We start from the raw sequence: 55,571 nt of genomic DNA on the forward strand, positions 1-55,571 counted from the left end.
CAGGCGGCGAATTGCTGGAGCTGGCAGAAAAAGCAATCGCCACAGGCAATCACAAACGGAATCACCACACGGTCGCCAGCTTGCACGGCGGTGACGGCCGGGCCGGTTTCTTCGACGATGCCCATGAACTCATGGCCGAAGATATCGCCATGCTCCACGGTCGGGATCTTGCCGCGATACAGGTGCAGGTCCGAACCGCAGATCGCGGTGGCGGTGACCCGCAGAATGATGTCGTCGGGTTGTTCAATGATCGGATCGGGCACGGTATCCACCTGCACCTTGTGTGCGCCCTGGTAAGTCATCGCTCGCATGCTCTGCACTCCTGCCGTTGAGGGGTTACTAATTAAGGACAGAGCAGCCCCTCAGTGTTCCTTCGACGTAGAGCGACACCCGATCAATGGTCGCCGCGAGTCTGGGCCAACAGCAGGTCGACTACCTGGCGCACGCTGGCAAGCGCATCGGCGCCGCTGGCCTGGGCCTGGGCGTGCCAGCGCAACTGTTCGGTCGCGCTGTTGCCGCGTTGCAGCAAGGCATCCAAGGTATCGAACAACAGCGGCTCGCCCATGGCCTCTGCGGTAGCGGCAAAGGTTTGTCGGGCGTATTGCAGCCATTGCCCAGCGCTGCCCAAGGTGCCGGTGTCGTCCAATGCAAAGGTACCAGCGGCCCCATACCGCTTGGCCTGCCAGCGATTCTCCTTGAGCAGCCAGCGCGCCTCGGCACTGAAACCGGCGCCAGGGCGCTGCATCGCGCAGGCATGGGTGACCATCACTCGAAACAACGTGGCGAGAGCCAAGGCGTCCGTCAGCCGTGGGCAGGCGTCGGTCATGCGCAGTTCCAGGGTGGGGTAACGCGCCGCCGGGCGGATGCCCCACCAGCCATTGCCATCGGCCTTGATCGCGCCGATGCGCTGCAACAGGGCCAGGTAGCGCTGGTACTCGGCCCAGTCGCTGAAGTGTTCCGGCACGCCCATGCGGGGCCACTCGTCGCACGCGGCCTGGCGGTAGCTCATAAAGCCGCTGGGCGCGCCGTCCCAGAAGGGGGACGAGCAACTGAGCAGCAGCAACAACGGCAACCACGGCGACACCTGGTTCATCACCGCGATACGGTCCAGCGTTTGCGGCACCTGCACGTGCACGTGCAGCCCGCACAACACACTGCGCCGCGCTACGTATTGAATATCGTCAAACAGTTGCCGGAAATGCGCCTGATCGGTCGGCCGTTGCCCACGCCAATCGGCCAGAGGGTGGCTGCCGGCGCACACCACACCGAGGCCGAATTCGGCCAGGGATTGCGCCAGGTTGCCGCGCACAGTCGAGAAATAATCCGCCGCTTCGGCGCTGGAGGTAAACACCGGCGAGGCCGCCTCGATCTGCCCCTGGAACATCTCATAGGAGAAGCCCGCGCCAATCGCTTCGCGGCAGGCCGCCAGCACTGCCGCCGAGGGCTCGCACACCATCTGGCGGCTGTGCAGGTCGGTGATGAAGTATTCCTCTTCAATACCAAAGGTGAGCATCGACATTCAGCGCAGTCGGGTGACGGTCAGCGCGACCACGGCAATGCGCTCCACCTGCTCATAGCCTGGCTTTTCCAGTTCTTCACCGAAAACGTCCGGGTCCAGTTCGCGGTAGGTCCAGCCGTAGGCGTCGCTGCCCAGCAGTGGCTTGACCGCCTCCAGAAAGGGGTCGCTGCCGGCCACCATCGCCACCCCGGTATACAGCAGCAGGCTACCGCCCAGGGCCAGGCGCCCGATAGACTCACTGACGATGCGCAGCGACAACTGCTCCCCGAGGGCGCCACCGCCATGGCGATAGGCGCGCTGGCGGTCATCTTTCATGTACGGCGGGTTGGCGACGATCAGGTCGAATTCGCCCTCCACACTGGCCAGCACATCACTGTGATACACGCTGAGGTTATTCAACCCGGCCAGCTCGGCATTTACCGCCGTCATGCGCAGGGCACGGGGGTTGATATCCACCGCCAGCACCTGGGCGTCATGCCGGGCTTTAGCAATCACCAGCGCGCCGACGCCAGCGCCACAGCCGATGTCCACGGCGCGCTTGAGGGGCTCGAAACGCTGTTGCAAGTAGCCTTCGATTACCTGGGCAAAGCGGTAGCTGTCGGGGCCGAAAAACACCGCGTCCGCTTGGTCGGTGGGATAAGGCGAATGAGCGAACAACAGATCATCGAGGCTCGACCAACGCACCGCACTGCGCCATAACGCGCCGTGTTTTTCGATCACATCCGCTTGCTGCAACTCCTCACGCAAGGCCTCGGGCAACAGGCCTTGATCGAACGGCATCGACCACCCGAACACATCGCGCAGCGTCATTGCCAGGGGCGTCGCCAGCCGCCGATAGACACGCTCATGGGTCAAGGGCGTCGGTGTGATAAAGCGATAACCGCCCTCCTTCAACCCCCGGCCCAGGTTCAACAAGGCACGATCAGCCAGTTGTTGCGCAGACATAGGCACATTCCTTAGCGCAGGCGCGCACGCAGTTGGATAAAGCGGCGAGTGGCATACAGCCCGGCGGGCGTGCAGTGACGGCGTGCCGACAGCCAGGGGATCAACGCATTGAGCTGTTGCACATCGGGCAAGTTGCACAACGACTCCGCCAGGGCCTGGGTATCCGGGTCTGCGGGTCGATGCTGCTCGCGGGAAAACCGGCTGCCGCGTCCCGGCCGTACAGGCGGCACGCGTTCGCTGGCAACCCATTCACCGGCGATCCAGTCATGGATCAGTTGTTTTTCATAACCGCTGAACACCCCAAACATCGCGGCGCCAGCGCCCTCGATCAATTGCCAGAAGCGGCTGTTGGCGGGGTCCTGGTTGTGCTGGATCCAGCCTTTGTCTTCCAGGGCCTTGAGGAACGCGCCGATCTGCCCAGGCTGGGCCAGCCATTGGTTGACGGTCTGGCCTTCGAAGCGGCAATAGTCCGAATGCATGTGCTGGCCGAAGGCGCGCTTGCGTTCGAGCATCGCCACCACTTGGTCCTGCAGGTTGAACTGTTTGATGACAGACGTGGTACCCAGGCCCAGATCATTCAGACGGTAGCCTGCGGCCACCCGGCGATAGAAGTCTGACCTGCCCTCACCCAGCGGCAACAGGTTCAGCACCGATTGTGCGGCCTTGCAGGCGTGGCCACTGCTGGCGTTGTCGATGGTGACGTGCAGCGTGAAGTAATAAGGGTCGATACCCAACTCACTGAGTTCATAGGCGGTGATCAACAGGTGCAGCGGCAGTTGCTCATAACCCAGGTTGAAGCCAATGACCTCCGGCAGGAACTCGTCGGCACACACACCCAGCGCCAGTTGCAGCGCGCCTTGCAGGTAATGGTCATCCTCAAGGCCGGCTTCGCTGTCGGCATCGTGCTCGCTGAGCAACTTGCGGTAGATCACTACATGGTTCTGGGCGGCTTCACCGTCGCCCAATTCTTCCAGGTAAGTGGTGAGCAGGCCGTCGAAGCGCTGGTCTTGCCAATAGCGCAGCAAGCCGTAGAGCCAGGCACCGTCGACCTGTTTGGTGGGTGCCACGCACTGCAGGAAATACAACGCATGGGCCTTGTTCTGGAAATACCGCCGTGGCCCACCGTTTCGGCGCTGTTCCAGATAGTCGGCATAGGCCTGGGCCACCTCGGCGCAGCGCTGCTCGACCCAGGCCAGCAGCTGTTCGGGCGCCTCTGGCAAGTCGCAATCGGTTGCCTCTACCAGGGCCAATTGATCGTGCAGGTATTCACGCGCCAATTCAGCGGCATCTTGGGTTTCGCCGTGCAGTTGTTGGTACACCCGTTGATGGCGGCCCTGAGCCGAATCGGTGAGAGAGGCCGGCTGGCCTGACAGCGCTGTAAGGAGTGTCATGATGGCAGTTTCCGCAAAGTCCGTTACAACGGGCCTCCCACAAGGTGGCCCCGCAAGAGCGCTCACAATCGCGCGCTTCTAAAATGCAGAACCTCGGGGGGTGCAGAAAATTCAAACGGGGTTGGGTTGGGAGGGATAAGCGGTCGTTTGTAGGTGCTCACAAAACCAAAATATCTGTAGAAGCGAGCTTGCTCGCGAAGAACTCACAGACGCCGCGTTTATTCAGGAAGCACGCGTTATCGTTGACGTTTTTCGCGAGCAAGCTCGCTCCTACAGGGTTTGAGATGGCGCTGTTACTTACGCGCCGCCTCCCACTGCTTGAGCAGGTCGTTGTAGTTTACGGTTTCGCCCTTCGGCTTCTCGTTGGCCAGTTTCGGCTTCGGCGCGCCCGGCTGGTCGAACCAGTATTGCGCGTCACGCTCGGGGTTCATTTTCGGGCCGCACACCGGTTGCACCTTGGAGCGTTCCAGGCGCGTCATGATCGCGTCCTGCTCCTTGGCTAGGTTGTCCAGCGCCTGTTGCGGGGTTTTCTCGCCGCTGGCCGCTGCGGCGATGTTGCTCCACCACAGTTGCGCCAGGCGCGGGTAGTCCGGCACGTTGGTGCCCGTCGGGGACCACTCGGTGCGGGCCGGGCTGCGGTAGAACTCCACCAGCCCGCCGAGTTTGGGCGCCATGTCGGTCATGGCCTGAGAGTTGATATCAGACTCACGAATCGGCGTCAGGCCAACGATGGTTTTCTTCAGCGACACGGTTTTGGAGGTCACGAACTGCGCGTAGAGCCAGGCCGCGAGCTTCTGCTTTTCGGGGGTGGACTTAAGGAAGGTCCAGGAGCCTACGTCCTGATAGCCCTTCTTCATGCCTTTTTCCCAGTACGGCCCGACCGGCGAAGGCGCCATGCGCCATTTCGGCGTACCGTCGGCATTCACCACCGGCAAGCCCGGCTTGACCATGTCGGCGGTAAACGCGGTGTACCAGAAGATCTGCTGGGCGATGTTGCCCTGGGACGGCACCGGGCCGGATTCGGAGAAGGTCATGCCCGCCGCTTCCGGTGGCGCGTAGGCTTTCATCCAGTCCACGTATTTCTGCGTGGCGAATACGGCTGCCGGGCCGTTGGTGTCGCCGCCACGGGTGACGCTGGAGCCCACCGGGTGGCAGTCCTCCACACGAATGCCCCACTCGTCCACCGGCAAGCCGTTGGGCAAGCCCTTGTCGCCGCCGCCGGCCATGGAGAACCAGGCATCGGTGAAACGCCAGCCCAGGGACGGGTCTTTCTTGCCGTAGTCCATGTGCCCATAAATGCGCTTGCCGTCGATTTCCTTGACGTCTTCGCTGAAGAACTTGGCGATGTCTTCATACGCCGACCAGTTCACCGGCACGCCCAGGTCGTAGCCGTATTTCTCCTTGAACTTGGCCTTCAGCTCCGGCCGCTCGAACCAGTCGGCGCGGAACCAGTAGAGGTTGGCGAACTGCTGGTCGGGCAACTGGTAGATCTTGCCGTCCGGCGCGGTGGTGAACGACAGGCCGATAAAGTCCTTGAGGTCCAGAGTGGGCGAGGTGAAGTCCTTGCCCTCGTTGGCCATCAGGTCGGTGATGGATTCGGTCTTGCCATAGCGAAAGTGCGTACCGATCAAGTCGGAATCGTTGACCCAGCCGTCATAGATGTTCTTGTCGGATTGCATCTGAGTTTGCAGCTTCTCCACCACGTCGCCTTCCTGCAGCAGGTCGTGGGTCAGCTTGATGCCGGTGATTTCACTGAAGGCCTTGGCCAGCACCTTGGATTCGTACTCGTGGGTGGTGAGGGTTTCCGACACCACGTTGATCTTCATCCCACGGAACGGCTCCGACGCCTTGATAAACCACTTCAACTCCTCCAGCTGTTGGGCTTCGGTAAGGGTCGAGGGTTTGAACTCGCTGCCGATCCATTTTTTAGCGGCATCTTCATACGCATCGGCCCAGGCCGAAGCGCTCAAACCACTGAGGGCCAGTACGGCGGCCAATGAAATGCTATGTCGCAGCTTATTGTTTTTATTCAACATAGAGACCTCCAGGTTAATTTCAAACGGGGCTATCGGCAATCACCTCCCTTGTAGGAGCGAGCTTGCTCGCGAAGAACGCAAAGACACCGCGGGCTACCAGGAGCACTGCGTTATCGTTGACGATTTTCGCGAGCAAGCTCGCTCCTACAGGGTTGCGCACAGCTAGCCCCAACGCATCACACTCAACAGCCATACCAGGGAGAGCGCGGACGCCACCCAGATGCTCCAGTCGGTAACGCCAATGACCAGCAAATGCAGGTAGGCGCTGCCGAGCAGACCGATAAACAAGCGATCGCCACGGGTGGTGCTGATCGGCAGCAAACCGCGCCGCGGGATACTCGGCGAACGCAATTCCCAAGTGGTCATGCCCGCCAGAATCAGGGCAATACCGCCAAAGAACAGCGCTGTGGGGGTGGTCCAGGCCATCCATTCCATCATCGACTCCTCTAGACCCGGCCCAGGGCAAAGCCCTTGGCCACGTGGTTGCGAACAAACCAGATCACCAGCATGCCCGGCAGGATGGTCAACACCCCCGCCGCCGCCAGCACGCCCCAATCAATGCCGGAAGCCGACACCGTACGGGTCATCACCGCTGCGATGGGCTTGGCGTTGACCGAGGTCAGCGTGCGCGCCAGCAGCAGCTCGACCCAGGAAAACATAAAGCAGAAAAACGCCGTAACGCCGATACCGGAGCCAATCAGCGGGATAAAAATCTTCACGAAAAACTTGGGAAAACTATAGCCGTCGATGTAGGCGGTTTCGTCGATTTCCTTGGGTACACCGGACATGAAGCCTTCCAGGATCCATACCGCCAACGGCACGTTGAACAGGCAATGGGCCAAGGCCACGGCGATGTGCGTATCGAACAGGCCAATGGATGAATACAGCTGGAAAAACGGCAGCAGGAACACTGCCGGCGGCGCCATACGGTTGGTGAGCAGCCAGAAGAACAGGTGCTTGTCACCCAGGAAGCGGTAGCGCGAGAACGCATAGGCCGCCGGCAGCGCCACGCTCAGGGAGATCACCGTGTTCAGGCTCACGTAGTACAGCGAGTTGAGGTAACCGGTGTACCAGCTTGGGTCGGTGAAAATCACCTTGTAATTGGCCAGGGTGAAATCCTGCGGAAACAGGGTCAGGCCGCCGAGGATTTCGGTGTTGCTCTTGAAGGACATGTTCAGCAGCCAGTAGATCGGCACCAGCAGGAACAGGATATAGATCAGTAACGGAATCAGCTTGCGCTTGCTCATGTTGGCGGCCTCAGCGGTTGGCGTCGGAATGGGTCATGGCGGTGTAGAACAGCCAGGACACCAACAGGATGATCAGGAAGTACACCAGGGAAAACGCCGCCGCCGGGCCCAGGTCGAATTGGCCGACGGCCATCTGGGTAAGCGTCTGACTCAGGAAGGTGGTGGCGTTACCCGGTCCGCCGCCAGTCAGCACGAAGGGTTCGGTGTAGATCATGAAGCTGTCCATGAAGCGCAGCATCACTGCGATCAGCAGCACGCTTTTCATCTTCGGCAACTGGATATGTCGGAACACCGCCCAGGCCGATGCACGATCAATTCGCGCAGCTTGGTAGTACACGTCCGGAATCGCGCGCAAGCCGGAGTAGCACAGCAGCGCGACCAATGAGGTCCAGTGCCACACATCCATCACCAACACGGTGACCCAGGCGTCCATGGTATTGGCCGCGTAGTTGTAGCTGATGCCCATAGCATTGAGGGTCGAGCCCAGCAGGCCGATGTCGGCACGGCCAAAAATCTGCCAGATAGTGCCGACCACGTTCCACGGAATCAGCAACGGAATGGCGAGGATGATCAGCACCAGCGAGGACCAACGGCCCTTGGTGGGCATGGTCAGCGCGATGGCGATGCCCAACGGGATCTCGATCAATAACACGCAGGCCGAGTAGATGAACTGGCGCAGCAACGAATCGTGCAGGCGCGGGTCGAGCAGCACCTGCTTGTACCAGTCGGCCCCGACGAAATAGCGGCTGGACTGATCGAAAATATCCTGCACCGAATAGTTGACCACGGTCATCATCGGGATCACCGCACTGAACGCCACCAGCAGGAACACCGGCAACACCAGCCACCAGGCCTTGTTGTTCTGCACCTTGTTCATGGCGCCACCTCCAGCAGGTAATCGTCGGCGTAGAGCATCAGCCATTGCGCGGGAAAGCTGATGGAGGCCTTGCCTTCCGGCACCGGCTTGTCCTCGGCCAGGCGCACCTTGAGCGTGGCGCCGTCGAGGTTGAGGGTCATGATTTTGTAGGTGCCAAGATCTTCCACATGGACGACGTCGGCTTGCAGGGCGTCAGGGTTGTACTCGTCCCACACGTGGATAAATTCCGGACGAATGCCGACCTGGAGCTTTTTGTAGTCGGTGGTGTTGAGACGTTGCTGCAACGCTTCGGACAGCGGCAACAGGGTATTGGCGAACCCTACACCGCCAGCCTTGGCCTGCACCTCGATCAGATTCATCCCAGGGCTACCGATGAAATAACCGACGAAGGTGTGGCTGGGCCGCTCGAACAATTCACGCGGCGTCCCGAACTGCACGATTTGCCCGCCGTACATCACCGCGATCTTGTCGGCGAAGGTGGAGGCTTCCAGTTGATCGTGGGTGACGTAGACCATGGTGATATTGAACTGCTCGTGAATCTGCTTGAGCTTGCGCCGCAGTTTCCACTTCAGGTGCGGGTCGATCACCGTCAGCGGCTCATCGAACAGAATGGCCGACACGTCATCGCGTACCAGGCCACGGCCCATGGAGACTTTCTGTTTTTCGTCGGCGGTAAGGTTGCGGGCTTTTTTGCTCAGCAGGTTTTGCAGGTCGAGGACTTCGGCGATCTCCTGCACCTTGCTGTGAATTTTCGCTTCGGCCATGCCCTGGTTGCGTAGCGGGAACGCCAGGTTGTCGAACACCGTCATGGTGTCGTACACCACCGGGAACTGGAACACCTGGGCGATATTGCGTTTCTCCGGGGTGAGCTCGTTGACCACTTGGGTATCGAACAGCACCTGGCCTTCGGACGGGCTGAGCAGCCCGGAAATGATATTGAGCAGTGTGGACTTGCCGCAGCCTGATGGCCCGAGCAAGGCGTAGGCACCGCCCTGCTCCCATACATGGTTCATTTCCCGAATGGCGTAGTCTTCTGGCCCTGTGGGCGTAGGGCTGTAGCTATGGGCCAGGTTGCGCAAATGGATCTCGGCCATCAGGCAACCCTCGCGACACGGCGCCCGGGGGCCTGGACCAAGCGGCCCTGACCATCGAACACAAACAGTTTATGGGTGGGGATATACACGCGGATCGGCGCGTCGACATCGTATTCATGCACCCCCGGCAGGTGCAGCACCAACAGGAAGTGCTCACTGCGCACATGCAGGAAGGTTTCCGAGCCACTGATTTCGGCGACTTCCACGGTCACCGCCAGCTCCAGGTCATCATCGTTGCTGGGCACCAGGCTGATATGGCTGGGGCGCACGCCAAAGCGGAACTCGCCTTCGCCGATGGGGCGCAGGTCAACGTTGAGTGGGAAATGCACGAAATTGGCGAAGCTCACTTCGTTGCCGCTGATGCGCCCTGGCATCAGGTTGATCGGCGGCTCGGAGAACAACTCAGCGGCGAGCACAGTTTGCGGCTGGTGATAGACCTCGGCGGCCTTGCCACTCTGGATCACCCGCCCCTCGTGAAGAATGGTGGTGGTGCCACCCAAGGCCAGGGCTTCGTTGGGCTCGGTGGTGGCATAAATGGCGATGGTGTGGCGCGCCTTGAACAGTTCGCGCATTTCCTGGCGCAGCTCTTCGCGTAGTTTATAGTCCAGGTTGACCAGCGGTTCATCGAACAGAATCAGTTCGGCGTCTTTCACCAGGGCGCGGGCCATGGCGGTGCGTTGCTGCTGCCCACCGGACAGCTCCAGGGGGTGGCGCTGCAGGAATTTCTCGATGCGCAGCATCTTGGCGGTTTCCAGCACCTTGCTCTGGATCACCTCATTGGACACACCGGCCTGACGCAACGGCGAGGCGATGTTCTCGAACACGGTCATGGTCGGGTAGTTGATGAACTGCTGGTAGACCATCGACACATTGCGCAGGCGCACCGGCTTTTGCGTGACATCCACGCCGTTCATCAGGATGCGGCCGCTGTCGGGCTTGTCCAGGCCGGCCATCAGGCGCATCAGGCTGGTCTTGCCGGACAGGGTGCGGCCGAGCAGGACGTTGAAAGAACCGGCTTCGAACCGCAGGTTGGCGTCGTCGATCCAGGTTTGGCCGTCGACAACACGGGAGACATGTTCCAGGGTCAATGACATGACACGACCTTTTTATTATTGGAATGAATCTGGTCCGTTGTCAGAGCGAGTTTCGTGCCAAAACTGCAAGCGCTTGATGTGTAAGGAAATGGGTGAACCCTGATGTTCAGGAGTGAACAATCTGGCTGAACAACTGAACACTGCCGGGGTTGACAATGAACAGTTGTGAACAACACTTTATGCGCGACGAAGATCAAATGTGGGAGCGGGCTTGCCCGCGATGGCGGTGCATCAGTTTGTAGATGCTGTGCCTGACCCATTGCCATCGCGGGCAAGCCCGCTCCCACATTGTTCGATGTCTGACGTTAGATGGCGTAAGACCCGACAACAATAATAAAGAAGGTCGCACGATGGCCGAACCCTTGACCCACGACACCCTTATCCAGGAATCCTGGCGCCGTTGCCGCGCCTACGGCCTGGATCACCAGAGCGCCCCCAGCTTTGACCAACTGCCCGCCGAGGGCATTCGCCAACTTTTGGAAAGCCAGCATTCCCTGGTACAGACCACCCACCAGGAAGTGTTGCCCTACTACGAAAACATCCTCAGCAATTCCAATTGCCTGATCATGCTGGCCGACAATCAGGGCCAGGTGCTGACCTCGTGGGGTACCCAGCGGTTTATCGAACCCACGCTGGCCCGTGGCTTCAGCCCCGGCGCCAGTTGGATGGAACGCGCCAGCGGCACCAACGCCATCGGCACCGCGCTGGCCTGCGCCCAGGCCGTGCATATTGAACACGATGAGCACTTCCTCAAGGCCAACCGCTTCATGACCGGCTCCGCGGCGCCGATTTTCGACGCCCAGCGCGAAATCATCGCGGTGCTGGACGTGTCCAGCGACAGTTACCTACCGCCCTCCCACACCCTGGGCATGGTCAAGATGATGAGCCAGACCGTGGAAAACCGGCTGATCCTCAACCTGTTTCGCGGCGAACACTTCCAACTGACCTTCAACACCGGCCTGAGCAACCTCGACAGCCAATGGGCCGGCCTGCTGATCTTTGATGAAAGCGGCCAGGTGCTGTCGGCCAACCGGCGTGCGGATAACCTGCTGGGCATCAGCCTGTCGCGGGTGATGATCGACAGCCTGTTCAAAGTGTCGCTGCTGGAGTTGCTCAACCAGCCGGAAGGGCTGCCCTTTGCCTTGCAAGCGGCGGGACGCAATCGGTTCCAGTGCCTGTTGAAGCGGCCCAAGCAGATGCCGGTGCAGGCGCGGGTGTTCAGCCAACCGTCGCCGCCAGCACCGACCTCGATCAACCTCCAGACCCTGCATTTTGGCGATGTGCGCGTGGAAAAAGCCGTGCGCCAGGCCGAGCGCCTGCTGGAAAAAGACATTCCGTTGTTGATTCACGGCGAGACCGGCGTGGGCAAAGAGGTATTCGTCAAAGCCCTGCACCAGGCCAGTTCCCGCAGTCGACAGGCGTTGATCGCGGTGAACTGTGCGGCGATCCCCGCAGAGCTGGTGGAATCGGAACTGTTCGGCTACGAAAAAGGCGCCTTCACCGGCGCCAACCAGAAAGGCAGCATCGGCCTGATCCGCAAGGCCGACAAGGGCACGCTGTTTCTCGACGAGATCGGCGATATGCCGCTGCCGACCCAGGCCCGCCTGTTACGGGTGCTGCAAGAACGCTGCGTGCAGCCGGTGGGCAGCAGCGAGGTGTTCCCGGTGGATTTGCGCATCATCTCGGCGACCAACCGCGCCTTGCGCGAACTGGTGCAGGCCGGGCGCTTTCGCGAGGACTTGTACTACCGCATCGGCGGCTTGACGCTGGAGCTGCCGCCATTGCGCGAGCGTACCGACAAGCAGGCGCTGTTCCAGCAACTGTGGCAGCAACACCGCGAGCCGACGCAATGGGCCGGGCTGAGTGCCGAGGTGCTGAAGTTATTCGAGCAACACCCGTGGCCAGGGAATTTACGCCAGGTGAGCAGTGTGTTGCAGGTGGCGTTGGCAATGGCCGAAGAGCAGCCGATCCGCGCAGAGCATCTGCCCGATGATTTTTTTGTGGATTTGCAAGCGACAGTGCCGCAGTCCAAACCCGAACACCTGGATGAACGCCTTGACCTGAACCAGCGCCTGGAAGCCGTGGGCGGGAATATTTCCCACCTGGCGCGGGAGCTGGGGGTGAGTCGCAACACCCTGTACAAGCGCCTGCGCCAGCACGAAGGCTGAGTTAACGCCAGCTCCAGGAAACGCCGGTGTAGATACCCCGCCCATCAGCGGGGGTGGAACGTGCAGCGTCCATGCCGTTGTCGTCGTAGCCCGGCGTGACGGTGTTGGCGTAACGGCGGTTGGTGAGGTTGCGCAGGTCGACCCAGGCTTGCCAGTCCTGCTTGGGCGCGTCGTAGCCGAGGGTGGCGCCGAGGGTGGTGTAGGCCGCCGCGTAGTAGGAATTGGCGTAGTCCACCGCCACCCGTGAGGCATGCTCGGTGTTGAGGCTGGTGTAGAAACCCGTCGGGTGGCTGTAGCGCAATTGCGCCTGGTAGTAGTGCTTGGGAATGCCGGGCAAGGTGTTGTCGCCGAAACGGTCGTCGTCGCGGTAATGGAAGTCGCTGAAGGTGTAGGCCTGGCGCAGGTCGAGTTTACCGCTGCGGCCGCCGTCCCACAGCGGGCTGAGCAGGCTCAACTCCACACCCTGGTGCACGGTGGGGCTAGCGTTGGACTCGGCGATGATCGCGCTACTGTTGGCGGTTTGGGCCTGGGTTTCCACGGAGAGCAATTCGTGACGCACTTCGGAGCGATAGAGCGCCAGGTCCCATTGGCCAAGCCAGGCTTCGCCGCGCCCGCCGATTTCCAGGGTGGTGGCGGTCTGATTACGCAGCTTCACGCCTTCGCGCTGCAACCCCGTGGCTGCCCCACTGCCCGGGCCAAAGTATTTGTTCGAGCCCCAGATCATCGACCACGCGTGCGGTGGCTCTACCGAGCGGCTCAGGTTGCTGTAAATCTGCAGCTGCGGGGTGAAGTCGTAACGCAAGCCAATGCGCGGCGCATAATCCCAATCATGCTGACTTGTCGGCGCCTGGCCGTCGGGGTACGTGACCTGGGTTTCGCGGCGCGTATAGATCGCGGCGAGGCCGGTGGTCAGCCATAGATCCTCCACCAGTTCCAGCTCATTGCCTACATGCAGCACGGTATCGGAACCCAGGTAGCTGTAGTCGCGGGTCTTGGTGCCGGGGGCATAAGTGGCGGTATTGCCCGCAGGGATGCGGACGTATTCCGACGCGCCATTGTTCGGCATCGCCTGGGTAGTACGCAGGCCGAGCGTGGTGGTGCTGGCATGGCCGAACAGGCTGTCCTGGCGGATGTAATTCAGGGTGCCGCTGATATCGGTGTAGGCAACTTTGAGGCGGTTGGTGCCTTCGCGCAGGTCCATGGGGTAATCGTGATAGGCCAGCCCGACCTCGACCCGTGAATTATCGTCCAAGCGCAAGGTGGTCTTGTTGGCGATCCAGGTGGAGCCCGGTTGCAGGCGTTTTGAATCGCGGGCGGCATTGAGGCTGTTGGCGGCACGCGGATCATGGCTGATCTGGTCACGCGTGAGCCTGCCGGGAGAATCGTTGGTGGTTTCGCGATACCGCAAATAGAAGCGCGTTTCCAGGTCTGGGTTAAAGCGGTAGCCGAAATTGGCAGCGATGCCCTTGCCGGTACCAAAGCTTTGGTGCTGATAACCGTCGGACGCCGAATCGGTGAGGCTGATGTAATAGTCGGCGTCCCCCAGCACTTGCCCCGAACTGACTTCACGTTGAGCATAGCCGCGACTGCCGACCTCATAGCGCACTTGCAGCTTGGGCGCGTCCAAGCCGGTGCGGGTGACGTAATTGACCGCACCGCCCAAAGCCAATGCACCCTGATCGAACCCGTTGGCGCCACGCAGCACCTCTACCCGGCTTTGCCACAGCGGGTCCTTCAGCTCATAAGGCGTACCCCCTGGGCCGGTAAGCGGCAGGCCGTCGAACATTTCATACAGGCCGGAGGCATGGGCACCGGGGGCGCGGTTCAGGCCCGAGCCACGAATGGACACCTTCACCCCTTCGTTATTGGCCGCCTTGGCATACACACCGGCCTGGTACTTGAAGACATCCTCGTTGCTGCTGACCCGCCCCTGCTGAACGCTGTCCATATCGATGTAATTAGTACCACCGGGCACGCTTTTGAGTTGTGCCTGGGCGATTTCTGCGGCGCTGGCCTCAGCCGTGGTGACTTCAACCGGCGCCAATTGCAGGCTTTCAGCCTGTACCAGCGAACTGAGGGTCAAGGCGGCGAAAATAAACGGGGGGTGGCGCAGCAGCATTGGGGCAGGTCCTTGGAATCCGGGAACGTGCCGGGCCGAGCCCACCACGCGAACAGTGATGGGAAGGCAGGCACGCCCGTCGAGTCACTCCTTAATGACGGGCAGGGGCGTATCAAAAACAGGGATGAATCAGTTTAGCCATCGGTAGTTGCCAATGCCCGCAGCAGATCATCGGCATCCGACCCCGGCGCAAAGCGAAAGCCATACATTTCGTCAGTGGAGAGAATCTCCCCCAAGATGTCGCGCAACTGGGCCTCCGTGGGCGAGTCACGCAATAACTTATGCGCCGGCAGCAACAACTCGGCAGACACGCCCTGGGCCGTCGCGGCGTCGATCACCGCATAGAGGATAAACCGCAAGCGTATTTCGCGATCCGTGGGCCAAACCGTTTTTCGTTTACCCAAGGTAGGGCCTCGTGTTTAAGAAAAATCCGAGGCTATTGCCCGCAGGCAAGCGTTTCAAGCCACAGGAGGCAAGATAGGCCGCTTCCTACAGCGGAAAGGGAAACACCGCACCGATTGGTCGATGCGATGGGCCTTATTGCACCGGCAGGAAATTCATCAGCAACAGGCTTTGTGCGTAATTGAGGCCAATGCGCCGGTAGCGCTCATCGAGGATTTGGGTCAACAGGTCCAACCGCGCGACGATCTTGCCGAACTCAACGGCAAAACTGAGGTTACTGCCCTCCTCCGATATTTCATTGGAAAACAACAACAGCACACCATTGGCATCCTGACGCTGGCTGAGCAACCAGGTGGCCTTTTCGATATTGCGCGCGGCGTTGCTGACAAACTGCGGGTTGATCGAATCGGTCACATAAAACTGCGTGCGCCCGCCGTGAGCGGTCACAAGCATGCTGCCAATCGCATAGATGAATGCGCCGACGCGGTCGCCGCGAAAGTCGGGGCTCAAGGAATAACTCAGGGCAGCCAAGTCACGCCGGTCACCCAGTGCGGGCAAGGGTTGGCGATTTTCGATGGCCTGGCGGATTTGCCGGGCGGCAGTCACCGCATCCGGATAGCCCGATTGACGCCATTGGTTGGGGTTGCGCAGGTAGAGCTTGCTCATCAGCAAGTAGAGGCTTTGCAGGTTGTCACGCATGCCCAAGGTGGCCATGCGGTCGACGCTGGTCTGGAAGAACTCATCGGGCTTGCCATCGCTGAACTGCCTGGCGATATCGCGGCCCTGTTGTTGGCTGCAGCCTGCGGCACACAGCGTTAATATCGCAGCCAGCAGCAGCGGCCATCGGGAAGTGGAAACAGTTGACGTTCGATCCATCGGCACCGGGTCTGATCTGTGGGCCACGCGCAGGAGTCGGGTGGCTGGGACAGGGGTAGATCAGCAAAATGCAAAAAAGTGCAGCGGTGCGGGTCGGATCGCCCTCTGTAGGAGCGAGCTTGCTCGCGAAAAACGTCAACGATAACGCGTGTTTCCTGATTGAACGCGGCGCCTGTGAGTTTTTCGCGAGCAAGCTCGCTCCTACAACCGCATTACGGCACAGGGCCGGGCTCGTTCGCCTGAACGCCTTCAGGTGTCGGGATGTTCGCTTGCGACGGAATCGGCCGCATCTACATCCGACATATCTTCTTCAAGAGGCGCCTCGTCATCCGGCGGCAGCGGGATATTGTCCTCGTCACGCCGCGGGTCATGGCCGGTCTCGTTATCGGTGCCCCGGGTAACCGCTTGCTGGGAAATGTTGCCTGGGGCTTTCTCGTTGATTTCCATGCTGGCACTCCGTTTATAGGCTCGGGATATCCGCGCTTAGGAATGAGAGGCTGCATCGGGATTGAGAGTGCCGGGCGTTAGACGAATGGCGTTTAGTAGGCAGTCGGGGTGAAAGAAAAACTGCTGCCGTGCTGAGAAATTCTGCGGCGAACAAGGTCTCCCGGCTTCATATCAATTTCTGATTCGATGATTCTTGAGGTGCCGAAAAGCATGTATTTCGAGACACCAAGAATATGCTTGCCAGGGGCCAGCCCAAACCTGGCAACCTCCCCAGGGTGAAACTCGGCAGCCGGTTTCCCATCAATATGCAGAATAAAACGGACTTCAGCTCCGTAGATGCCCGAGTCTCTAGTCACCACCAACTGAGCCGCGTTCTTTTCCGTGAAGGCATACATTCTTGTGGATGGCACAGGGTCTGCGATGTCGGCAGATATAGGCGAAGTGGAGCACCCACCAAGAGCAGCAAGCAGTAATGCTCCGATTAAGCCTCGCATATCGTTCCCTCAAAAAATTTGTGCGACTTTAACATCCACGATAACCATAACAAGCTGTCTGTTCGCTATGTCTTATCTGATGGTCGTTCTCCCCACCCACCGTTTGCCGCAGCAGAGCGACACCGGTCATCAATCTTCGGGATTGTTGTCAGCAAACGACTTATTCAGTAGGCCCTGAACGACACTGTCGGGATCACCCAGCAATTGCTTACTGAATGCCTCTCCCTCGGCTGGACGCGTCGCGAGTAGCCCCCAGGACTTTGTTCCATCTGTGTTAAAGACCACGATTAGCTGATTGTCTGCACAATCATGTGGCTTGCACATGTGGCCTACCGTAAAGCGCTTACCATCCGCCGAAACCGTCTCGACTGGCGACGCTGTGCCCTGAGCTTTACTGACCCAGTCCGGATAACTGAGCATCTCTGCGTAGGCTTTTTTGTAAGGCGCTTTGCTGGCAATCTCGGGCAGATATTGCTCAGCCCAAACGCCTTCAGAGACTAGCATCATGGAGGCACCCGCCAGCATCGAAAGGCTCAGTATTTTCATTCGAATGACTCCATCTCGCTGACTTTTCAGCCGCTTTCGCAGGTTGCACTTAAACATCGGTATGAAAGCTGGGACAGGGCACTGTTTTAGAAGTTTCGACGCTCACCTAACAAACAAGCTTGAAATCATGAGGCAGGCCATGGCTGCCGTGTAGAGGAATAAATCAGTCAAGCTAAAAGCTCCGTACTGTGCTTAGTAATGAATATGCAGTGCGAGGGCACGTGCACGATGACAGCTCCATACGGATCAAGTAAGACAGCATAGTCTTGTAGAAAACGTGCTGTGATGACGGCGGCCATTTGCTTCGTGTACTTTCGACCCTCGACTTCACTTACGGATGAGTATCATGAATGACGATTTGAAGCAGTCAGGCTCTACGACTACATCACAAGCCACCACCTCTCTAGAGCAGGTCAAAACCGGCAGGGTCCTGGATTTTACCTGGGCGCCAAACGCCAACACCACGACCACCATCGTCTCGGCAGACTTTGTCGACTACAAGGTCGATACTGCCCAAGGCAGCCCCACTGGCGACAGCCATTCCATTGCACGATTTACCTATGTCCAGGGCAAAGGCGGTGGCCAGATCAGCCAGCTCTTTCTGGAAGAAATGCGTGCCGGTGTACGTGCCAATACCCAGATCGGGTTGATGGTAGGACGCAAATGGGTTCTGGACCCCAATGGGGAAGTTTCCGGCAGCATTGGTACATACGTGGTTGAGCAATTCGACGACATGCGCGCCAGTGTGAATTATGTCGGCTCCTTCGCTCGGGTCTTCGCTGATCCGAGAATGGTCAGTTACCACGCTGGCGGACATGTGCACACCAATGTTTCTATCACCGGCAGCAGGCCCTTGACCATGGCGGACTCAGGCAAGTCGATCCTGGTCATCAGCGATACAGATGTCACGCTGACAATCGGTGATGACGTGATTGAAGGGTTCAAGGTGACTTTAATCCAGGCCGCCGCCGGCAAGGTCAACATTGCCGTATCGAGCAGCCATGTGATCTACAGCAACGCTGGAAGCCGCACGCACACGCTCAATCCACTGGATGAACTGGAAGTCAGTACCTTCCCATTCGGGCCGGTGTTTCTGGCCTTTCGAGTTAGACCAACTGCCTAAATAGCCCGATATAACCAAACCCCAGAAACGCAAAAGCCCCGCTTTCGCGAGGCTTTCGTGTAAATCTTGGCGGGAAACCAGGGATTCGAACCCTGGAGACGCTATTAACGTCCGCCGGTTTTCAAGACCCGATAGGCGAATCCAAGCCGATCGGTGTGTTGACGTCGACCACCGTTCCCTAAATCTCGTTTAACCATCAAGCTACAAGACTCATTTTACAAGGGGCGCGGTTTGAGTTTGGGAACTGTTTTTGCCGCCCCCCGTCGCTCGCCACTTTAGCGTAATCTGCGAAGGTCCTGCCATGAAATCGTCGAGCCCCCGCTTTATCGGCTTCACTCCGTATCAAAGTCGATCCGACCGGTTTCCATCACCCGCATGCCACCTAGGTAGCGTGGCTTCAATGGCATCCTTCCAGGCATATCCTGGTGGATATGAAGCCAGTACCCAGATTGACCGGACTTAGCAACGGTCTCGACCACAAAATGACTTGCATCTTCGACCGACCATTTCATGGCGGCGGCCATTTTTTTGCGTTGTTGCTTGGAGTTCAAGGAATCATAGCGAATACCTTTCATAGAAATGGTATCGATAGAACATCTATAAATCATGATAAAGAAACCCACTACTTATCCTATCCGGCAACGGGGGTTGGCGGCTAGCCGGAGACAGTCCTCGAGTTACCGCGCTTATTCAACGAAGCAGCATTGGATACGCGTCGAGACTGATCCACCATCGGTGGCTTCGATATCAAACCGCGCTTGGTTGTGCCATCCTATCGCGAGAAAATCTTTTTCCTGAAAGCAGCAGTCTGACAACCTTTGATCTATTTGGAAACGAGAAGCTAGATGGCAGAACACGGCGGTTCTACAACCCAGGATGGGATCTTTTACCAGAATACGGTAGCAGCCCGCTCACTTGCAGATCTCCTCGATTTACGGCATCAGCCCCCACGCGAAAGAGTCGTTGAGGTTCGCCTGGAAGCTCCCGCGGATGTGGATGACATCGTTGTAATGTATGCCGATGGACATCGCGATTGGATTCAAGCGAAGACTCGAGTTCGTGTTTCAAGTAAGCCATGGAAAGGTATGTGGGCTGATTTAGCCACTCAATTTTCAAGAGCAGACTTTATAAGCGAGGATCGTCTTGTGATTGTCATGGGCGACGCAGACGAAACCGCGCGTTCGATACGGGACATGGCCGAAAGGGCATTAACTTCGGTAGACGCTTCTGAATGGATTGAGCGCCTTTCCGAGCAACATAAAAAAATACTGGCAACAATCGAACCCTGTTTGGGGGGAAAGGTCAGCACCATCGAACTGCTTCGTCGCACAACAGTTGAAATTCAGTCATTGGGAGAAATCGAGAAGACATTTGAAAGGCGCCGACTTGGTACCGCCTTCACTCTCCCCGCCACGTTCTTATCGGTGCTAAGAGACATCGCTGGTGGAGAATCACGCCGCAGATCCCTAATTCTTGCTGTTCCACTTCGGACTCGATTAGCTAAAGAATTTGGGTTCGAGGTGACAGAGCCGTCAGACTGGGGATTGCCTGCCTACCGCTCTACTATTCAGCGCCTTGCACAGATTGAAATCCCCGGTACGGGAATTTCTGGGAGCAGTGAAGAACTCTTTGTATGGCCACGCGTGCGTGATTTCGATCGTGCCGCCCTTGCAGATTTTGAAAGCGAACAACCTTCTTTAGATTCCTCTCAGAAGGGGAATAGCGTAGATCTCAAATGTTTTCCGTCGCATCACACCGACCGATATATAATTGTTGCTGGACCTGGATACGGGAAATCTGCCTTATTGAACGCAGTCGCAGCGCGGCTCGCCAGTACGCCATACGTGCCGGTACTTGTACCTCTCGCCACTTTCGCAGCATGTAACCAAAGCGTGTTAGAGTTCTTAACCAATGAAATCAATCGCGAACTCGACGTCAGAGTGGACTGGCCGCGACTTGCCGAGCAGGGCTCAGTAGTACCTCTATTCGATGGATTAGACGAAATCCCATCTAATCAGCGTAAGGCGGTACTTAATCGAATATCCAATTTTTCTGCTAGACATCCTCTCGCACCATGGCTCATGACGGTGCGTGACCCAGCAGTTATTTCAGGCCCTGCAGACGCACGCCTTGTCGAACTAATGCCTCTGGATAGCGAAGATATTGTGCGCTTCGCAGATGCCATGAAAAGCCGTATTCCTGATTTGAATGGTTGGAAATTTGTCCGGCGTATTGAGGCATATCCCGATGTAGCTCGCCTAACCCAAATCCCTCTTTTCCTAACAATGCTGCTCGCGTTCAATAGCTCAACTTCGATGATGCCTTTAGGGAGGGCGGACCTTATCGAAAGCTATCTCAAAACGCTTTTCTGCCCCCATGAACACAAAGCCCTGCTATCCCCTTCGATAGATCCATCTCACTTACGGCTTGTGGCAGAGGCTTTAGCCTTTAGCCGTTTAGAGGCTCAAGAAATAGGTGCAACGGAACGCGAGGTGCTTGATACTGCGGCACGTATAGGAGCTAATAAAGAATCGCCAGACGCAGTGCTAGCCTGCTTGTTGACACAAGGAGTATTACGCAGGCAGAGTACAATCAGACTTCAGTTCCCCTATCCCATAGTCCAAGAATATCTCGCGGCTTGCTATCTGATTCGCGAGTTGCCTGAAATGCTTTCACAGCGAATCGAAGACGCAATTCAACGCCCCTGGGCACAAGTAGTTCAGTTTGCACTCGAATTGCACCCTGAACCATCATCTATTATCCAAAAAATGCTGGGACGTCCGGATGATGCATTCTCAACTGGTTTACGGCTAGTTGCTCGATGTATTGTCAATGGCGCAAATGTTAACATTGCAATTAAAAACACAGTGGCGAGACTGCTCGCTCCAATTTGGAGCGAGTCTTCATGGTTTATCAGAGACCGCATAGGTAGAATCGTCGCGGATGGCTTCTCTACGCCACTCCTACCCGAAATCCGCGCATTGCTTGACAAGCACAGGTTAGTATCAAGTGGGGCAGGCGACATAGTTACCGCGGCCAAAGACCTATCCTTAACGCGGGAAGTGCTAAATAGCTTGCTTGAAAACGAACTCAGCAGTCACATGAGTTTACATTCTCTTCAGCCAGCAATAGATCAACTCGGCGATGAAGCGCTTAATATCTATATAAACAAATATCGAACGCATGATCTATCTGATGATCAAATTAGCGGATTAGCGAGCCTCATAGGCTCGCTGAACCCTTCAAACGTCACACCAAATTTAGCACTGGGCATTGCTTGCGACGAAACGCTAACCGATACAATGAGATTGGAGGCGTTTTATATTGCGGGAGAAACCATAGACGATCGAGCATGGCCAATCATCGACCGCATAATCCGCTCAGGAAATGTTCGTTGGACTGCTTTAAAAGCTTTATCTAAGTGCAAGGACCCGCAGGAAGCTGTACTGAAGTTTCTATACGACAACACCATCGCGCTAAGCACACGAGAGGAAATAGCAGGATCAGTCAACCTTGTCCTAAAAACGGAATCGGAGCAGCTATGTTTCGTCAAAGACTGCGCCTACGATGAAAGACTCCCCACGAGTGTGCGCTACGTCATGCTGCTCCTTTCCGCCAGGCATAATGATGAGCAGGCTTTCAGGTTTATGGTTGAACACTTGGGAATGTTGGAGTCACGTTTCGCCGAAATCACCATTTCTTTATTCGGGCACTATCCCAATCGTGATCTAGGATTAAACGCAGCTTCATTTATTAGGGCCCGTGTCCAGGACTCACAGGCCGCATCAGCATTTGCAGACCGCGCAGTGATTGGTATGACATGTATTTTCGAAATGGATAGCTTCGGCTGCGGAGTCCTTGAACCAGCGCCTCAGCATCCCGCACAAAGTATATGGGCAGATCTTGTTGATAGTTGGATGGACCGGAACGACTCTAGCGAGATACAGAAAATTTCAATTACACTTGCCGCAATGAAATTAGGTTCAACTAGAGCAATTGATCGACTGAAAAATCTTATTTATAAATTAGAGGACCCTGATGATGCGCGGTTCGACGAAGAAGACGAGTACGGACACAAGATCCGAAGTGCCATAGATGAATTACACCGTATGCGCAACCTAATACCTTTATCACTTGCGGAACGCTTTGCGCGTAGTAAGCGACCTAATATTCCATTTGCTGGCATCAACGCTATCGCTGCACATGGTAACCGGTCAGCGCTTGATTTACTAATAGAGCTTCATAACGACCAATCTAAAACCATTCTTAGAAGCGCCACCCTCGGAGCAATTGAGTCTATCGCTAGCCGGCTAGAAACTGTAGTCATAAAAACTGGCAAGCACCTCGCAATTATGCAAGAAAACTAGCAAAAATCAGTCTACTGGAGCTTCGTCATTTACAATAGTCGCAACCAACCGTCTAAATGCTCTCGCCCAAGCGAGAGCTTAGCGCTTATTACCAAAGATAACTAGCAGCATGGATAATGAAATTAACGGCTGTGCAGCGACGCACCGACTTGGCTGGCGCACAAAGCTTTTAGTCACACTTAAGTAGCATTTATTTAATAAGCGTCGTCTTTGAAGTGCTTACCCAAAATTCGCTTCATCATCCCCTCCATTCCTTCAGCTTCTTTAAGGGCCTTATCGAACTCAGCTTTGTTTTTTGGTCAACGCCCAGACTCGGCCTGAAAAAGTAATTTCCACTCCTACTTTTCATCATTGTAAAACCAACCTGAAGGGCCGTAGCGTAGCTGCGAGGCAATAGAAACCTTCCCAATCTGCTCCATAGTGTCGTTTTGAGATAACGCTCAGGAAATAGCTCATCCTCTGTACAGCTAGCGATGTAGCGTTCCGCACGAGGCTTGACTATGACATTTACTTCTCGGACACGCTTCTCTGAAAGCTGTCTTCCTCTTTGTATTCCGTCGTAGTAATCATTGGATTATCGTAAGCGCTCCATAAACCCCACATTCAAAGCGCTTAGCTGATCCCAGATGCTGTGCTCCCGACTCCCTCAGGAGCGAGCCGCCATGATGCGCCCCGATGCCAAGTCGAAAAATCTATTTCTACCCCAAACCGGTCGACTTCCGAAAATCCATTGACGGACTGGCTGCGCTGGTCGTGTTGGATATCAAGATTGCATATTCGACCCGGTACTTTTTGTTTTCCTCAACAAGCCACGTAACCGCGTGAAGATCTTGTACTGGGAGCGCAACGGTTTCTGCCTTTGACTCAAACGCCTCGAATCCGAACGTTTCAAAACATCGCCCGACGCAGCGGACGAAGCGATTGTTCTGACCGTGCAGGAACTCAACTGGCTATTGGAGGGTTTCGACCTCTGGCGTAATCGCCCTCATCAGGTTTTGACGCCGCGATTCGTGGCCTGATTCGGTATAATCCGGGGCATGAATCACATGCCTGAAAACCTTCCGATGCCCCCGAATTGCTCAAGCAGATGCTTGCGAAGATGCAATCCAGAGTCGGCTTTCTGGAAGAGCAGGTGGCTCTGCTGCGCCAGCGACTATTTGGCCCACAATCCGAGCAAGCGGTCGATCGTGCGACGCCGCAAATGGCGTTGTTCCACGAGGCAGAGCCCGTCGACGAATCCACTGAGGAAGAAGTGGTTTCACCCGCCAAGCGGCGCGGCAAACGCAAGCCGTTGCCCGCCGATCTGCCGCGCATTGAAATCATCCACGAACTCCCTGAACATGAGCTGACGTGCGTATGTGGGTGTCGAAAGCACGCTATCGGCGAGGAAGTCAGCGAGCAGCTTGAAATCGTGCCTATGCAGATCCGCGTCATCAGGCACGTGCGCAAGGTGTATGGTTGCCGCGACTGCGAAATAGCCCCCGTGACAGCGGAAAAACCGGCCCAACTGATCAAAAAAAGCATGGCCAGCCCCAGCGTGCTAGCCATGCTGCTGACTACCAATTACGTGGATGGCTTGCCGCTTCACCGCTTTGAAAAAAGTCCTGAGCCGCCACGGCGTCGACATCCCGCGCCAGACCCTGGCCCGCTGGGTTATCCAGTGCAGTGAGCATTTACAGCCACTGCTGAATCTGATGCACGATCAACTGCTGGAAAGCCGCGTTATCCACTGCGATGAAACACGCGTGCAGGTCTTGAAAGAGACAGGCCGACAGCCCGGCAGTCAGTCCTGGATGTGGGTGCAGACCGGCGGCCCGCCCGACAAACCAGTGATCCTTTTCGACTACTCCACCTGCCGTGCGCAGGAAGTGCCGGTGCGTCTGCTCGAAGGCTATCGCGGCTATCTGATGACAGACGATCACGACGGTTACAACGCACTGGGCGCGCAGGATGGCGTCGAGCGTTTGGGGCGTTGGGCTCATGCACGGCGCAAGTTTGTTGAAGCGCAGAAACTGTAACCCAAAGGCAGGACGGGACGTGTGGATATAGCGTTGAAGCTGATCAGCAAGCTATACGGCATTGAGATCGCGTACAAAGAAAATAGCGATAATGGCCGCAAACGAGGTCGTCAGGATTTAAGTTGCCATGTGATGAGCGAGCTAAAGGCTTGGGTCGATAAACGCTCCCCTATGTCACAACGCAGAACGCACTGGGCAAGACCGTAACCTATCTGGCCAACAACTGGAACAAACTCGAGCGATATGTCGAGGAAGGCTATTTGCCGATCTACAATATCCCAGCCGAACGCGCCATCAGGTCCTTCGTGACCGGACGAAAGAACTGGTTGTTCAGCGACACGCCCAACGGCGCGACGGACAGTGCCCAGCTTTACAGCCTCGTAGAGACAGCCAAAGCCAACGGCCAAGAACCCTATGCGTGGCTGCGCCACACACTGGAGCGGTTGCCGCAGGCCGTATCAGTTGAAGATTACGAAGCCTTGCTGTCTTGGAACTGTACGCCACAGGTGTATGGCTAAACGCTCTGCCCTCCTTTTGTTAGGTGGGGTTTATGGGGCGCTTACAGCCTTTCGGTCTGGGCATGGATTCAGACTTCGGCAGCTGCGACCTGTGTTGGAAGAAAAACGAAGGCAAGCTGATAAAGACCATCATGGATGACCCGCCGCGGGTGATCTGGTGGTCTGTTACCGAAGAGTGATTCGGTCAGGTGTTTCGGCAGGATAGAGCAGACTACAAGATGATGGACTGGTCTGCCGAACAACGATCCCGGCAGACCGACTTCGACTTTAAATGTCTCGCCGAAGAGATCGACTGCTTCCGCGGCGACTAAAATTTTATTATTTATCTTTATTTTTAAAAGTAAACCAATCCAACGGCCTGAAATTACTCCTTGAATTAGCGCAATCCTCAATTGCGCCAATGAACACAGCCACGAAATACTTCATATCCTCTACCCGATCACTGAGAGAAATAAGCGAATCACTTTCGCGACCCAGCATAACAACACCTTTTCCATCGCAGTACACATGCGCGCTTTTAATATCACCTTTTCTTGATGAAACAGCTGCTTTGAAATCACTTATATTTGTGGAAAACCCAAACATGCCACACAGGGGATAATTTGCATGCCCACCTGATAGATTGCCAGAGGAAGCCATCTTAAGACCATCCGAATTACTCGGATGGAAAGCCCAAGCCTGCCTGAAAAACTGATCGATAGCCGCTGTATCCACGCAACTTTTCACTTCGATAACACGGAGGACGGAATCGATCGGGTATATCCCGTGCCCATCTCGCTCAAGCAAAGGTGGCATTCTACGCCGATCATAAATCACCAAATCGACTTGGGGGCTTTGCCTTCCCCATTTGTCAACCACGACGCCCGAGCCGATTCCATAATGTCTTGGCAATACAGACACAAACAACTGCTTAACAAATTCCTCTCGGAAGCTTCCCTTCTCGCCTCTATGATTCAAACCACCAGTTACGGAAAATAAGTTCCAAAGCTCACTTACCTTTGTTTTGAATATTTCGTCAAACATCATTCATTTCTCATCATGAGTAGGACTCTAAACCATCGCAGGTTTGACATTCTTTTTCTAGTTCGAGGTATCCCATGACCACAGAAACCCTATAGAACTGACTCAGCAATCAACCGGTCCCCGACCTTGCGCCCAGCTTCCTGCGCCAGCCCAAGGTCAACATAGGTTCAGTCACCAGCAACAACCGGCACCAGCACTTCACCACTGCGTTTTACTTCGACGTTGACACTCCAGGTCTACCGGCCTCCCTCGTCCTTGTCGCGCTCCATGTAGTTCCAAACATGAAAGCCTTCGATCTCATCTTAAATATCGTACTTGGTCATGGTCCAGCCCATTTAGAGGAATGGTGCCATCATAGCTCAAAAGCTCCCGGTGCGGATTATCAAGACGATCAAGCGAAGGAATGCGATGATCAGATTTATACATTCGGTCATGCGTTTCATGCTGTCGCGCTCCAGACTTATGAAATCCACATATTGGCGCCAAACCCCCAGCCGCTCAACGCACAAGCTTGTGGATAAAGAGCGGCTCCGCGCCGCTCCCCTCTACCCCTCCACCGTCCGAGCATGGCCCGGAAAAGATTCGTCATGCCTAGAGAAAACAAACCGTCGTGCGGTTGCAGATGGGGCATTCGACACTTACGAAGTTTGTTATCACTAACACTCTAAATCTCGACTTAACACATGCAAAAGGAAGTTCACCTTCGACTGCTGGATTTAGGTTACCACACGATTAAGTAGACGTGCGTTGGTAAAGTCGAATTAACCTTTCAAAAGGTCATCAAGTAATCGGCAAACTCACCATCCTCAGCCAAACCCATAGCTCTCAGGTAGTCCATAACTTTATCCTCATCCTTACTCAGACCAACAACAACCTGAAAAAGATAAAAGATACTAATGCCCGCACCAAGCATAAAGGTTGTGCCATCATCCCGACTTGCGATATGTTCAGCCCGCTCCAATATTCCAGAACGATAGTCCTGCAACATTTTTTCCAACTGATCCAAAGTATTTACACCAAACATCTTGAAAATTTCAAATTCTTCTGGGAGAAAGTAGGGCTTACCAATCGTCACCCCGAGTATATCCCCGATCTCTCTATCTAGTTCAACAACAACATGGTTCGACATAGCAAAACTATCCAACGATGTTTTATCAATCTCAAATTCCTCGAGATCCGTGCCAACGGCTTTTTTGACACTTTCAGCATAGGCGTCTACTTTCGTGCGAATGTCCATAAACTCTTCATCTGCCAGCTCCAACAACCCGGACAACCTTGAGAATTTCCGCTTGACATCCTTAGGAACTTCGTCATTGGCCTTGTAGCCTATGTCATGCTCGATTTCCGCCCAAGCATGTTGAAGAATTGATCGAATCTGAATTTCGACTTTAATATCGCTAAATTTCAAGTATTCCGAAAGCTTTAAACGATCATCACTTAGTGCAACCACATAATGTAGAGATGTGTATCCGAACCTGTCTGGTTCTTGTGCCAATCTTTTATCGATCGAATTATCGAAATCGACATTAAATTCGTGCTCAACAATTTTTGCGATCTCATCGACATCGTTGGCGAAGTGGGTGATGACCCGAACACCCGCCAAATCCGTTACTGATTTAAGGCTGGTATATTCAGAGCCTTTATCTAATTTTTTCTGCGCCTTCACCTCCAAGCTGCCAGGCGTTTTACAACGTGACGACACGGAGTGCACAACCAAACCTTTAGCCTCTAGAAAGCCTTCAAGCAACTCTTGTACTTTCTCGGAAAAAGAATGATACGTGCCACGAACCAATTCAAACTCAGCTCTAAGTTGTTTCCCTTGCATAAAAACTCCGTCCAGGCTCAATCTTGTTATTTCATGCACACTACCTTAACACTAGAGTCAAGTCCAAAAAATAGATCTTTGAGTGTGCAAGAGCTAGTCCGGTGCTGAAAGCTGTTCGATTACTGTGATTACGCCTACTCCATCCCCCCCTTAAGTCAGCCGCTATAGCGGCAAGGGCGAGTCATGCCTGAAGAAATTGCACTCAGCCTCAATCGAGCGGCGCGGGACGTCATCCACGAGCGTCAACGCCAGTTTTCAGCCGACGATTATTCGCTGTACCGCTATGACCTTTATGTGAATGGGGAGCTCGCCGAAGCCGGCGCGACCTATGCAAGTCTTGCCGGAAAGCCGACCACGCGCAGTACAGCATGGCCATGGAAGCAGGAGACGTGCAAACCAAGCGCTGATCGGCGTCGTGACATGGTCAAGGCAGCAGCACTGCTCTAGGCAGAGATTGAGCGCCTGGATCGAGCAGGCCTTATCAATCATCGACTTGTCCGGCGTGACGAAAATGGCATGTTCCAGCAGCCCGACATGCCGGTGTTTGAAGAGGGTGATGGCGACAAGTGTAAGGCTTGGATTTTTCTGAGCAGAGCCTGACGATTCAGATGGTCAGCCTTGAATATGGAGACGAAGCGATTGCCGATCATTACTTCAAATCTCATGACCTTGATTGCAGTTACCGTGAGCCGGTTTGGCCTGATGGCAAAGGCTAGTTCTGCCTGACCATTCACGACACCGACGACGGCCCTGCCTGCTGGTGGGCACGCCGGGAAGTGACACCATGAAGCTCACGCAAAAGCAGCAGAGCATCCTTGATGATCTGCGCATGATCGGGGGCGAAAACGTGTACCGATATCACGGCGTAACAACCCATCTGCATGAGCATGACCGTGCGAAGGTGGCAGCAGGTGACAGCATTGCGTCTTCGGCATTGGCTGCCTTACTTATCAAATTGGACACCGCCTTGAAATCAGCGCTGGCTCAGTGCTCAGCGCATTCAAGGCGCTACATCGAAAGGGCCTGGTGATACGGGAGGAATCCCACGCTTGGTACCAACGCCCGCGGTATTGGTGGCATGCTGGCCTAGCCGCCGAACTGCAGGCTGAAACCGGGGGGACGCCATGATCTCCACCCTCGCGCTCGCCTACGTCCTCATCTATTGATAACTCCACCTCTGCCGCCCAGCGCGGAAAGGACACCCCCTGTTCGCTATGAAACTCACCCTGTTACTGCTGGGCGCTTTGCTGTACCTGGTCGGCAGCGGATGCTGGTTCTTTTGGATCGACCCCGCCTTCTGGCCGACGGCGAAACGGTCGACATCCTCTACGCCTTCGCCGGCACACGCGTCTGGCTACTGATCACCTTTGCCCTGGCCATCCACATCATCAAGACAGCGCGGCCCACGGCGGCCGGCCGGAGGTAGGCATGCAAGCAGAGATCCTGTCGGACGACGAGCTCGCCGACCTAACCGGCTATAAGCATCGCGCTCACCAGCGCAAATGGCTGAAAGACCGAAACTGGGTGTTCATCGGGAGCCGCGTCGGCCGCCCTCTGGTGGGTCGTATGTACGCGCGCATGAAGCTTGGCTTGGTTAACGCCGCAATCGCAGATCCAACCCCGCCGCCGGCGCGTCCAGCTTGGACGCCTTATTTCTCCAGAGTGAACTGATATGCGCCCCCGAAACACGGAAACAGGGACTTGCCGCCAGGAATGGTGCACCGTAAGCGCCCAAGGAAGAATGGCAAGGTCTGGATCGGCTACTACTACCGTGACTCAGCGGGAAAAGAGATTCCGCTTGGAACAGACCTGAGCAAAGCCAGGCTGAAGTGGGCCAAACTGGGGGCCAAAGAAAAGCCTGCCGACGTGACAACGATGAAGGGCATCTTCGACAGGTACGCGCGCGGCGTCATTCCAAAAAAGGGGGCGCGGACCCAGAAGGACAACATGGCCGAACTGAAACAGCTTCGTCCTACGTTTGATGAGGCGCCCATCGATTCAATTACGCCGTTCAACATCGCCGGCTACCGTGATGCCCGCTCAGCGAAGGTTCGTGCCAACCGCGAGATCGCGCCCCTGTCCCATGTTTTCAACATGGCCTGGGAGTGGGGATTGACGGAGCGGGAGAACCCTTGCCAGGGCATCAGAAAGAACAAGGAGGCGCCGCGTGATTACTACGCCAACGCGACTGTTTGGGATGCCGCCTACGCAGTTGCGGAACAAGAACTCAAGGAAGCCATGGACCTGGGCTATTTGACCGGACAGCGACCTGCTGACGTGCTGATCATGCGTAGCGACGATACCGAAGGTGACTACTTCCTGGTAACGCAGGGCAAGACCGGCCAGAAGCTTCGAATCCTGATGCGCACGGAAGCCGGGGAAAACAGCTTGGGGAAATTGGTCAGGGAGATTGGCGAAAGGAATGTCGGTCATTCATCCAAGTACTTGTTGATCAACAGGTATGGAAAGCGAATGACGAAGGGGATGTTGCGCTTGCGCTGGGACAAGGCTCGAGAAAAAGCCCAGCAGAACGCCATCGAACAAGGCGACCCGCTGCTCGCGGCCAGGATTGGAGGGTTTCAGTTCCGCGACATCCGGCCGAAGGCCGCGTCGGAAATCATCGATATCGGGGATGCCAGCCTGCTGCTGGGACACAGCAACAGGAGATCACAAAGCGGGTTTACAGGAGGATTAGCGCCACCGCGAAACCGTCCAACTAGGCAAAGTTTCGGAACGCCTACCCGAAAGTTTCGGAACCCCTCTCAGAAACCGCCTCTGCCTATCCAAACCCCGAAAACGCAAAAGCCCCGCTTTCGCGGGGCTTTCGTGTAAATCTTGGCGGGAAACCAGGGATTCGAACCCTGGAGACGCTATTAACGTCCGCCGGTTTTCAAGACCGGTGCATTCAACCACTCTGCCAATTTCCCTTGTGCATCACAGGATTATAGTAGCCCATCCCGTGTCAGCGGGCGCCATAATACCCGAATGAAACACACTGTCAAACTCTCTGCATCGCTTGTTACAGGGCGTCTGTTATGATCTTTGCGACTGAACGTTTCAAAACTGAAGGAGTGTCGCCATGCGCGAACAGAATTACGCAGTGAATGGCAACGCGCAGGCTGAGCAGCTTGAAGTCAGCCGCGTGTTGCGCAACACCTACGGCTTGCTCGCCCTTACCCTCGCATTCAGCGGCGTGATGGCTTACGTGGCCCAGCAGATGCGCGTCGGTTACCCGAATATCTTTGTCGTGTTGATCGGCTTCTACGGTCTGTTCTTTTTGACCAACAAGCTGCGTGACTCGGCCTGGGGCCTGGTGTCGGCGTTTGCCTTGACCGGTTTCATGGGCTTTATCCTCGGCCCGATCCTTAACCGTTACCTGGGCATGGCCGGCGGTGCGGAAGTGGTCAGCTCGGCATTTGCCATGACCGCCTTGGTGTTTGGTGGTCTGTCAGCCTACGTGCTGATCAGCCGTAAAGACATGAGCTTCCTGGGTGGCTTCATCACCGCAGGTTTCTTCGTGTTGCTGGCGGCCGTGGTGGCCAGCATGTTCTTCCAGATCAGCGGCCTGCAACTGGCGATCAGCGCGGGTTTTGTGCTGTTTTCCTCGGTGTGCATCCTGTTCCAGACCAGCGCCATCATCCATGGCGGTGAGCGTAACTACATCATGGCGACCATCAGCCTGTATGTGTCGATCTACAACCTGTTCATCAGCCTGTTGCAGATCTTCGGCATCATGAGCCGCGATGACTGATCAGCCAGCGCCTTAAAAAATGCCCCGTATCGCAAGATACGGGGCATTTTCATTTTCAGGCCCGATAAAGCTCAGTACTGATTGGGTTCCATTTCCAGCTCGACCTTGAAGCGCGTGAAGATATCTTGCTGGATGCGTAGCGCCAGCTGGGCAATCTCCTGCCCGGTGGCGGTGCCGTAGTTGACCAGCACCAGCGCTTGCAGCTTGTGCACGCCCGCATCGCCCTCCCGGAAGCCCTTCCAACCGGCCTTGTCGATCAGCCAGCCGGCGGCGAGTTTCATTTGGCCGTCGGCCTGAGGATAGGCCACCATGTCTGGATACTGGCTTTGCAGCTCCACAGCCAGGGCTTGGGGCACCAGCGGATTCTTGAAGAAGCTGCCCGCATTGCCCAGCTCTGCCGGGTCTGGCAGTTTCTCGCGGCGAATGCTGCAGATCGCGCGGCTCACATCGCTTGGCGTGGCGTGGGTGACGCCCTGCGCGGTCAGGCGCTGTTGCACCGGGCCGTAGTCGAGTTTCAGGTGAGTGGCGCGGCTGAGGGCAAAGCGTACCCGCAGGATCAGCCAACGCCCGACTTCGTGCTTGAACAGGCTGTCACGGTAAGCAAAGTTGCATTCGTCGAGGCTGAAGTCCCGCAGTTCACCCGTCTGGCGATCCAGCGCGGTTAGGCCGGCGAAGACATCCTTGATCTCTACGCCATAGGCACCGATGTTCTGCATCGGCGCCGCACCGACCGTGCCGGGGATGAGGCTGAGGTTTTCCAGGCCGCAGAAGCCGTGTTCAAGGGTCCACAGTACAAACGGATGCCAGGCTTCGCCCGCTTCGGCTTCGACCACCACGTGCGTGCCATCGTCGCTCAGCACGCGAATGCCCTGGGTCGCCATACGCAACACCAGCGCCGGAATATCCTGGGTCAACAGTAAATTGCTGCCGCCACCGATCACCAGCAACGGCACCGCGTGCGCGGCGGCATAGGCAATGGCCTCGCGCACGTCAGCATCACTGTGGGCCTCGGCGAACAATTGCGCGTTCACATCGATGCCAAAGCTGTTGAATGGCTTGAGCGATACCTGCGCAAGCACTTGCAAGGTCATAGCCGCCCCTTCAATTCGATCACCAATAAATCACAGGCGCGTTCGATCAGGTCCAGGACCCGTTCGAAACCTTGCTCACCTTCATAGTAAGGGTCTGGCACTTCGTCCACTTCGCCAGCAAAGCGACGCAGGAACAAATCCAGCTCTGCCTTGCCCTGCCCCGGCTGCATGGCCTTGAGATTGCGCAGGTTGCTATTGTCCATGGCCAGGATCAGGTCATAGCGGGCAAAGTCCGCGCGGGAAACCTGCTGGGCACGCTGGCTCGACAAGTCATAACCTCGCGCCAGCGCCGCACGTTGGCTGCGCTGGTCCGGTGGGTTGCCGACATGCCATTCGCCGGTACCGGCAGACGCCACCTCAACCTGGCCCGCCAAGCCGGCTTCGCGCAATTTATGGCGCAAGATGCCTTCAGCGGTTGGCGAGCGGCAGATATTGCCCAGGCATACAAACAGAACTTCCATCAGGCGCCCAGCAGGCGACGGACGCGTTCGAGGTCTTCCTGGGTGTCGACACCGGCTGGCGGTGCTTCCAAGGCATCACCGACGTGGATACGCACGCCGTGCCAGAGCGCACGCAGTTGCTCCAGGGACTCGGTGTTCTCCAGCCAACACGGGCCCCAGCTGACGAAGTCATGCAGGAAACCGGCGCGGTAGGCGTAAATGCCGATGTGGCGGCGATACGGCACACCTTCCGGCAACACATCAGCGCGCTTGGCGAAGGCATCGCGCGCCCAGGGCAGCACTGAACGACTGAACGTCAAGGCCAGGCCGTTGATATCGCTGACTACCTTCACCACGCTCGGGTTGAGCAGCGTCTCAAGGTCTTCGATCGGCTCGGCCAGGGTCGCCATGCGCGCTTCGGCGTCGGCAGCCAGGTTGGCCGCGACCTGGTCAATGATGCTCGGCGGGATCAACGGCTCGTCACCCTGCACGTTCACCACGATGGCGTCAGGTGCCAGGCCAAGCTTGGTCGCCACTTCGGCCAGGCGGTCAGTGCCGGAATTATGGTCTTCGCGGGTCAGTACCGCTTCGGCACCAAAACCTTTGCACGCCTCGATAATACGCGGGTCATCGGTGGCCACTACCACGCGCTCGGCGCTGCTTTTGCAGGCTTGCTCCCACACCAGCTGGACCATCGGCTTATCGCCGATCATTTGCAACGGCTTGCCCGGCAGGCGCGTCGAGGCATAGCGCGAGGGAATGACAACGGTAAAGGCGGTGGTCATTTATCCAGGCGCTCATCGGTGGTCAGGGTACGGGCTTCGCTTTCGAGCATGACCGGGATGCCATCACGGATGGGGTAAGCCAGGCCGGCACCTTTGCTGATCAGCTCGGTTTTGTCGGCGCTGAGCTTGAGCGGGCCTTTGCAGATCGGGCAAGCGAGGATATCGAGCAGTTTGGTGTCCATGAATGTTTCCTGGAAAGAAGCGTTTTAAGGCAAGAGACGGTTGGGCAGCAGACGCATCAGCTGCGTGTCGAACCAGGCGACGAACGCCGGCGACGGTACCGCATCCACCGCAAGGTACCACCAGTCGGGCTGGGCAAAGGCGCGGCACTTCACCGCGTCCTTTTCGGTCATGACCAGCGGCAATGACGGGGTAAAACTCAAGACCTCGGCGCTGTAGGGCGCGTGGTCGGCAAAAGCATGGGGTAGCGGCTGCCAGTGTAGCGTTTCAAGGGTATTGAAGAAACGTTGCGGGTTACCGATACCGGCCACCGCATGCACCTGCTGGCCCTGCGGGAAATAGGTGACCGGCTGGCGCTCGCCGCTGTGCAGGTTAACCAGCGCTGTGGGCTGCAGGCGGAAGGCATAACCCTCTTCACGGTCCGAGGCGGCACCGTTATAGAGCACCGCATCCACACTGTGCAGGCGCTCCACCGGTTCGCGCAACGGCCCGGCAGGCAGGCAGCGGCGGTTGCCGAGGCCGCGGGCGGCATCGATCAGCACCAGTTCAAGATCGCGGGCCAGGCGGTAGTGTTGCAGGCCGTCATCGGAGAGGATCAGGTCCAGGGGCTCATTGGCCAGTAGGGCCTTCACCGCACGACTGCGATCGGGGTCGATCATCAAAGGCACGCCACTGCGCTGCACGATCAGCAAGGGTTCATCACCGGCCACCTCGGCACTGTGGCCGGCCTCGACCCGCCACGGCAACTGCGGCGGCTTGGCACCGTAGCCTCGACTGACCACGCCCACGCGCAAACCGCTGCGGCGGCAGTGCTCGATCAACCACAGGATCAACGGCGTCTTGCCGGTGCCGCCTACAGTGATATTGCCCACCACGACCACCGGCACCGGCGCTTGATAAATCTCGCCCTCGCCTGCCACAAAGCGCGCACGCTTACGTTGCACCACGCGGCGATACAGCGATTCCAGTGGCCGCAACAATGCCAGTGCCGGGTGGCCCTCGTACCAGGCCTTGAGTAAGCGATCGGACATGGCCATCAGGGCGGGCTCGCCGCCTCGACGGTGGTCATGCGCAAATGGCTGAAACCGAGCTTGCCGGCAGCGTCCATGGCGGTGATCACGGCTTGATGCGGGGTCTTGCCATCGGCGCTGATGGACAGCGGCAACTGGGTGTCGCCGCCAGATTCCTTCTGCAACGCCTCCATCAAGCTGGCAAGGTCGTTTTTCTCCAGCAACTGGTTATTCACCGAAAACACCCCTTCGGCGCTGATGGCGATGTCCAGTTGCTTGACCTGCTGGTCTTCGGCAGGCGAGCCGCTTACCGCTTCAGGCAAGTCGACACGCAGCTGGGTTTCGCGGGTGAAGGTGGTGGTCACGACAAAAAACAGCAGCAGGATAAACACCACGTCGATCAACGACGCGAGGTTGATATCGATATTTTCCCGTTGCTTGCGGCGAAATTTCACGCTTTGCCCTCGACCAGGTCTACATCACGGTCGCCCTGCACCACTTCTACCAGCTTGATGGCTTCCTGTTCCATACCGACCACCAGCTCATCAATGCGCCGCTGTAGGAAACGGTGGAAGAACACCGAAGGGATCCCCACCATCAAGCCCGCTGCGGTGGTGATCAGGGCCTTGGAGATACCCCCGGCCAGTACCGACGCGTTGGTGGTCATGCCCGAGCCCGTGAACGCACTGAAGATATCGATCATGCCTAGTACCGTGCCGAGCAAACCCAGCAACGGCGCCATGGCGGCGATAGTGCCGAGGGCGTTGATATAGCGCTCCAGCTCATGGATAACCCGGGCGGCCGCTTCTTCAATGCACTCTTTCATGATCTCGCGACCATGCTTGGAATTGGCCAAGCCGGCGGCGAGGATTTCACCCAGTGGCGAATTGGCACGCAGCTCCTTGAGCTTTTGCTTGTCGAGCTGCTTGTTCTTGATCCAGCCCCAGACCTGCCCCAGCAAGTGCTCGGGGGTGACGCGACTGGCGCGCAGGGTCCACAGGCGTTCGGCGACGATGCCGAGTGCGACGATGGAGCTCAGAATGATCGGCAACATCATCCAGCCGCCGGATTTGACCAATTCCCACACAGTGAATGTCCCCTCGAAAAAGTGCGCCACTTTACCATATAGGGTCAACAGAGGGGTTCACCGGCTACAGGCCCTTCTGTCGCGGTTCGAAACTTTGGTAACGCCTGATTACGGTAACGGTTCGCGCCAGAAACGACGTTGGCTGCGCGCAACCGTCGCCGGCACAAACGCCCCCAGGCGCAGGCGCACGGCGCCCTGTTCGGCGCTGTCATACACCCGGCTGCCCAGCGCTTGGTAGCGCTCCAGGACCTGCGGATGAGGATGGCCGAACGTATTGCTGCGCCCGCGGGAAATCAGCACCGAGGTGGGCGCCAACCTTTGTACGAAAGGCCAGGACGAAGAACTGCGGCTGCCATGGTGCGGGGCCTGTAGCCAGTCGGTCGGAACCGCCAGCGGGGAAGCCAGAAACGCCTGTTCGGCGGCGCGATCAATGTCGCCGGTGAGCAGCAGGCGTTCGCCATTGGCCTGGACGTGCAGCACGCACGACCTCGGATTGCCCTCAAGCCCACCCGCCCACTGCCACAGTTCAAACCACACGCCGTCCCATTCCCAGCGCTCGCCGCTGGTACAGGGCTGGGTGGCGAGAAAGGCTGGCAAGCCCTCGGTTTCGCCGCCCACCACGCGTTTGACGGGCAGCCCCCGAGCCACTGCTGCCGCACCACCGGCGTGATCGGCGTCGGCATGGCTGAGCAGCATCATGTCCAACTGCTCTACCCCGAGTTTTTTCAACGACGGCAACACGACGCGCGCGCCGAGGTCGACAGGCCCCGAGCGCGGCCCGGCATCGTAGAGCAAGGTGTGATGACGGGTGCGCAGGATCAGTGCCTGCCCCTGGCCGACATCCAGTTGCAGCACCTCTACCTGTCCGTGGGGCACCCACTCCCGGGGCGGAAAAACGGCCATCAACAGCATGGGCCAGCCCAACACCCGGAACGGCACCCCTTTGGGCAGCAGTAACACCACCGCGCCCATCAGGCTGACCAGCCAATACCCCAGCGGCACCTCGGGCGGCACCCAGGCCGGCAATTGCCCGGCCAGCAGCGCCAGGCCCTTGAACAATCCGTCCAGCGCGCCGCCGGCCAGCCACAGCACACCTTCTCCCGCCAGCGGTACCCACAACAACGCCGTGCCCAGCAGCGCCAAGGGCAACACCACCAGGCTGATCCACGGCACGGCAAACAGATTGGCCACCGGTGCGCTGAGGCTGATGGGCAGACCCAGCACCAGCAACACCGGAAACAAGCCAATGGCAATCAACCACTGGGGCCGGGTCCACGCCTGCCAGACGCTCCACGGCCCCAAGCGCCCTCCAAATGCCAGCAGCAACACCGCGACCGCCGCAAACGACAACCAGAACCCCACCTGCAGGCTGGCCAAGGGCTCCAGCACCAGCACGCCATTCAGCGCCAGCAGCAACGGCCACCATAGCCCCAAATGGCGGAACCGCAGACGCCACAGCAACACCAGGCCGACCATTACACAAGCCCGCTGCACCGGCACGCCAAACCCCGCCAGCAGGCCATAACCCAACGCTGCGCCAAAAGCCAGGCCGCACGCCCACGGCAGCCACGGCCAGGTTCGGGGCCAGCAACCATAGCGCGCCAAAACAGCGACCAAGCCGTAGATCAAGCCCGCCAACAAGCCGATGTGCTGCCCGGAAATCACCAGCAGATGCACCGTGCCCGTGTCCTGCAACACCTGCCAATCCTCAGGCGCCAGGCCGGAACCGTCGCCCAATACCAGCGCCGCCAAGCCCGCCTCGCGGCCTTGGGCATCCACCGCCATCAGGCGCTGGCGAACAGCATCGCGCCATGCATTGCGGGCCGGTGCGAGACGTTCACCGTCTTTCACCGTTGCAGTGGCACCGATACGCTGGGCGAGCAGCCAGGCTTCATGGTCAACCCCATGGAAATTGAGCAGGCCCGCAGGCCGCTTGAGTGTCAGCGCCAGGCGCCAGCGCTCGCCGCTGTTCACCACTGGCCCGCCGTGCCAGGACACGCGGATACGCTTGGGCAGCCGCCCCTTGCGCAACCGGCCGTCGGCCAGTTCAAAGCGCACGCCCGTACCCGTCTGCTGGGGCAAGCCGACCACACGCCCCTCCACCCAACGAGTCTGCCCGTCCAGGGCCGGCTGCAGTCGATCATCCAACGCCCGCTGCGCGCTGAAGCAAGCCCAGCTCAACCCCACCAGGAAGAAGGCCAAGGGATAGGACCGAAAAGGCAACAGCATCAAGGCCAGCACCAGCATGGCCAATAGCACGGTGCCGGGCGGCAGGGCCGGCAACCAACGCAACGTCAGCAACCCCAGCGCCAACGCCAACATCCCTGTCTTCATGGATCATCCTTTCTCCGTGATCCACTCAGTCTTAGCCGGCTGAACGACAACGCCTATGATGTTTTGTCACAAAGTCTGAATTTTCTGTTTATAGAATCCGGGCATACTTGCCCCTCGAATTGACCTGGACCCCTTATGCCCCGGCGCTTATTCAAACGGTACATGCCCGATCCCAGCAGTATCAGGGAACACAAGTCATTACAGTTTCTTGGCACGCTGCTGCATGACCCCAACCTCTGGCACCTGAACCGGCACTCCGTGGCGCGCGCCATGGCGGTGGGTTTATTTGCGGCGTTTATCCCGATTCCGTTGCAGATGTTGCTCGCCGCAGTGCTCGCGATCTCGGTGCGCGGCAATATGCCTATTGCCATCAGCCTGGTGTGGTTGACCAACCCCATCACCATGCCGGTGGTGTTCATCTGCACCTATATGACCGGCGCCTGGCTGATGAACGTGCCGCCACGCAGCTTGCCCGATAACCTGACGTGGGAATGGATCAGCGGCCAGCTGAGCACCCTCTGGCAGCCGTTCCTGCTGGGTTCGGTGGTATTGGGGGTGGTATTGGGCGCCCTGGCCTATTGCCTGACCATGGCGTACTGGCGCTGGTGGGTGGCGCACCAGTGGAAAAAACGCAAACTGCGTCGGCGCTGAACGCTAACGGGCCAGCAAGTGCAAATGCACCCGCAGACCCTGCCCGGTGTTTTCTGCCCATAAGCGACCGCCCTGGCGCTGCACTGCGTTGCGGGCAATGCTCAGGCCCAGGCCGAAACCGCCATCGCCGGGCCGCGAGCCGTCCAGACGGGTAAAGGGCGCGAAGATGCGCTCCAGGTCACCCTCGGCAATCCCCGGGCCCTGATCCTGCAGCCAGATATGCCAATAGTCTCCTTCACGACAGCCGTCGAGTTGCACGCAGCCGCCCTTGGGCGAGTGGCGTATGGCGTTGCGCAGGATATTTTCCAGGGCCTGGGCCAGTGCATTCAGGTTGCCGCGCACCCAACTGTCCGCCGGTAACAGGCACGGCAAGCGCGATGCGGGCCAACCGCTTTCAAAACACGCGTTCTCACGCAATATGTCCCATAACGCCTGGAGCTGAATATCTTCCTGGGGCAGCGGCGTGGTTTCGCTGTCGAGCCAGGCCAGTTGCAGGCTGTCTTCCACCAGGCGCTGCATGGCGTCGATTTCACGGCCCAGGCGCTCGCGCAGTTTGGCCAGGTCTTGCTCGCTGTCGCAGGCTACTCGCAGGCGGCTCAAGGGTGTGCGCAGTTCATGGGACATATCGCGCAGCAACTGCTGCTGCAAACGCACCGTGCCCTGCAAGCGTTCGGACATATGGTCAAAAGCCCGGCCCAGCTCGCCCAGTTCATCCTGGCGGCTGGTGGCATCACGGGACATTCGCGTATTGAGTTGGTCGGCACGCCAGGCATTGGCCTGCTCGCGCAATTGATTGAGGGGCATGATCAGCAGCCGATAGAGGCCGATGCACAGCAACAGGGTAAATAGACCGGGAATCACACCATTGGTGACCACTCGCCAGAACAGTTGATAGCGCCCTGGCATAAAGCGCTGCGGCAGCTCGATCACCAACGACCCCGCGCCAGGGTCGACCGGAAACGGCACCTTCATCCAGGGCAAACCGATGACATGCCGGCTGACCGGCCAATCCAATCCACGCAAGAACGTCAGGCGCTGGCTTTCCTTGTCACTCAAGGGCGTGCTGCTAAGGGACTGCAAGTCGTTACCGATCACGCCAACCCAGGTGCTTTCACGCTCGGCCATTCGCTGCAGCCAGGCATCCACGCCAGCACTGCCCTGTGTGCTCCACGCCAGTTCGGCACCGGCGGCATAGCCAGTGAGAATCTCCCGCGACTTCTCGGACAGGTACGCGCTCTGCTGCTCCATGTAGCGGCCCCACGACCAACTGAGCCAAATCATCAGCAAACAGAAGGCGATCAACAGGCAGGCCAGCTTCCAGAACAACGAGTGTTTGCCGGGCAGTCGCTCAAAGCCCTTCATCGTGACCGCTCAGCACGTAGCCCTTGCCCCACACGGTGCGCACTTCACGCTCGATGTAACCGATGGCCTTGAGCTTGCGGCGGATCTGGCTGACGTGCATGTCGAGACTGCGGTCATGGGGCGCATAACCGCGCTGCAACACCTGCTGATACAGGAAGGCTTTGCTGAGGACTTCTTCGGTATTGCGGTGCAGGGTTTCCAGCAGGCGGTATTCGCTGCGCGTGAGCCCGGCCCACTGGTCCTGGCAGGACACATCGCAGCGTTCATCATCAAAGTGCAGCACCCGGGCATCTTCGGGTGCCGGGGCACGCGGCGGCTCGGGCCGGCGGTCCAGGGCAACGCGGCGCAGAATCGCTTCAATACGCACGCACAGTTCAACCATGCTGAACGGTTTGGGCAGATAGTCGTCTGCGCCCAGGCGAAAACCGCTGATACGATCGGCCTCAGCGCCCAGGGCCGACATCAGGATCACCGGCATGGCGTGGCTCTGGCGCAAATGGGTGAGGACCGACAAACCGTCCAGCCCCGGCAGCAGAATGTCCATCAGCACCAGGTCAAAGGCCTGGGCGCGGGCCAGTTGCAGGCCCTGCTGACCGTTCCGGCACCAGGTCACCTGGAAGCCACTGCGGCCAAGCTGCTCGTGCACATAGGCGCCCAACACCGGGTCGTCTTCGATGGTCAGGATACTGGGTAGGCCAACTGCTGCGGGAGTCATTAGCGTCTGCAAGTCATTCTCAATCACTGATTATTCAAGATTAAACGTTCACAGGCAATCGCCACCCGGCGCCGAATGGCCCGAAGATTGCCGCATGTCATTAATTTGCAAGATTCCAGGCCGCGCAAATGGCTACACTGCGCAGGTGGCGCGGGCCGGATGCCGGCGTGGATAATTGATAACAACGTGGTAGCAGGAGAGTGGCGTGCTTAGAAGAATGGGGATAAAAGGCCGCGTACTGTTGCTGACCTTATTACCGACCAGTCTGATGGCGCTGTTGTTGGGCGGCTATTTCACCTGGATGCAGCTCTCGGAATTGCAGACCCAGTTGCTACAACGCGGCGAAATGATCGCCGAGCAATTGGCACCCTTGGTGGCGCCTGCCCTGGGCCACAAGAACACCGACCTGCTGGAGCGCATCGCGACCCAGTCCCTGGAGCAGCCGGATGTGCGCGCGGTGTCTTTCCTCGCGCCAGACCGCTCTTCCCTGGCCCACGCCGGCCCGACCATGCTCAACCAGCCACCCACCGGTAACAGCTCGCACCTGTTGCAGCGCACCGGCAACGACGCCACCCGCTATCTACTGCCGGTGTTTGGCCGCCATCGCAACCTGGCGGGCGAGTTGATTCCCGATGAGGCCGACCGCCTGCTGGGTTGGGTCGAAGTGGAGCTGTCCCACAATGGCATGTTGCTGCGTGGCTATCGCAGCCTGTTCGCCAGCCTGCTGCTGATCGCCATCGGCCTGATGTGCACCGCCGCCCTCGCCCTGCGTATCAGCCGTACCATCAATTCGCCGATTGGCCAGATCAAGCAAGCAGTGGCCCAACTCAAGGACGGCAACCTGGAGACACGCTTGCCTCCCTTGGGCAGCCAGGAGCTGGACCAGCTCGCGTCAGGCATCAACCGCATGGCCGAAACCCTGCAAAATGCCCAGGAAGAGCTGCAACACAGCATCGACCAGGCCACCGAAGACGTGCGCCAGAACCTGGAAACCATCGAGATCCAGAACATCGAGCTAGACCTGGCGCGCAAGGAAGCCCTGGAAGCCAGCCGTATCAAGTCGGAGTTCCTGGCCAACATGAGCCATGAGATTCGCACCCCGCTCAACGGCATCCTCGGCTTTACTCACTTGCTGCAAAAAAGCGAGCTGTCGCCGCGCCAGTTGGATTACTTGGGCACTATCGAAAAGTCTGCGGACAACCTGCTGGGCATCATCAACGAAATCCTCGATTTCTCGAAGATTGAAGCCGGCAAACTGGTGCTCGACAGCGTGCCTTTCAACCTGCGCGACTTGCTGCAAGACACCTTGACCATCCTCGCCCCCGCCGCCCATGCCAAGCAGCTCGAACTGGTGAGCCTGGTTTACCGCGACACGCCGCTGGCGTTGGTGGGCGACCCGCTGCGGCTCAAGCAGATTTTGACCAACCTGATCAGCAATGCGATCAAGTTCACCCGCGAAGGCACCATTGTGGCCCGAGCCATGATCGAGGATGAGCAGGAAGACAGCGTGCAATTGCGCATCAGCGTGCAAGACACCGGCATTGGCCTGTCCAATCAGGATGTGCGCGCCCTGTTCCAGGCATTCAGCCAGGCCGACAACTCGCTGTCGCGCCAGCCCGGCGGCACCGGTTTGGGCCTGGTGATTTCCAAGCGGTTGATCGAGCAGATGGGCGGCGAAATCGGCGTCGACAGCACGCCGGGTGAAGGTTCGGAATTCTGGATCAGCCTGAACCTGCCCAAGACCCGTGACGACGTCGAAGACCTGCCCGCCGCGCCGCTGCTGGGGCGGCGTGCGGCCGTGCTGGAAAACCACGAACTGGCGCGCCAGGCCCTGCAACATCAGTTGGAAGACTGCGGCCTGGAAGTCACGCCCTTCAACACCTTGGAAAGCCTGACCAACGGCATCACCAGTGCGCACCAGACCGAACAGGCCATCAGCCTGGCGGTGCTCGGTGTCACGGCCAATGACATTCCGCCCGAGCGCCTCAACCAACACCTGTGGGACCTTGAACACCTGGGCTGCAAGGTGCTGGTGCTGTGCCCCACCACCGAGCAGATGCTGTTCAACCAATCGGTGCCCAACCCCAACAGCCAATTGCAGGCCAAGCCCGCCTGTACGCGCAAACTGCGCCGCTCCCTGGCCGACTTGATCAGCCCGCGCCCTTCGCGCAGCGAACCCGGTGAGCCGTTGTCCAGCCGTGCGCCACGGGTGCTGTGCGTGGACGACAACCCGGCCAACCTGCTGCTGGTGCAAACCCTGTTGGAAGACATGGGCGCCAAGGTGCAGGCGGTAGAAAGCGGTTACGCGGCCGTCGACGCCGTGAAGCAGGAAACTTTCGATTTGGTGCTGATGGACGTGCAAATGCCCGGCATGGATGGCCGCCAAAGCACCGAGGCGATCCGCCAGTGGGAAAGCGAGCGCCACGGCACGCCGCTGCCGGTGGTGGCCCTCACGGCCCACGCCATGGCCAACGAAAAACGCGCTCTGCTGCAAAGCGGTATGGACGACTACTTGACCAAACCCATCAGCGAGCGGCAATTGGCCCAGGTGGTCTTGAAATGGACCGGCCTGGCGCTGCGTAACCAAGGCCCGGAGCGCGCCCACGAAGGTGCGGCCCAGGGCGTGCAACTGTTGGTACTCGACCACGAAGAAGGCCTGCGCCTGGCCGCCAACAAGGCCGACCTGGCCGCCGATATGCTCGCCATGCTGCTGGCCTCCCTGGAGGCTGATCGCCTGGCAATTACCGTCGCCCGCGAAGCCAATGACAACCACGCCTTGATCGAACGCGTTCACCGCCTGCACGGCGCCACCCGCTACTGTGGCGTGCCGCAATTACGGGCAGCCTGCCAACGCGCCGAAACCCTGCTCAAGCAGGATGACGCCAAGGCCATGGCCGCGCTGGACGAACTGGACATGGCGATTGCGCGGTTGGCCAGTGAAGCCAGAGTGAGTGCCTGACCGTCCGACTGTAGGAGCGAGCTTGCTCGCGAAAAACCAAAGGACACCGCGTTAAACCAGAATGAACGCGTTATCGTTGACGTTTTTCGCGAGCAAGCTCGCTCCTACAGGTACGCATCTATTTTGTCATTGCAGGGAGCCTTTTTAATGCGCGTCATTCTCTTCAGCAGCCAAACGTACGACCGCGAGAGTTTCCTCGGCGAACCGCTGCCGGCCGGCCTGGAACTGCAATTCCAACCGGCACGCCTGAACCTCGATACCGTGGCCCTGGCCGAACACCACGAGGTGGTCTGCGCCTTTATCAACGACGACCTCAGCGCCCCCGTGCTGGAGCAACTGGCCAAGGGCGGCACACGCCTGATTGCCCTGCGCTCGGCGGGCTACAACCATGTCGACTTGCCGGCCGCCCAGCGCCTGGGCCTGAGCATCGTGCGCGTACCCGCCTATTCGCCCCACGCGGTGGCTGAGCACGCGGTCGCGCTGATTCTGGCCCTCAACCGCCGTCTGCACCGTGCCTACAACCGCACCCGCGACGGTGATTTCAGCCTGCACGGGCTCACCGGTTTCGATCTGGTCGGCAAAACGGTCGGCGTGGTCGGCACCGGGCAGATCGGCGCGACCTTCGCCAAGATCATGGCCGGCTTCGGCTGCCAGTTGCTGGCCTACGACCCCTTCCCCAACCCGCAGGTGCAGGAACTTGGTGCCCGCTACGTAAGCCTGCCTGAACTGTTGGCGCAGGCGCAAATCATCAGCCTGCATTGCCCGTTGACCGCCGACAGCAAACACCTGATCAATGCCCGCTCGCTCGCGCAGATGCAACCCGGTGCGATGCTGATCAACACCGGGCGCGGTGGCCTGGTCGATACGCCGGCACTGATCGAAGCGCTCAAGGTTGGCCAGTTGGGCTACCTGGGGCTGGACGTCTACGAAGAAGAAGCTCAATTGTTTTTCGAGGACCGCTCGGACCTGCCCCTGCAGGATGACGTGCTCGCCCGCCTGCTGACCTTCCCCAACGTGATCATCACCGCGCACCAGGCCTTCCTCACCCGTGAAGCCCTGGCGGCGATTGCCGGCACCACATTGGCCAACATTGCCGCGTGGGCCGATGGCCGGGCGCAGAACCTGGTCGAGGGATGATCAGTGGTCACATACCAGGCTCATGATAGGCCGGCACCCGTGATAGGATGCCGCGCCTATTTGGAGGATCCATGGCCGAACACGATTTCCGCTTCAGCTTGCTGAGCCCGCAACACACCCTGATCGAATGCCGCGCCCTGGTGCCGGGCCGTTACCAGGTCACCGGCAACGGTGGTTCGATCAAACATGGCGACGTCCTGATCGTCAGCCTGCGCGGCAGTAAAACCCTGTCGATGCGCCTGACCGTCGAAGGTGACGCACGCTACTCCATCCGCCCGGCGGGCCAGTGGGTCGCCATGGCCCAAGGGCCGAAGTTTGGCGAACTGGAAATTCACACCTGGAAGGTCAACTGCGACAGCTGCGACGCCGTGCTGGAGTTTGAATTCGCCGTAGAAACCAAGCTGACCAAGGCACCGCTGCAACCGGCTGCCAACGCGCGTATCAAAGAACTGGGCTGGGCCAGCGAAGGCGATAAGCACCGCTGCCCGAAATGCCAGCAGGCCGCGCAATGAAAGGCCCGCTGCTGCTCGCCGCCCTCGGCGTAGGCCTGGCAGGCTGCGCCGCCGATGGCGCCAAGCTCGAACGCGACCACAGCTACGTAGTGGAATGGATCGGTGAGCGGCCGCTGATGGACTACGCGCACCTTACCGTCACCCTGGGCGCCGATGGCCGGGCCTATGGCAATGGCGGCTGCAACCACTGGTTTGCACCGTACACCGTCGAAGGCAACAAGCTCAGCTTCGGCCCGGTCGGCAGCACCCGAAAAATGTGCGCCGAAGCCCTGATGGAGCAAGAGCATCGCTTCTTCCAGGTCCTGAAAGGCGTGCAGCGCTGGGACATCTCGCCGATCGAGCAGACGCGGTTCTGGCCGGCCGAAGGCAAGCCGATCCGCTTGTGGCTCGAAGAAGGCTGACCTAGGCGCACGCTCCTGTATTAACGCGGTGTCCTCTGGTTCTGTGGGAGCTGGCTTGCCTGCGATCCAGTCAACTCGGTGATTCAGGCACACCGAGTCGATACCTTCGCAGGCAAGCCAGCTCCCACATTTGGATCGCGGTGCGTCAGTTAGAACAGCGTCGGCTATCCGGTCGTCACGGGAGCAAGCCCCCTCGCCACAGGTCCAGCGTCGCACCAAAGTTGCGTAGATACCTATGGCCATCGCAGGCAAGCCAGCCCCACAGTTTTAGCCTTTCAGGGCCTTGAGCTTGGCCAACACCCCTTCCGCCGTCTGCTCACCCATCAACTGCTCACGCACCTTGCCCTTGTCGTCGATGATGTAAGTCACCGGCAAGGCCTCGCTGCGTGGAATCTCGAAGATCCCGTCCGGGTTCTGGGCCAGTACCGTGAACTTGATCCCCAGCTTGTCGCTGGCGGCCTTGAGTTCTTCACCCTGCCCATTGTCGAAGTTGACGCCGAACACCCCAACATTCTGGCCTTTCAACTGTTCTGCCAGGGCATTGAGCTCGGGGATTTCCGTGCGGCACGGGCCACACCATTCGGCCCAGTAGTTGACCACCAGCCACTGTTTGTCCAAGCGTTCGGCCGCCACTTTCTGGCCATATTGGTCAACGCCGTAATCGTTACCGCAGCCGCTGAGCAGCAGGGTTGTGATGATCGCCAATGCACCGATCAGTCGCCTTGTCATGGGGTATTCCTTCGCAAAAATGAACGTTGGCTGCGGCCTATCGCCTCTTACGGTTTAAGGACAGGCGCCAGCGCAGGTAGAATACCCGCCACCTTACGCAAGATGCGACCCGCACATGACCGATCTGACGCTTTATCACAACCCGCGCTGCTCGAAATCGCGCGGTGCGCTGGAACTGCTGGAAGCCCGCGGCCTCACCCCGACCGTGGTGCGCTACCTGGAAACCCCGCTGGATGCCGCGCAAATCAAGGCCCTGCTGAAAAAGCTAGGGATTAGCGCACGCCAACTGCTGCGCACCGGCGAAGACGAATACAAAACCCTGAACCTGGCCGACGCCAGCGTGAGCGAAGCGCAACTGATCGCCGCCATCGCCGCCCATCCCAAGCTGATGGAACGTCCGATCCTGGAAACCGCCGACAAAGCCATCATCGGCCGCCCGCCCGAGAACGTGCTGGAGATCCTGCCGTGAGTACGCCCTATGTGCTGGTGTTGTATTACAGCCGCAACGGCTCGGTGAGCGAGATGGCCCGGCAGATTGCCCGGGGTATCGAGCAAGGCGGCATGGAAGCGCGGTTGCGCACCGTGCCGGCGATTTCCACCGAGTGCGAAGCGGTGGCACCGAGCATTCCCGACGAAGGCGCGCTGTATGCCAGCCTGGACGACCTGAAGCACTGCTCGGGCTTGGCCCTGGGCAGCCCGACCCGGTTCGGCAACATGGCTGCGCCACTCAAGTACTTCCTCGATGGCACCAGCAACCTGTGGCTCACCGGCGCGTTGGTCGGCAAGCCGGCGGGCGTGTTCACCTCCACCGCCAGCCTGCATGGCGGCCAGGAAACCACGCTGATGTCGATGCTGTTGCCGCTGTTGCACCACGGCATGCTGATCACCGGCCTGCCCTACAGCGAACAGGCCCTGCTCGATACCCAGGGCGGCGGCACGCCGTATGGCGCCAGCCACCATTCCGGGCCAGACGGCAAGCGCATGCTCGACCAGCATGAAATCACCCTGTGCCGGGCCCTGGGCCTGCGCCTGGCCAAGACCGCCACGCTGCTGGAGAACGGCCGTGGCCAGGAAGCCTAAGGTCCTGCCGCCACGGGAGTGGCTGGAGCCGCGGGTCAAGGTGGCACGCGCGCTGAGCCTGCTGGCGTTTTTGGGCCTGGTGGGCTTGTTGTGCGCGTACTACCTGTTTGTCGCCGACCTGCATGGGGCACGCCCCTGGGTCATCCTGCTGATCGAGCTGGTGCCGCTGCTGATACTCGCGCCAGGCATGCTGATGGGCAGCGCACGCGGGCATTCGTGGATGTGCTTTGTGGTGAACCTGTATTTCATCAAGGGCGCGCTGGCCGCGTATGACCCGAACCGCCAGTGGTTTGGGGTGCTGGAAATGCTCGCGAGCCTGGCGGTGTTTTGCACGGCGTTGCTGTATGTGCGTTGGCGGCATCAGCTGAACCGGCGACTGGCCAATTGACTGATCGTGACTGATCATTCCCACGCTCCGCGTGGGAATGCATCCTGTGACGCTCCGCGTCACCCTTGCACGAGGCCTGGGACGCAGAGCGTCCTGGGCAGCATTCCCACGCGGAGCGTGGGAACGATCAGTATCAATGGTTGACGGTATAGGCCAACATCATCGACAGCTGACACATCGGCCGCCCACTCTCGGCATGCCACTGATTGAAGGCGCCCTGCACTGTCGCCAAATCGCGCAAGCTGGTCGGGGCCTTGTCGACGATCTTCTGCGCATTCAACGCCGCCACCACGTCATCGCTCGGCACAAAGGTGTCCTTGCCGACCATGCGCAAAAAGCGCGGCGCCGACAGCCCGCCCAGCTGGTGGCCATGCTTGCTCAGGTACTTCCACAACCCGACGATATCAGTCACCGGCCAATCGGCGATAAACGCGCCGAAGCTGCCTTTTTCCTGCTCGATATCCAGGATCATCTGCGCATTACGCGGCACGCTCTTGAGCTTGCCCAAATGGCGGATGATGCGCGTGTCCTGCATCAGCCGTTCCAGGTGCTCGGCGCCCATCAGCACGACTTTTTCCGGGTCGAAGCCAAAGAACACCTGCTCGAACGCCGGCCATTTGGCATCGACCACGCTGTGCTTCAAACCGGCGCGGAACACCCGCAGCGCCAAGGTCGACAGGTAACGGTCATCGGTGATCTTGCGCAATTGCGCCGGGGTCTTGGGCACCGGCAGATGGGCTTCCAGCTTGGCCGCCGAACCGAAGCGGTTCAGACAATATTCGTGCAGCCACTTGTAATCGCGCATGCCCTCTCCTGTCAGTCGAATTGAAAACGGCGCCCGCAAGCGCCGTGTACTAGAGCCTTGGGAAGACTCAGAGGTTCACTACATTGACGAAACGCGATGCGGCGGTCTCATCGATTTTCAAGCTGGTGAAGTCGAACAGGTTGCGGTCGGCCAATTGCGACGGGATCACGTTTTGCAGGCTGCGGAAGATACTTTCGGTACGTCCGGGGGTCTTGCGCTCCCAGTCCACCAGCATCTCCTTGACCACCTGGCGCTGCAGGTTTTCCTGGGAGCCGCACAGGTTGCACGGGATGATCGGGAATTGCTTGAAGTCGGAGTAAGCCTGGATGTCCTTTTCGTTGCAATACGCCAGCGGGCGGATCACTACGTTGCGCCCATCATCGGCACGCAGCTTGGGCGGCATGGCCTTGAGCGAGCCGTTGAAGAACATGTTGAGAAAGAAGGTCTCGACGATGTCATCGCGGTGATGACCCAGGGCCATCTTGGTCGCGCCGATCTCATCGGCAAAGGTATAGAGCGTGCCACGGCGCAGGCGCGAGCACAGCGAGCAGGTGGTCTTGCCTTCCGGGATCAGCTCCTTGACCACCGAGTAGGTGTCTTTCTCGACGATGTGGTACTCCACGCCCAGCTCTTTCAGGTAGGCCGGCAGCACATGCTCGGGGAAACCGGGTTGTTTCTGGTCCATGTTGACCGCCACGATCTCGAACTTGATCGGTGCGACCTTTTGCAGGTGCAACAACACGTCGAGCATGGTGTAGCTGTCTTTGCCGCCAGAGAGGCAGACCATGACCTTGTCGCCGTCCTCGATCATGTTGAAATCGGCGACCGCTTCACCGGCCAGGCGACGCAGGCGTTTTTGCAGTTTGTTCTGGTTGACTGTAAGAGTGCCCATGGCGCTTGGATCCGCAAAGGTGTGTGACGAAAAGCGCAGCATTTTACCGGCAAGACTGGCGCAGTTCCAATGTGGGAGCTGGATTGCATGACTCCCGACAGACCGCACCGCGATTAGCGCCTGTGTTTACAGCGCAATTTGCTCTAAAGGCCCTACGGTTATTCCGGTCATCCCTTCCTATACTGCGACTTGAGGTCGCACATCTATCCAGACCTTTCAGGCCATTTTGGCCCGTGGGCGCTCCGATGGGGGGCGATGGTAATAACGACAGGAGTGACTGGCATGATCCATCACGTCGTGGGGCTGTTTACCCATCCCGACCAGGAATGGCGGGAAATCCGTGGCGATAAAGAAGAAAGCATCGGCCACATGTACCTCACTCATACCCTGATTCTCGCGGCGATCCCCGCCATTTCCGCCTTTATTGGCACCACCCAGGTCGGCTGGGTCATCGGCAACCGCGCCCCGGTCATGCTGACCCAGGAAAGCGCGCTGTGGATGACTCTCATGTCTTACGCGGCCATGCTGTGCGGCGTGGCGGTGATGGGCGCGTTCATTCACTGGATGGCTCGCACCTACGACGCCAGCCCAAGCATGGCCCGCTGCGTGGCGTTTGCCACCTACACCGCCACGCCCTTGTTTATCGGCGGGCTGGCGGCGCTCTACCCGCATATGTGGCTGGGCATGGTCGTGGGCACGGCGGCGATCTGCTACACGGTGTACCTGCTGTATGTGGGGCTGCCGACCTTCATGAGTATCGACCCGGATGAAGGTTTCCTGTTTTCCAGTTCGGTATTGGCCGTGGGCCTGGTGGTGCTGGTGGCGATCATGGCCTTTACCGTGATCGTCTGGGGCCTGGGCGTCGGGCCGATCTACACCAGTTGACCGAAAAAACCCGCAGGCAAGGCCACCGCAAGGTGGCTTTGTGCGTTATGCATGACCATTCGGCGCCTGACAGATTCGGAAACCCCCAGCTTTGCGGCATACTGGGCGTCTCTGGAGATATGTACAGCATGCCCGAGCAACTCAATACCCGCGTCGAAGATTGTTTCCTGCAAGCCGAATCCTTTTTCAAACGAAGCTTCAAACGCCCCCAGGTCAGTCTCAAGCTGCGGGGCCAGAAAGCCGGTGTCGCGCATTTGCACGAGAACCTGCTGCGCTTCAACCCTCAGTTGTACCGTGAAAACAGCCAACACTTTCTCAAGCAGACCGTGGCCCACGAAGTGGCGCACCTGATTGCCCACCAGTTGTTTGGCGAGCGTATCCAGCCCCATGGCGAGGAATGGCAGCTGATCATGCGCGGGGTTTACGAACTGCCGCCCGACCGTTGCCACACCTATGAGGTCAAGCGCCGGCAGGTGACTCGCTATATTTACCGCTGCCCGTGTGCGGACAGTGACTTTCCGTTTTCACCGCAGCGCCATGGGCTGGTGGGCCAGGGGCGGCGGTATTTGTGTCGGCGGTGTCGGCAGACTCTGGTGTTTACCGGGGAAACTCGGGTGGAATGAGGGCCTCATCGCAGGCAAGCCAGCGATAGCGCCCTTTCAGTCACCCCACAACCTTGGCCTGGCGCAATTGCTCTATCCGCTCAACACCGAACCCCAACGCCACCAACACCTCATCACTGTGCGCCCCCACCGCCACCCCAATATGCCTGGGCGCTGGTAACCCCTCGGAGAACTTCAGCGGGCAGGCCAATTGCGCTTGTGTCGAGCCATCCCCCCGGGGCACCTGGCTGACCAACTCCCGCGCCTTCAACTGTGGATGCTCCACCGCCTCACTCAGACTCAACACCGGCTCCACACACGCATCCACCCCGGCAAACAACTCACATAACTGGTCAAAACTGCGCTTCTCGAACTCCACCTGCAGCGCCTGCTTGAGCACGGCCTGGCGTTCGGGCGTCACACTGTGTGCCGCCAATTCCGGCCGCCCCAGGGCCGCGCACAGCTGCTGCATAAACCCCGGCTCCAAACTGCCCACCGACATCCAGCGCCCATCGCGCGTGCGGTAATAGTCATAGAAACTCCCGCCATTGAGCACATGGTTCTCCCACCCAGGCTCGACCCCGCAAGCCAGGTAACCGGCCCCAGCCATGGCGTTCAGGCTGAATGAGCAGTCGGTCATGCTCACATCCAGGTATTGCCCCACCCCGCTCTGCTGCCGGGCAATCACCGCCGCCAGCAAACCCACCACGGCGTGCAGCGAACCACCCGCCACATCCGCCAGTTGTACGCCCAGGGGCAACGGCCCGGTGTCCTGGCGCCCGGTATGGCTGGCTACGCCGGCCAGCGCCAGGTAGTTGATATCGTGCCCGGCGCGGTCCTTATAGGGGCCGGTCTGGCCGTAGCCGGTGATCGACACATAGATCAGCCGCGGGTTGATCGCCTTCAGCGCCTCATAGCCCAGCCCCAGTCGCTCCATGACGCCGGGGCGGAACTGTTCGAGCAGGATGTCATAGCCCTTGACCAACTCACGCACGATCTCGATCGCCTCGGCCTGCTTGAGGTCCAGGGCCAGGCTGCGCTTGTTGCGGTTGAGGTAGGCGTGGCTGGCCGACGTGCCACGATCATGGGGCGGCAATACCCGCAACAGGTCCATCCGCGTGGGCGATTCGATACGCAGCACCTCGGCGCCCATGTCCGCCAGCATCAAGGAGGCAAACGGGCCGGGCAGCAAGGTGGAAAAATCCAACACTTTAAGGGACGCCAAGGGACCTGACATAGGGACTCCAGTTGGGCTGCGAATACCTACAGACTAGGCAGCCGGGCGCCTGCCGGCAATCGTCAGAACGATCAACCACAGTGACCGTTTTGATCACGGCGGGCTTTTTCGCGGCGGCGGCTTTATCATTGGCCGACGTTTGTTGGCAGAGTCTTCCATGAAGTTCGCGATTGCACTGTATAGCGCCACCCACGCGCCCTCCTCGCGCCGCGCCCTGTTGTTCGCCCAGGCAGCGCTGGCCGGCGGGCATGAGATTGTGCGGCTGTTTTTCTACCAGGACGGCGTGTACAGCGCGTCCAACAACATTGTCGCGCCTCAGGATGAGCAAGACACTGCGCGCCAATGGCGCGAGTTTGTCAGCCAGCACCAACTCGACGGCGTGGTGTGCATCGCCGCCGCCCTGCGCCGGGGTGTGCTGAATGCCGAGGAAGCGGCGCGTTATCAACGCAGCGCGGTCAACCTGGAGGCACCCTGGGCGTTGTCGGGCCTGGGCCAACTGCATGACGCGATCCAAGACGCCGACCGCCTGATCTGTTTTGGAGGGCCGTGACATGTCCAAATCCCTATTGGTGATCAGCCGCCAGGCCCCGTGGTCCGGGCCGAGTGCGCGGGAAGCGCTGGATATCGTGCTGGCCGGTGGCGCGTTCGATCTGCCCATTGGCCTGCTGTTCCTGGATGACGGTGTGTTCCAACTGGCGCCGTGCCAAGCCGCCAAAGCCGTGCAACAGAAAGACCTGAGTGCCAATCTGCAGGCCCTGGGCCTGTTCGGCATTGATGACGTGTTCGCCTGCGACCACAGCCTGTCCGCACGCGGGCTGCCGCCACCCGCCAACGCGCAGTCGCTGGACAGCCAAGCCATTTCCCAACTGATTGACCGTTACGACCAGGTGATTACCCTCTGATGTCGACTCTACATGTGGTGTCTCATTCCCCGTTTACCGACAGCCGCCTCGACAGTTGCCTGCGCATCTGTGGCACCGAGGACGCCATCCTGCTGTGTGGTGACGGAGCCTACGGCCTGCACACGCCCGCCCTGCAAACCAAAGGCGTGAAGGTGTTTGTGCTGGCCGAAGACATGCAGGCGCGCAACCTGCCGCTGCCCGACTGGGCTGACAGCGTCGATTACCCAGGCTTTGTGCAACTGTCGATCGATTACGACAAGGTCAACACCTGGCTATGAACACCCTGACCGTCGGCGCACGCACCCTGGAACTGGACAAGGACGGCTACCTCGTCGACCTCAACGATTGGTCCGATGAAGTGGCGAATGCCCTGGCCGCTGCCGAAGCCTTGGAACTGACCCCGGCACACTGGGAAATCCTCACCCTGCTGCGCCAGTTCTACACCGAATTCCAGCTGTCCCCCGCCACGCGCCCGCTGATCAAGTACACCGCCTTGAAGCTCGGCCCGGAAAAGGGCAACAGCCTGCACCTCAACAAACTGTTCAACGGCACTCCCGCCAAACTCGCCGCCAAGCTGGCGGGCCTGCCCAGGCCGACGAATTGCTTATGACCGACTTTGCCCCCCTGACTCTCGTAACGCCCCAAGAGCATCCCTTTGCGCAGTTCGTGCGCATCCTCGGCAAAGGCAAGCGCGGCGCGCGCAACCTCACCCGTGAGGAAGCGCGGGAAGCCATGGGCATGTTGCTCGACGAAGAGGTCGAGGACACCCAGCTCGGCGCCTTCCTGATGCTGCTGCGCCACAAGGAAGAAAGCCCGGAAGAACTCGCCGGTTTCACCGAAGCGGTCCGTGAGCGCCTGCACGCACCAGCGTTGAACGTGGATATCGACTGGCCGACCTACGCCGGTAAAAAGCGCCACCTGCCGTGGTTCCTGCTGGCAGCCAAATGCCTGGCACAAAACGGCGTGCGCATCCTGATGCACGGGGGCGGCGCCCACACCGCGGGGCGCTTGTACAGCGAGCAATTGCTGGACAGCTTGAACATCCCGCTGTGCCGCGATTGGCAACAGGTCGAAAGCGCCTTTGCCCACGGCAACCTGGCGTTTATCCCTTTGGGTGATTGGGCGCCACAGCTGCAACGCATGATCGACCTGCGCAACACCCTGGGCCTGCGCTCGCCTATCCATTCCCTGGCGCGCCTGCTCAACCCGCTGAATGCGCGCTGTGGCCTGCAAAGCATTTTCCACCCCGGTTACCAGGGCGTGCATCGCGATGCCAGCGGCCTGCTGGGTGACAACGTGATTGTGGTCAAGGGCGACGGCGGTGAGATCGAGATCAACCCCGACACCCTCAGTCATTTGTATGGCAGCACCGGCGGCCAGAGCTGGGACGAAGAGTGGCCCGCCCTCTCCGACCAGCGCCACGTCAAGCCAGCCACGCTTGAGCCCGAGCACCTCAAAGCGCTGTGGCGCGGCGACGTTGAAGACAGCTACCCGCAACTGGCGCTGA

58 protein-coding genes, 1 tRNA gene and 5 pseudogenes (2 of these 64 cut by a window edge) are annotated in these 55,571 nt (G+C 58.7%); 30 read left to right on the plus strand and 34 right to left on the minus strand.

The window, feature by feature from the left end; all coding sequences use genetic code 11:
* The 10 genes from HU731_RS03985 to HU731_RS04030 all read right to left on the minus strand — a co-directional run.
* Positions 1-311, minus strand: partial view of a zinc-dependent alcohol dehydrogenase gene (locus HU731_RS03985; RefSeq protein WP_137204451.1) — the start only. Its footprint begins 934 nt before the window's first position; only the first 311 of its 1,245 coding nucleotides appear in the window; the start codon lies at positions 309-311; the stop codon falls past the left edge of the window.
* Between the two features lie 83 nt (positions 312-394).
* Positions 395-1,513, minus strand: coding sequence for a carboxylate-amine ligase (locus tag HU731_RS03990; protein WP_186608050.1), 1,119 nt, complete (start codon positions 1,511-1,513; stop codon positions 395-397).
* A 6-nt stretch (positions 1,514-1,519) separates the two neighbouring features.
* Positions 1,520-2,464 (minus strand): methyltransferase, encoded by a 945-nt coding sequence (locus tag HU731_RS03995; protein WP_186608017.1) that lies wholly within the window; start codon positions 2,462-2,464, stop codon positions 1,520-1,522.
* 11 nt (positions 2,465-2,475) lie between these two features.
* The gene (locus tag HU731_RS04000; RefSeq protein ID WP_186608016.1) at positions 2,476-3,855 is read right to left on the minus strand and encodes an iron-containing redox enzyme family protein; all 1,380 of its coding nucleotides are present in this window, start codon (positions 3,853-3,855) and stop codon (positions 2,476-2,478) included.
* A gap of 293 nt (positions 3,856-4,148) precedes the next feature.
* Complete coding sequence (locus tag HU731_RS04005) at positions 4,149-5,891, minus strand: ABC transporter substrate-binding protein (protein WP_003192009.1); 1,743 nt, start codon at positions 5,889-5,891, stop codon at positions 4,149-4,151.
* Positions 5,892-6,053: 162 nt separating this feature from the next.
* Complete coding sequence (locus HU731_RS04010) at positions 6,054-6,326, minus strand: DUF2160 domain-containing protein (protein ID WP_014718862.1); 273 nt, start codon at positions 6,324-6,326, stop codon at positions 6,054-6,056.
* Between the two features lie 11 nt (positions 6,327-6,337).
* Complete coding sequence (locus tag HU731_RS04015; protein ID WP_003232361.1) at positions 6,338-7,138, minus strand: carbohydrate ABC transporter permease; 801 nt, start codon at positions 7,136-7,138, stop codon at positions 6,338-6,340.
* 10 nt (positions 7,139-7,148) lie between these two features.
* Complete coding sequence (locus HU731_RS04020) at positions 7,149-8,015, minus strand: carbohydrate ABC transporter permease (RefSeq protein ID WP_005789024.1); 867 nt, start codon at positions 8,013-8,015, stop codon at positions 7,149-7,151.
* Positions 8,012-9,109 carry an ABC transporter ATP-binding protein gene (locus tag HU731_RS04025; protein WP_186608015.1) on the minus strand — a complete coding sequence of 366 codons (1,098 nt, stop codon included), beginning with the start codon at positions 9,107-9,109 and terminating at the stop codon, positions 8,012-8,014. Before HU731_RS04025 ends, HU731_RS04020 begins: the two co-directional genes overlap by 4 nt.
* The gene (locus HU731_RS04030) at positions 9,109-10,203 is read right to left on the minus strand and encodes an ABC transporter ATP-binding protein (RefSeq protein ID WP_032896727.1); all 1,095 of its coding nucleotides are present in this window, start codon (positions 10,201-10,203) and stop codon (positions 9,109-9,111) included. The genes HU731_RS04025 and HU731_RS04030 overlap by 1 nt, the downstream gene beginning before the upstream one ends.
* A gap of 350 nt (positions 10,204-10,553) precedes the next feature.
* Between HU731_RS04030 and HU731_RS04035 the strand changes: the two genes are divergently transcribed.
* Positions 10,554-12,371, plus strand: coding sequence for a sigma-54-dependent Fis family transcriptional regulator (locus tag HU731_RS04035; protein WP_186608014.1), 1,818 nt, complete (start codon positions 10,554-10,556; stop codon positions 12,369-12,371).
* A 1-nt stretch (position 12,372) separates the two neighbouring features.
* Here HU731_RS04035 and HU731_RS04040 read toward each other — a convergent pair whose 3' ends face one another.
* The 6 genes from HU731_RS04040 to HU731_RS04065 form a co-directional block, all read right to left on the minus strand.
* A complete protein-coding gene (locus HU731_RS04040) occupies positions 12,373-14,490 on the minus strand; it encodes a TonB-dependent receptor family protein (RefSeq protein ID WP_186608013.1) in 2,118 nt (705 codons plus the stop codon).
* 134 nt (positions 14,491-14,624) lie between these two features.
* Positions 14,625-14,894: a hypothetical protein gene (locus HU731_RS04045; RefSeq protein ID WP_186608012.1), complete on the minus strand. Its 270-nt coding sequence runs from the start codon at positions 14,892-14,894 to the stop codon at positions 14,625-14,627.
* 133 nt (positions 14,895-15,027) lie between these two features.
* Positions 15,028-15,768, minus strand: a complete 741-nt coding sequence (locus HU731_RS04050; RefSeq protein WP_186608011.1) for a hypothetical protein — start codon at positions 15,766-15,768, stop codon at positions 15,028-15,030.
* Positions 15,769-16,017: 249 nt separating this feature from the next.
* The gene (locus HU731_RS04055; protein WP_034134528.1) at positions 16,018-16,215 is read right to left on the minus strand and encodes a hypothetical protein; all 198 of its coding nucleotides are present in this window, start codon (positions 16,213-16,215) and stop codon (positions 16,018-16,020) included.
* Between the two features lie 92 nt (positions 16,216-16,307).
* A complete protein-coding gene (locus HU731_RS04060) occupies positions 16,308-16,709 on the minus strand; it encodes a hypothetical protein (protein ID WP_014718871.1) in 402 nt (133 codons plus the stop codon).
* Positions 16,710-16,838: 129 nt separating this feature from the next.
* Positions 16,839-17,255 carry an Ivy family c-type lysozyme inhibitor gene (locus HU731_RS04065; RefSeq protein WP_056783741.1) on the minus strand — a complete coding sequence of 139 codons (417 nt, stop codon included), beginning with the start codon at positions 17,253-17,255 and terminating at the stop codon, positions 16,839-16,841.
* Positions 17,256-17,601: 346 nt separating this feature from the next.
* Here HU731_RS04065 and HU731_RS04070 point away from each other — a divergent pair, with 346 nt between their 5' ends.
* Positions 17,602-18,378, plus strand: coding sequence for a hypothetical protein (locus HU731_RS04070; protein ID WP_186608010.1), 777 nt, complete (start codon positions 17,602-17,604; stop codon positions 18,376-18,378).
* Positions 18,379-18,710: 332 nt separating this feature from the next.
* Here HU731_RS04070 and HU731_RS04075 read toward each other — a convergent pair whose 3' ends face one another.
* Entirely contained in the window at positions 18,711-19,001 is a 291-nt protein-coding gene (locus HU731_RS04075) for a hypothetical protein (RefSeq protein WP_186608009.1), read from the minus strand.
* Between the two features lie 222 nt (positions 19,002-19,223).
* Between HU731_RS04075 and HU731_RS04080 the strand changes: the two genes are divergently transcribed.
* From HU731_RS04080 to HU731_RS28255, 5 genes and pseudogenes are all read left to right on the plus strand, one after another.
* Positions 19,224-22,745 (plus strand): NACHT domain-containing protein, encoded by a 3,522-nt coding sequence (locus HU731_RS04080; RefSeq protein ID WP_186608008.1) that lies wholly within the window; start codon positions 19,224-19,226, stop codon positions 22,743-22,745.
* Between the two features lie 675 nt (positions 22,746-23,420).
* Positions 23,421-23,570 (plus strand): IS66 family insertion sequence element accessory protein TnpB, encoded by a 150-nt coding sequence (gene tnpB / locus HU731_RS28730; protein ID WP_264083093.1) that lies wholly within the window; start codon positions 23,421-23,423, stop codon positions 23,568-23,570.
* Positions 23,567-23,764, plus strand: a pseudogene (gene tnpB / locus HU731_RS28735) (IS66 family insertion sequence element accessory protein TnpB). Before tnpB (HU731_RS28730) ends, tnpB (HU731_RS28735) begins: the two are co-directional and overlap by 4 nt.
* Before the next feature lie 18 nt (positions 23,765-23,782).
* Positions 23,783-25,281: pseudogene (gene tnpC, locus HU731_RS04095) on the plus strand (IS66 family transposase).
* Between the two features lie 32 nt (positions 25,282-25,313).
* The gene (locus HU731_RS28255; RefSeq protein ID WP_225931593.1) at positions 25,314-25,460 is read left to right on the plus strand and encodes a hypothetical protein; all 147 of its coding nucleotides are present in this window, start codon (positions 25,314-25,316) and stop codon (positions 25,458-25,460) included.
* 139 nt (positions 25,461-25,599) lie between these two features.
* Here HU731_RS28255 and HU731_RS04105 read toward each other — a convergent pair whose 3' ends face one another.
* Positions 25,600-26,307, minus strand: coding sequence for a DUF6602 domain-containing protein (locus HU731_RS04105; RefSeq protein WP_186608007.1), 708 nt, complete (start codon positions 26,305-26,307; stop codon positions 25,600-25,602).
* A gap of 278 nt (positions 26,308-26,585) precedes the next feature.
* On the opposite strand from HU731_RS04105, the gene HU731_RS04110 reads away from it, so the two are divergent.
* On the plus strand, positions 26,586-26,825 hold the full coding sequence (locus HU731_RS04110; RefSeq protein ID WP_186608006.1) for a hypothetical protein: 240 nt from the start codon (positions 26,586-26,588) through the stop codon (positions 26,823-26,825).
* Between the two features lie 248 nt (positions 26,826-27,073).
* Here the strand turns inward: HU731_RS04110 and HU731_RS04115 are convergent, their stop codons facing one another.
* Positions 27,074-28,129 (minus strand): GTP pyrophosphokinase, encoded by a 1,056-nt coding sequence (locus tag HU731_RS04115; protein WP_186608005.1) that lies wholly within the window; start codon positions 28,127-28,129, stop codon positions 27,074-27,076.
* 183 nt (positions 28,130-28,312) lie between these two features.
* Between HU731_RS04115 and HU731_RS04120 the strand changes: the two genes are divergently transcribed.
* From HU731_RS04120 to HU731_RS04140, 6 genes and pseudogenes are all read left to right on the plus strand, one after another.
* Positions 28,313-28,576: a hypothetical protein gene (locus HU731_RS04120; protein WP_186608004.1), complete on the plus strand. Its 264-nt coding sequence runs from the start codon at positions 28,313-28,315 to the stop codon at positions 28,574-28,576.
* Between the two features lie 69 nt (positions 28,577-28,645).
* Positions 28,646-28,917, plus strand: a pseudogene (locus HU731_RS28260) (hypothetical protein).
* Positions 28,914-29,159 (plus strand): hypothetical protein, encoded by a 246-nt coding sequence (locus tag HU731_RS04125; RefSeq protein ID WP_225931594.1) that lies wholly within the window; start codon positions 28,914-28,916, stop codon positions 29,157-29,159. The pseudogene HU731_RS28260 and the gene HU731_RS04125 overlap by 4 nt, the downstream one beginning before the upstream one ends.
* 175 nt (positions 29,160-29,334) lie before the next feature.
* Positions 29,335-29,555, plus strand: a pseudogene (locus tag HU731_RS04130) (hypothetical protein).
* 2 nt (positions 29,556-29,557) lie between these two features.
* Positions 29,558-29,800: a DUF4224 domain-containing protein gene (locus HU731_RS04135; protein ID WP_186608003.1), complete on the plus strand. Its 243-nt coding sequence runs from the start codon at positions 29,558-29,560 to the stop codon at positions 29,798-29,800.
* Position 29,801: 1 nt separating this feature from the next.
* Positions 29,802-30,849: pseudogene (locus HU731_RS04140) on the plus strand (tyrosine-type recombinase/integrase).
* A 116-nt stretch (positions 30,850-30,965) separates the two neighbouring features.
* Here the strand turns inward: HU731_RS04140 and HU731_RS04145 are convergent.
* A tRNA-Ser gene (locus tag HU731_RS04145) sits at positions 30,966-31,056 on the minus strand.
* Between the two features lie 152 nt (positions 31,057-31,208).
* Here HU731_RS04145 and HU731_RS04150 point away from each other — a divergent pair.
* A complete protein-coding gene (locus HU731_RS04150) occupies positions 31,209-31,880 on the plus strand; it encodes a Bax inhibitor-1/YccA family protein (protein ID WP_003192030.1) in 672 nt (223 codons plus the stop codon).
* 71 nt (positions 31,881-31,951) lie between these two features.
* On the opposite strand, the gene murB is transcribed toward HU731_RS04150, so the two are convergent.
* From murB to HU731_RS04190, 8 genes are all read right to left on the minus strand, one after another.
* The gene (gene murB, locus HU731_RS04155; protein WP_186608002.1) at positions 31,952-32,971 is read right to left on the minus strand and encodes a UDP-N-acetylmuramate dehydrogenase; all 1,020 of its coding nucleotides are present in this window, start codon (positions 32,969-32,971) and stop codon (positions 31,952-31,954) included.
* Positions 32,968-33,432, minus strand: coding sequence for a low molecular weight protein-tyrosine-phosphatase (locus HU731_RS04160; protein WP_186608001.1), 465 nt, complete (start codon positions 33,430-33,432; stop codon positions 32,968-32,970). The genes murB and HU731_RS04160 overlap by 4 nt, the downstream gene beginning before the upstream one ends.
* Entirely contained in the window at positions 33,432-34,196 is a 765-nt protein-coding gene (kdsB, locus tag HU731_RS04165) for a 3-deoxy-manno-octulosonate cytidylyltransferase (protein ID WP_186608000.1), read from the minus strand. The genes HU731_RS04160 and kdsB overlap by 1 nt, the downstream gene beginning before the upstream one ends.
* Entirely contained in the window at positions 34,193-34,378 is a 186-nt protein-coding gene (locus tag HU731_RS04170) for a Trm112 family protein (RefSeq protein ID WP_003174668.1), read from the minus strand. Before HU731_RS04170 ends, kdsB begins: the two co-directional genes overlap by 4 nt.
* A gap of 24 nt (positions 34,379-34,402) precedes the next feature.
* Positions 34,403-35,413, minus strand: a complete 1,011-nt coding sequence (gene lpxK, locus HU731_RS04175; protein ID WP_186607999.1) for a tetraacyldisaccharide 4'-kinase — start codon at positions 35,411-35,413, stop codon at positions 34,403-34,405.
* Positions 35,413-35,841 (minus strand): flagellar polar localization protein PocB, encoded by a 429-nt coding sequence (locus HU731_RS04180; RefSeq protein WP_186607998.1) that lies wholly within the window; start codon positions 35,839-35,841, stop codon positions 35,413-35,415. Before HU731_RS04180 ends, lpxK begins: the two co-directional genes overlap by 1 nt.
* On the minus strand, positions 35,838-36,473 hold the full coding sequence (locus HU731_RS04185) for a flagellar polar localization protein PocA (RefSeq protein ID WP_003192043.1): 636 nt from the start codon (positions 36,471-36,473) through the stop codon (positions 35,838-35,840). The genes HU731_RS04180 and HU731_RS04185 overlap by 4 nt, the downstream gene beginning before the upstream one ends.
* Before the next feature lie 108 nt (positions 36,474-36,581).
* On the minus strand, positions 36,582-38,807 hold the full coding sequence (locus HU731_RS04190; RefSeq protein WP_186607997.1) for a ComEC/Rec2 family competence protein: 2,226 nt from the start codon (positions 38,805-38,807) through the stop codon (positions 36,582-36,584).
* Positions 38,808-38,942: 135 nt separating this feature from the next.
* On the opposite strand from HU731_RS04190, the gene HU731_RS04195 reads away from it, so the two are divergent.
* Positions 38,943-39,458 carry a DUF2062 domain-containing protein gene (locus HU731_RS04195; protein ID WP_003192045.1) on the plus strand — a complete coding sequence of 172 codons (516 nt, stop codon included), beginning with the start codon at positions 38,943-38,945 and terminating at the stop codon, positions 39,456-39,458.
* 3 nt (positions 39,459-39,461) lie between these two features.
* Here HU731_RS04195 and HU731_RS04200 read toward each other — a convergent pair whose 3' ends face one another.
* Positions 39,462-40,820: a sensor histidine kinase gene (locus tag HU731_RS04200; protein WP_056783717.1), complete on the minus strand. Its 1,359-nt coding sequence runs from the start codon at positions 40,818-40,820 to the stop codon at positions 39,462-39,464.
* Complete coding sequence (locus tag HU731_RS04205) at positions 40,807-41,535, minus strand: response regulator transcription factor (RefSeq protein WP_186607996.1); 729 nt, start codon at positions 41,533-41,535, stop codon at positions 40,807-40,809. The genes HU731_RS04200 and HU731_RS04205 overlap by 14 nt, the downstream gene beginning before the upstream one ends.
* Before the next feature lie 205 nt (positions 41,536-41,740).
* On the opposite strand from HU731_RS04205, the gene HU731_RS04210 reads away from it, so the two are divergent.
* The 4 genes from HU731_RS04210 (at position 41,741) to HU731_RS04225 (ending at position 46,544) form a co-directional block, all read left to right on the plus strand.
* On the plus strand, positions 41,741-44,494 hold the full coding sequence (locus HU731_RS04210) for a response regulator (RefSeq protein WP_186607995.1): 2,754 nt from the start codon (positions 41,741-41,743) through the stop codon (positions 44,492-44,494).
* Positions 44,495-44,641: 147 nt separating this feature from the next.
* Positions 44,642-45,631, plus strand: coding sequence for a 2-hydroxyacid dehydrogenase (locus tag HU731_RS04215; RefSeq protein ID WP_186607994.1), 990 nt, complete (start codon positions 44,642-44,644; stop codon positions 45,629-45,631).
* A gap of 71 nt (positions 45,632-45,702) precedes the next feature.
* Complete coding sequence (locus HU731_RS04220) at positions 45,703-46,143, plus strand: hypothetical protein (protein WP_003192054.1); 441 nt, start codon at positions 45,703-45,705, stop codon at positions 46,141-46,143.
* A complete protein-coding gene (locus HU731_RS04225; protein WP_186607993.1) occupies positions 46,140-46,544 on the plus strand; it encodes an META domain-containing protein in 405 nt (134 codons plus the stop codon). Before HU731_RS04220 ends, HU731_RS04225 begins: the two co-directional genes overlap by 4 nt.
* A 267-nt stretch (positions 46,545-46,811) precedes the next feature.
* Here HU731_RS04225 and HU731_RS04230 read toward each other — a convergent pair whose 3' ends face one another.
* Positions 46,812-47,273 (minus strand): TlpA disulfide reductase family protein, encoded by a 462-nt coding sequence (locus HU731_RS04230; RefSeq protein ID WP_186607992.1) that lies wholly within the window; start codon positions 47,271-47,273, stop codon positions 46,812-46,814.
* 115 nt (positions 47,274-47,388) lie between these two features.
* On the opposite strand from HU731_RS04230, the gene arsC reads away from it, so the two are divergent.
* Genes arsC through HU731_RS04245 form a run of 3 tightly spaced genes read left to right on the plus strand, consistent with a single transcriptional unit; the run spans position 47,389 to position 48,741 of the window.
* Positions 47,389-47,742: an arsenate reductase (glutaredoxin) gene (gene arsC / locus HU731_RS04235; RefSeq protein WP_186607991.1), complete on the plus strand. Its 354-nt coding sequence runs from the start codon at positions 47,389-47,391 to the stop codon at positions 47,740-47,742.
* Positions 47,739-48,353, plus strand: a complete 615-nt coding sequence (wrbA, locus tag HU731_RS04240) for an NAD(P)H:quinone oxidoreductase (protein ID WP_003192060.1) — start codon at positions 47,739-47,741, stop codon at positions 48,351-48,353. The genes arsC and wrbA overlap by 4 nt, the downstream gene beginning before the upstream one ends.
* Complete coding sequence (locus HU731_RS04245) at positions 48,337-48,741, plus strand: DUF2069 domain-containing protein (RefSeq protein ID WP_032896701.1); 405 nt, start codon at positions 48,337-48,339, stop codon at positions 48,739-48,741. Before wrbA ends, HU731_RS04245 begins: the two co-directional genes overlap by 17 nt.
* Positions 48,742-48,874: 133 nt before the next feature.
* Here the strand turns inward: HU731_RS04245 and HU731_RS04250 are convergent, their stop codons facing one another.
* Together HU731_RS04250 and ttcA are read right to left on the minus strand one after the other, a co-directional pair.
* The gene (locus HU731_RS04250) at positions 48,875-49,546 is read right to left on the minus strand and encodes a DNA-3-methyladenine glycosylase I (protein WP_034127867.1); all 672 of its coding nucleotides are present in this window, start codon (positions 49,544-49,546) and stop codon (positions 48,875-48,877) included.
* Between the two features lie 67 nt (positions 49,547-49,613).
* The gene (gene ttcA, locus HU731_RS04255; RefSeq protein ID WP_014718888.1) at positions 49,614-50,438 is read right to left on the minus strand and encodes a tRNA 2-thiocytidine(32) synthetase TtcA; all 825 of its coding nucleotides are present in this window, start codon (positions 50,436-50,438) and stop codon (positions 49,614-49,616) included.
* Between the two features lie 282 nt (positions 50,439-50,720).
* Here ttcA and HU731_RS04260 point away from each other — a divergent pair, with 282 nt between their 5' ends.
* Both HU731_RS04260 and HU731_RS04265 read left to right on the plus strand, forming a co-directional pair.
* Positions 50,721-51,323, plus strand: coding sequence for a Yip1 family protein (locus HU731_RS04260; RefSeq protein ID WP_003192065.1), 603 nt, complete (start codon positions 50,721-50,723; stop codon positions 51,321-51,323).
* 128 nt (positions 51,324-51,451) lie between these two features.
* A complete protein-coding gene (locus tag HU731_RS04265; protein WP_032897884.1) occupies positions 51,452-51,946 on the plus strand; it encodes a SprT family zinc-dependent metalloprotease in 495 nt (164 codons plus the stop codon).
* A 40-nt stretch (positions 51,947-51,986) separates the two neighbouring features.
* Here HU731_RS04265 and HU731_RS04270 read toward each other — a convergent pair whose 3' ends face one another.
* Positions 51,987-53,162, minus strand: coding sequence for a CaiB/BaiF CoA transferase family protein (locus HU731_RS04270; protein ID WP_186607990.1), 1,176 nt, complete (start codon positions 53,160-53,162; stop codon positions 51,987-51,989).
* Between the two features lie 157 nt (positions 53,163-53,319).
* Between HU731_RS04270 and tusD the strand changes: the two genes are divergently transcribed.
* The 5 genes in view from tusD to HU731_RS04295 are tightly spaced (at most 1 nt apart) and all read left to right on the plus strand, a layout consistent with a single transcriptional unit that may run on beyond the window.
* A complete protein-coding gene (tusD, locus tag HU731_RS04275) occupies positions 53,320-53,712 on the plus strand; it encodes a sulfurtransferase complex subunit TusD (RefSeq protein WP_186607989.1) in 393 nt (130 codons plus the stop codon).
* 1 nt (position 53,713) lies between these two features.
* Positions 53,714-54,064 carry a sulfurtransferase complex subunit TusC gene (gene tusC / locus HU731_RS04280; protein WP_186607988.1) on the plus strand — a complete coding sequence of 117 codons (351 nt, stop codon included), beginning with the start codon at positions 53,714-53,716 and terminating at the stop codon, positions 54,062-54,064.
* Positions 54,064-54,342, plus strand: a complete 279-nt coding sequence (tusB, locus tag HU731_RS04285; RefSeq protein WP_014718892.1) for a sulfurtransferase complex subunit TusB — start codon at positions 54,064-54,066, stop codon at positions 54,340-54,342. The genes tusC and tusB overlap by 1 nt, the downstream gene beginning before the upstream one ends.
* A complete protein-coding gene (locus HU731_RS04290; RefSeq protein WP_014718893.1) occupies positions 54,339-54,674 on the plus strand; it encodes a TusE/DsrC/DsvC family sulfur relay protein in 336 nt (111 codons plus the stop codon). The genes tusB and HU731_RS04290 overlap by 4 nt, the downstream gene beginning before the upstream one ends.
* A protein-coding gene (locus tag HU731_RS04295; RefSeq protein WP_186607987.1) for a glycosyl transferase family protein crosses the window boundary here: on the plus strand, positions 54,671-55,571 show its 5' portion. It continues 101 nt past the right edge of the window; 901 of the gene's 1,002 nt are visible here — the first part of the coding sequence; its start codon is at positions 54,671-54,673; its stop codon lies off the right edge, out of view. The genes HU731_RS04290 and HU731_RS04295 overlap by 4 nt, the downstream gene beginning before the upstream one ends.

The organism is Pseudomonas salmasensis, assembly GCF_014268375.2.
Classification (GTDB): domain Bacteria; phylum Pseudomonadota; class Gammaproteobacteria; order Pseudomonadales; family Pseudomonadaceae; genus Aquipseudomonas; species Aquipseudomonas salmasensis.

Excerpts from the sequence above, each read along its gene's own strand:
- HU731_RS03990 (WP_186608050.1), bottom strand. The coding sequence starts at position 1,513 with ATGCTCACCTTTGGTATTGAAGAGGAATACTTCATCACCGACCTGCAC.
- HU731_RS03995 (WP_186608017.1), bottom strand. The coding sequence starts at position 2,464 with ATGTCTGCGCAACAACTGGCTGATCGTGCCTTGTTGAACCTGGGCCGG.
- HU731_RS04000 (WP_186608016.1), bottom strand. The coding sequence starts at position 3,855 with ATGACACTCCTTACAGCGCTGTCAGGCCAGCCGGCCTCTCTCACCGAT.
- HU731_RS04005 (WP_003192009.1), bottom strand. The coding sequence starts at position 5,891 with ATGTTGAATAAAAACAATAAGCTGCGACATAGCATTTCATTGGCCGCC.
- HU731_RS04010 (WP_014718862.1), bottom strand. The coding sequence starts at position 6,326 with ATGGAATGGATGGCCTGGACCACCCCCACAGCGCTGTTCTTTGGCGGT.
- HU731_RS04015 (WP_003232361.1), bottom strand. The coding sequence starts at position 7,138 with ATGAGCAAGCGCAAGCTGATTCCGTTACTGATCTATATCCTGTTCCTG.
- HU731_RS04020 (WP_005789024.1), bottom strand. The coding sequence starts at position 8,015 with ATGAACAAGGTGCAGAACAACAAGGCCTGGTGGCTGGTGTTGCCGGTG.
- HU731_RS04025 (WP_186608015.1), bottom strand. The coding sequence starts at position 9,109 with ATGGCCGAGATCCATTTGCGCAACCTGGCCCATAGCTACAGCCCTACG.
- HU731_RS04030 (WP_032896727.1), bottom strand. The coding sequence starts at position 10,203 with ATGTCATTGACCCTGGAACATGTCTCCCGTGTTGTCGACGGCCAAACC.
- HU731_RS04035 (WP_186608014.1), top strand. The coding sequence starts at position 10,554 with ATGGCCGAACCCTTGACCCACGACACCCTTATCCAGGAATCCTGGCGC.
- HU731_RS04040 (WP_186608013.1), bottom strand. The coding sequence starts at position 14,490 with ATGCTGCTGCGCCACCCCCCGTTTATTTTCGCCGCCTTGACCCTCAGT.
- HU731_RS04050 (WP_186608011.1), bottom strand. The coding sequence starts at position 15,768 with ATGGATCGAACGTCAACTGTTTCCACTTCCCGATGGCCGCTGCTGCTG.
- HU731_RS04055 (WP_034134528.1), bottom strand. The coding sequence starts at position 16,215 with ATGGAAATCAACGAGAAAGCCCCAGGCAACATTTCCCAGCAAGCGGTT.
- HU731_RS04060 (WP_014718871.1), bottom strand. The coding sequence starts at position 16,709 with ATGCGAGGCTTAATCGGAGCATTACTGCTTGCTGCTCTTGGTGGGTGC.
- HU731_RS04065 (WP_056783741.1), bottom strand. The coding sequence starts at position 17,255 with ATGAAAATACTGAGCCTTTCGATGCTGGCGGGTGCCTCCATGATGCTA.
- HU731_RS04070 (WP_186608010.1), top strand. The coding sequence starts at position 17,602 with ATGAATGACGATTTGAAGCAGTCAGGCTCTACGACTACATCACAAGCC.
- HU731_RS04080 (WP_186608008.1), top strand. The coding sequence starts at position 19,224 with ATGGCAGAACACGGCGGTTCTACAACCCAGGATGGGATCTTTTACCAG.
- tnpB (WP_264083093.1), top strand. The coding sequence starts at position 23,421 with ATGCCAAGTCGAAAAATCTATTTCTACCCCAAACCGGTCGACTTCCGA.
- HU731_RS28255 (WP_225931593.1), top strand. The coding sequence starts at position 25,314 with ATGGGGCGCTTACAGCCTTTCGGTCTGGGCATGGATTCAGACTTCGGC.
- HU731_RS04105 (WP_186608007.1), bottom strand. The coding sequence starts at position 26,307 with ATGATGTTTGACGAAATATTCAAAACAAAGGTAAGTGAGCTTTGGAAC.
- HU731_RS04110 (WP_186608006.1), top strand. The coding sequence starts at position 26,586 with ATGAAAGCCTTCGATCTCATCTTAAATATCGTACTTGGTCATGGTCCA.
- HU731_RS04115 (WP_186608005.1), bottom strand. The coding sequence starts at position 28,129 with ATGCAAGGGAAACAACTTAGAGCTGAGTTTGAATTGGTTCGTGGCACG.
- HU731_RS04120 (WP_186608004.1), top strand. The coding sequence starts at position 28,313 with ATGCCTGAAGAAATTGCACTCAGCCTCAATCGAGCGGCGCGGGACGTC.
- HU731_RS04125 (WP_225931594.1), top strand. The coding sequence starts at position 28,914 with ATGAAGCTCACGCAAAAGCAGCAGAGCATCCTTGATGATCTGCGCATG.
- HU731_RS04135 (WP_186608003.1), top strand. The coding sequence starts at position 29,558 with ATGCAAGCAGAGATCCTGTCGGACGACGAGCTCGCCGACCTAACCGGC.
- HU731_RS04150 (WP_003192030.1), top strand. The coding sequence starts at position 31,209 with ATGCGCGAACAGAATTACGCAGTGAATGGCAACGCGCAGGCTGAGCAG.
- murB (WP_186608002.1), bottom strand. The coding sequence starts at position 32,971 with ATGACCTTGCAAGTGCTTGCGCAGGTATCGCTCAAGCCATTCAACAGC.
- HU731_RS04160 (WP_186608001.1), bottom strand. The coding sequence starts at position 33,432 with ATGGAAGTTCTGTTTGTATGCCTGGGCAATATCTGCCGCTCGCCAACC.
- kdsB (WP_186608000.1), bottom strand. The coding sequence starts at position 34,196 with ATGACCACCGCCTTTACCGTTGTCATTCCCTCGCGCTATGCCTCGACG.
- HU731_RS04170 (WP_003174668.1), bottom strand. The coding sequence starts at position 34,378 with ATGGACACCAAACTGCTCGATATCCTCGCTTGCCCGATCTGCAAAGGC.
- lpxK (WP_186607999.1), bottom strand. The coding sequence starts at position 35,413 with ATGGCCATGTCCGATCGCTTACTCAAGGCCTGGTACGAGGGCCACCCG.
- HU731_RS04190 (WP_186607997.1), bottom strand. The coding sequence starts at position 38,807 with ATGAAGACAGGGATGTTGGCGTTGGCGCTGGGGTTGCTGACGTTGCGT.
- HU731_RS04195 (WP_003192045.1), top strand. The coding sequence starts at position 38,943 with ATGCCCCGGCGCTTATTCAAACGGTACATGCCCGATCCCAGCAGTATC.
- HU731_RS04200 (WP_056783717.1), bottom strand. The coding sequence starts at position 40,820 with ATGAAGGGCTTTGAGCGACTGCCCGGCAAACACTCGTTGTTCTGGAAG.
- HU731_RS04205 (WP_186607996.1), bottom strand. The coding sequence starts at position 41,535 with ATGACTCCCGCAGCAGTTGGCCTACCCAGTATCCTGACCATCGAAGAC.
- HU731_RS04215 (WP_186607994.1), top strand. The coding sequence starts at position 44,642 with ATGCGCGTCATTCTCTTCAGCAGCCAAACGTACGACCGCGAGAGTTTC.
- HU731_RS04220 (WP_003192054.1), top strand. The coding sequence starts at position 45,703 with ATGGCCGAACACGATTTCCGCTTCAGCTTGCTGAGCCCGCAACACACC.
- HU731_RS04225 (WP_186607993.1), top strand. The coding sequence starts at position 46,140 with ATGAAAGGCCCGCTGCTGCTCGCCGCCCTCGGCGTAGGCCTGGCAGGC.
- HU731_RS04230 (WP_186607992.1), bottom strand. The coding sequence starts at position 47,273 with ATGACAAGGCGACTGATCGGTGCATTGGCGATCATCACAACCCTGCTG.
- arsC (WP_186607991.1), top strand. The coding sequence starts at position 47,389 with ATGACCGATCTGACGCTTTATCACAACCCGCGCTGCTCGAAATCGCGC.
- HU731_RS04250 (WP_034127867.1), bottom strand. The coding sequence starts at position 49,546 with ATGCGCGATTACAAGTGGCTGCACGAATATTGTCTGAACCGCTTCGGT.
- ttcA (WP_014718888.1), bottom strand. The coding sequence starts at position 50,438 with ATGGGCACTCTTACAGTCAACCAGAACAAACTGCAAAAACGCCTGCGT.
- HU731_RS04260 (WP_003192065.1), top strand. The coding sequence starts at position 50,721 with ATGATCCATCACGTCGTGGGGCTGTTTACCCATCCCGACCAGGAATGG.
- HU731_RS04265 (WP_032897884.1), top strand. The coding sequence starts at position 51,452 with ATGCCCGAGCAACTCAATACCCGCGTCGAAGATTGTTTCCTGCAAGCC.
- HU731_RS04270 (WP_186607990.1), bottom strand. The coding sequence starts at position 53,162 with ATGTCAGGTCCCTTGGCGTCCCTTAAAGTGTTGGATTTTTCCACCTTG.
- tusD (WP_186607989.1), top strand. The coding sequence starts at position 53,320 with ATGAAGTTCGCGATTGCACTGTATAGCGCCACCCACGCGCCCTCCTCG.
- tusC (WP_186607988.1), top strand. The coding sequence starts at position 53,714 with ATGTCCAAATCCCTATTGGTGATCAGCCGCCAGGCCCCGTGGTCCGGG.
- tusB (WP_014718892.1), top strand. The coding sequence starts at position 54,064 with ATGTCGACTCTACATGTGGTGTCTCATTCCCCGTTTACCGACAGCCGC.
- HU731_RS04290 (WP_014718893.1), top strand. The coding sequence starts at position 54,339 with ATGAACACCCTGACCGTCGGCGCACGCACCCTGGAACTGGACAAGGAC.